Origin of the sequence: Saccharopolyspora mangrovi, from assembly GCF_035320975.1 — a bacterium.
Classification (GTDB): domain Bacteria; phylum Actinomycetota; class Actinomycetes; order Mycobacteriales; family Pseudonocardiaceae; genus Saccharopolyspora; species Saccharopolyspora mangrovi.
In genome coordinates this window covers 1-55,463 of record NZ_JAWLNX010000030.1, presented here as the reverse complement: position 1 = coordinate 55,463, position 55,463 = coordinate 1, and the positions used below count along the sequence as shown (strand labels likewise).

Below are 55,463 nucleotides of genomic sequence, written 5' to 3'. Positions count from 1 at the left end.
ACCAGCGTCGACCTGGTCAAGGCCCAGCTGCAGGTGGCCTCGGGCGACAAGCTGGAGGGCGAGCCCCCGGCCGAGTCCGGGCACGCGATCGAGGCGCGGCTCAACGCCGAGGACCCGGAGCGCGACTTCGCGCCGGCCCCGGGCAAGATCGTCCGGCTGGACTTCCCGGCCGGACCCGGCATCCGCGTCGACACCGGTGTCGACGCCGGCGACACCATCCCCGCCGACTTCGACTCGATGATCGCCAAGATCATCGCCGTCGGCCGCGACCGGGACGAAGCGCTGGGCAGGTTGCGCCGCGCGATGGCGCAGACCACCGTGATCGTCTCCGGCGGAGCGACGAACAAGAGCTTCGTCCTCGACCTGCTCGACCGGTCCGAGGTCATCGACGGATCCGCCGACACCGGCTGGATCGACCGCGTTCGCGCGGAAGGCGAGCTCCAGTCCCACCGGCACTCCGCGATCGCGCTGGCCGCCGCCGGCATCGAGGCCTACGAGGACGCCGAGCTCGTCGAGCGGCAGCAGTTCCTGTCCACCGCGCACGGCGGACGGCCGCAGGCCCGCCACGAGAGCGGGCAGCCGCTGGAGTTCAAGCTGCGCGGCGTGAGCTACCGGGTGCAGGTGGCGCGGGTCGGCCACCAGCGGTTCCGCATCGGCATCAGCGCGGGTACCGGCGCACCGGTGCACACCGCGGACGTCGAGGTCGAGCGCTTCGACGAGCACGCCGGGCAGATCACCGTCAACGGCCAGCGGTTCCGCCTGGTCACCGACACCCACGGCCCGGTGTGCCTGGCCGAGGTCGACGGCGTGGCCCACCGGGTCAGCCGCGACGAAGGCGGCGTGCTGCGCTCGCCCGCCCCGGCCCTGGTGGTCGCGACCCCGCTGGAGGTCGGCGCCGAGGTCGAGGAAGGCGCTCCGGTTTTGGTGCTGGAGAGCATGAAGATGGAGACGGTGCTGCGCGCCCCGTTCCGCGCGAAGCTGCGGGAATGCATGGTGCGCACCGGGAGCCAGGTCGAGACCGGCGCGCCGCTGCTGCGCCTGGAACCGCTCGGTGACCAGGACGAGGCCGGTGCTGCGGCCGACACCTCCGAGACCGCCGACCTCGCGCTGCCGCCCGGGCCAGGTGGTCTCGACGCCGCCGAGCGCGCGGGCCGCAGCAGGCAGGACCTCCGCAGCCTGCTGCTCGGGTTCGACGTGGACCCGCAGGACGAGCGCCGGGTGCTCAACGACTACCTGAACGCGCGCGAGGAGCTCGTCGAGTCCGGGACGCGGCCGATGGCCGAGGAGATCGGGCTGCTGGAGGTCTTCGCCGACCTCTCCGAGCTGAGCCGCAACCGGCCGGTCGGGGAGGAGACCGCGGCCGACTCGCGGGTGCACAGCCCGCGCGAGTACTTCCACACCTACCTGCAGAGCCTCGACGTCGAGCGGGCCGGGCTGTCCGAGACGTTCCAGCGGCGCCTGGTCCGGGTGCTCGCCCACTACGGGGTCACCGAGCTGGACCGGGCCCCTGAGCTGGAGGAAGCGGTCTTCCGCATCTTCCTCGCCCAGCAGCGCGCGGCCTCCGACGTGGCGGCCGTGGAAACCCTGCTGCGGCAGTGGCTTTCGGAGGCGCCCCCGTCGGGTGCGCACCGGCAGGCCGCTGGACTCGCCCTGGAGCACCTGGTCGCGGCCACCCAGCTGCGGTTCCCCGCGCTGTCCGACCTCGCCCGCACCGTGGCGTTCCGCTGGTTCGCCCAACCGATGCTGCGCCGCCACCGCGCGGAGGTCTACTCGGGGGTGCGCAAGCACCTGCGGTACCTGGACGAGAACCCGGACGCACCGGACCGCGCCGAGCGGATCTCGGCGATGGTCTCCAGCGCAGAACCGCTGGTCCGGCTGGTCGGCCAGCGCATCGGTCGCGCGGGCACCGACCCGGCGCCGCTGCTGGAGGTGCTCGCCCGCCGCTACTACGGCAACCGCGAACTCGACGACGTCCGCACGGTCGACGTCGAGAACTGCACCTTCGTCTCCGCCGAGCACCGCGGCGCGGGCTCGCGCGTGGTGAGCACCGCGGTGGACTTCGCCGCGCTGCCCGAGGCCGTGCGCGCGATCGGCGACCTGGCCTCCGACGGCGACCTGGTCGCCGACGTCTACCTCGTGTGGGACGGCCAGCCCGACGACACCGACGCGATGGCGGCCCGCCTCGGCGAGGTGCTGGCCGCGCAGCAGCTGCCGAGCCAGGTCGGCCGGATCACCACCACCGTCGCCGGTCCCAGCGGCGCGGTCATGCACCACCACTTCACGTTCCGCCCGGCACCGGACGGCGTCGCCGAGGACCGCCTGATCCGGGGCCTGCACCCGCTGATCGCCGAGCGGATGCAGCTGGAACGGTTCCGCGAGTTCGACCTCACCCGCCTGCCTTCGGCGGACGAGGAGGTCTACCTGTTCCGCTGCGTGGCGCCCGACAACCCCGCCGACGAGCGGTTGGTGGCGCTCGCGCAGGTCCGCGACCTGACCCCGCTGCGCGAGGAGGACGGCAGGCTCGTCTCGCTGCCCGCGGCCGAAGGCGTGCTCACCGCCTGCCTCGACGCGATCCGCAAGGCCCAGACGAAGAAGCCCAAGGCCCACGAGCGCTCCGGCACCAACCGGATCGTCATCTACGTCTGGCCGCCGAACGAGCTGTCCATGGACGAGCTCGACGAGGTCGTGCAGCGCGTGCTGCCCACGACCGCCGGAGCCGGGCTGGAGGAAGTGCTGTTCCTGGTGCGGCAGCGCGACCCGGGAACCGGTGAGCTCGCCGAGTTCGCCGTGCGCATCGGCTCCGACGCCGGGGCGGCGACGCGGATCTCGGTGGAGGCCCCCTCGACGGAGCCGATCCAGCCGCTGGACAGCTACCGGCAGAAGGTGCTCAAGGCCGCCAAGCGCGGGACCGCCTACCCGTACGAGCTGACCGGCATGCTCGCCGGTCCCGACGGCACGTTCGTCGAGCACGACCTCGACGAGTCCGGCGTGCTGGTCCCGGTGGACCGGCCGAAGGGGCAGAACTCGGCCGCGATCGTCGCCGGCGTGGTCAGCACCCCGACGACCAGCCACCCCGATGGGGTGAAACGCGTTGTGCTGCTGGGTGATCCGACCAAGGCGCTCGGCGCGCTGTCGGAGCCGGAGTGCTCCCGGGTGATCGCCGCCCTGGACCTGGCCGAGCGGATGCAGGTCCCGCTGGAGTGGTTCGCGCTGTCGGCAGGCGCGCGCATCTCGATGTCGTCGGGCACCGAGAACATGGACTGGGTGGCCGCCGCGCTCAAGCGCATCGTGCAGTTCACCCAGGACGGCGGCGAGATCAACGTCGTGGTGGCGGGCATCAACGTCGGCGCCCAGCCGTACTGGAACGCCGAGGCAACGATGCTCATGCACACCAAGGGAATCCTGGTGATGACGCCGGATTCGGCGATGGTGCTCACGGGCAAGCAGTCGCTGGACTTCTCCGGTGGCGTCTCGGCCGAGGACAACTTCGGCATCGGCGGCTACGACCGGGTGATGGGCCCGAACGGCCAAGCCCAGTACTGGGCGCCGAACCTGGCCGCGGCCGCCGAGGTGCTGATGGCCCACTACGAGCACACCTACATCGCCCCGGGCGAAGCCACGCCGAGGCAGGCCGGCAGCACCGACCCGCGCGATCGCGACATCTCCGGCTTCCCGCACGAGCTGGCCGGCAGCGACTTCCGCACGGTGGGCGAGATCTTCTCGTCGACGGCGAACCCGGACCGCAAGAAGTCCTTCGACATCCGCACGGTGCTGCGCGCCGTCTCCGACCAGGACCACGAGGTCCTGGAGCGCTGGGCCGGCATGGCCGACGCCGACACCGCGGTGGTGCAGGACGCGCACCTCGGCGGCCGTCCGGTGTGCCTGGTGGGCATCGAGTCGCAGCCGGTGGCGCGGCGTGGTTTCCCGCCCACCGACGGTCCCGACTCCTACACCTCGGGCACGCTGTTCCCGCGCTCCTCGAAGAAGGTGGCGCGCGCGATCAACGCGGCCAGCGGGAACCGCCCGCTGGTGGTGCTGGCGAACCTGTCCGGGTTCGACGGCTCACCGGAGTCGATGCGCAAGCTGCAGCTGGAGTACGGCGCCGAGATCGGCCGGGCCATCGTGAACTTCGAGGGCCCGATCGTGTTCTGCGTGATCTCCCGCTACCACGGCGGCGCGTTCGTGGTGTTCTCCAAGGCGCTCAACCCGAACATGACGGTCCTCGCCGTGGAGGGCTCCTACGCGTCGGTGATCGGTGGCGCCCCGGCGGCAGCGGTGGTCTTCGCGGGCGACGTCAACGAGCGCACGGCCAACGACTCGAGGGTCCGCGAGCTCGAAGAGCTCGTGGCCAGCACCGACGGACCCGAGCGCGCGGCCCAGAGCCTCAAGCTCGCCGACGTCCGCGCGGAGGTCCGGGCCGAGAAGCTCAGCGAGGTCGCCGCGGAGTTCGACCGGGTGCACAGCATCCAGCGCGCGGTGGAGGTCGGCTCGGTCGACGCCATCGTCCAGGCCGCCGAACTCCGCCCCCGCATCATCGACGCCATCGAAACCCACCTGAGCTGACGGCTCGATTGGTGGTGGCGAAGTTCCAGTTGAAACCTCGCCACCACCCGCCCAACTGAATTACAGGTCACCGCGCTTTCGGGGCTCGGGGTCGCGGAGGTTCCAGTGGAAACTCCGCAACCCCGAGTCCCGACGCCGTTCAGCCCGCCCGAAGTGGTCGCGAGGGACCAGCCGCATCCGGTGCGCCTCCGCAACGCCAGCGTCGTGGTCACCGCCAGCAGACCACGCCGACCGACTCCACGAGGATCGAGGTCGGCATCCTCTGGTGGCGAACAGCTTCCGCGTTGCTCGCCGCTGTAGTGACTTGTTGGGCGTCTTGCGAGAAGCGGAGGAGTCAGCCTCCACGACCAGGAAGTCGACGAGATGACCGACGCCCGCACCCCGCCCGCATCCGCTCCCCGCGCCGCCGCCTCGGATCTCGTTCTCGTCGAGCGACACCTCTTCCGGCTCTCCGACCCGGAGGCACCGGAGTTGCGCACGGCCCCGCTCCCGTCCGAGGACTCTCCGGTCACCACCGGAGCCGGCCCGAACCTGGCGCTGTTCAGCAGCATTCTGGAAGATGGCGCCGTGCACGCGGATGTGGAGCTCTGGGGCATCCCGCGCCCGCACCGCCCGATCAGTGGGACCTGACGGTCGTCCACGAGGTGGAGATCGCCGGTCCGCACATCGCGCTCGTCTCCGGCACCTCCAGCCTCGGAAGCGCCTGCGTCCTCCCGGTACCCGCCGACACCTACGTCCTGCAGGCGCACTGCCGAGGCCGAGCCGAAGCCGAAGCGGCGTTCCTCGCCTGGCTCGACGCGGAGGGAGACGAGGCGGAACTCTGCCCGCACGACGGAATCGAACGCTGGCTCATCCGGTTCTGGCCCCGCCAAAACCAGCGCTGACCTGCGGACATCATCTTATTTGTGCGGTGCAGTGGACTGCGCGAAAGTTCTTCCACACAACCGCGATCCGTTCACGCCCTTGACCGTGGTGGACGGTGGCAACTCGGACCTGCAGGACCCGCGGCCCCGTTACTGAAACTTCGCAGAACCCGAGACCCGACGTCGTGTCACCGCATCGTCCCGTGCTGGATGAAGCTCTGGTGCCAGGAGAGGGCCTCGTCGAGCAGGTGCGGGGTGTGCAGGCCGTAGGAGGACTGCTGCGCCCGCTCGAAGTAGTCGCGCAGCGCGGGCCGGAAGTCGGGGTGGGCGCAGCGCTCGATGATGAGCTCGGCCCGCATCTTCGGCGACAGCCCGCGCAGATCGGCCAGTCCCTGCTCGGTGACGATGACGTCGACGTCGTGCTCGGTGTGGTCGACGTGCGAGACCATCGGCACGATCGTCGACACCGCACCGCTCTTCGCCAGCGACGGCGTCACGAAGATCGACACGTAGGCGTTGCGCGCGAAGTCGCCGGAGCCGCCGATGCCGTTCTGGATGCGGCTGCCCATCACGTGCGTGGAGTTGATGTTGCCGTAGATGTCGGCCTCCACGATGCCGTTCATCGCCAGGCAGCCGAGACGGCGCACCACCTCGGGATGGTTGCTGATCTCCTGCGGTCGCAGCACGATCTTGTCCCGGTATGCGGCGGTGTCGCGGTTGAACCGCTCGACCGCGGTCGGGCTCAGCGAGAACGCCGTCGCCGAAGCCATCGTGAGCGTGCCGGATTCGATGAGCTGCAGCATCCCGTCCTGGATGACCTCGGTGTAGGCGGTCAGCCCCTCGAACGGCCCGTCCTGCAGGCCGGCGAGCACGGTGTTGGCGACGTTGCCCACCCCGGACTGCAGCGGCAGCAGCTCCCGAGGCAACCGCCCGCTGCGCACCTCGAGGTCCAGGAAGTCCAGCACGTGCGCGGCGATCTGCCGCGAGGTCTCGTCCGGCGGCGTGAAAGGCGCGTTGCGGTCGGGAGATTCGGTCTCCACCACGGCGATGACCTTGTCAGCCGGGCACTTCAGGTGCGGCACACCGATCCGGTCCGAGGGGTGGGTGAGCGGGATCGGCCTGCGGTGGGGCGGGAGAGCGGTGCCGTAGTAGATGTCGTGCATGCCGTCGAGGTCGGCGCTCTGCCACGAGTTGACCTCGAGGATCACCCGGTCCGCCTGCTCCAGCCAGGTCTTGTTGTTGCCCACTGAGGAGGACGGGATGAGGTCGCCGTCGGGCGTGATGCCGCTGATCTCCACGACGGCCACGTCCAGCTCGCCGTAGATGCCCTGCCACACCCGCTGCGCCACGTGCGAGAGGTGGATGTCGGTGTAGTCGAGGCGACCGGAGTTGATCTTCTCGCGGACCGCCGGGTCCGACTGGTACGGCAGCCGCAGCTCGATGCCTTCGACCTCGGCCAGCGCCCCGTCGAGCTCGGGCGCGGTCGACGCCCCGGTCCACAACCCGACCTTCATCGGCCGGCCGATCTCGCGGGAGGTGGCGACGCGCTTCGCCAGCGCCGCGGGCACGGCCTTCGGGTATCCGGCGCCGGTGAAACCGCTCATGCCGACGTTGTCGCCCGGCTTGATCAGCTCCGCGGCGTCCTCGGCCGCGACGACCTTCGCGGCGAACTGACGATTCCGAATCCTGCCGGACATCCACGACCTCCACTCACCGTTGAGACCCACCACGCCGACCCCGGCGCTCGTGTGACGCGGATCCTAAGCACGTGATTCGCGGGAGATTAACTGTGACGGGTGGCACAGAAGGCCCTCCCGGGACTGCGGTCTGGTTCCGCAAGGCCCCTTCAGTGTGGTTCCTGACCAGCGAAAACGAAGATTTTCGGGAGGCCGCTGCGATTCCCCTGCCGAGCTCGGTGGGGCGTGTCGGGGCCGTTCGCTGGGCGACACCGGCGATCGCTCAGCGACCCCTCAACTCCGCCTGCTGAACGCCAACGCCGTCGTCACCACCAGAACCACCAACCCCACCGACTCGACGCCGAGCGAGGTGGGCGCGAGGGGGTAGTCCAGGCTCGATCGCATCCCGAACAGCGACACTGGCGACAACGCGATGAGCAGAGCCAACAACGTCCCCAGCACGAGCAGCAGGCTCAACGAGCTCACCAGCATCAACCGCTGCCGCACGATCACCAGGGCGATGGCCAGCACGAGCGACGCCACCGCGTTCACCACGAACAACGCCCCCAGCAGCCCGCCCGTCCCGCTCAGCACCAGGAAGAAGTGGATCTCGCCCATCGCGAGCAGGAGCAGAGCCCCGAGAACCCGCCACACCATCAGGGGCCGCTTGACCGCGGAACGACGTTCGGACATCACGCACCCGCCTCTCGGCTCGGCGGCACCGCGTCATCCCCAGTCCACCACACCTCAGCCGTGCCTACTCGGCCAAACGAGCCCGAAAACGCTTCGCCTTTCGGCGCCGGGTGATAGCCCTAGATGACGGGGCCGCAGCGCGATGAGCTCCTGGTAGGCGGGGAGTGGTACCACGAACGGGCCATCGCCACGTCCGGGAACTCGATGATCACCACATCACCCGGCCAGTCGCCTTCCAGAACCTCGACCCGCCCGCAGTGCACGAGAAATCGGCCCTCGAACGAACTGGCGACCTGCCCGGGCGATAGGGGAGAGGCCCGAGTCGTCCTCCTCCACGTAATCGGCAACTGCCAGGTTTGTGTTTTCGCTGATGAGAGAGTTGCACACGCCGACGTCTGAGTCGCTGTCCGTGCCACTGATCAACACGAAGAACGACGTGACGCAGAATCGGAGAAACGGCGAGCTCAATTGGAGGGGCTGCGGAGGATGCTTGGAATGCCGTCTTCTGGTCGCCTGGAAGTGCCGGCGGAATGGCCGGTGGAGAACAGGGGTCGGTTCATTCTGGCGTTCGGCTTCCTCGTAGTGCTCGGAGTGCTGAGCTCGGGTGTGGGGCTCGTTGCCGCCGGGATCGCGTTCATCGGGGCGACGAAGTACGCGGTGCTCCTCGCCGGATTGTTCTGGCTTGTGGCTGCGTTCGGGTACATGACGCGCCTTCGGCCGCAGCATCGCGGTTCGGATCTCCGTACGACGACCGTCGGTGGGACAGCTGCGACGGAGATTCGGTACTCAGGGGCGCAGTTCGCGCTGATCAACCTGATCGTGGCGTGCTTGTTGCTGTGCGCGGGGTTCGCTGCTTGGGACTACGGCAGTGTCGGCACCGTCCCGATGGCGCTCGCCGCCTTGGCCGCGTTGTTCTTCGCCAGCTACTTCGTGCTGCTTGCACTCGGGCGAATCCGCCGGGGCCGCGTCGTCCTCACCGCTGAGGGAATCCGTCGGGAAGGCAGGGCTTTTGAGTCCTTCTTGCCTTGGGATTCGTTTGTCGGAGCCAAGCCGAGCTACAACGGCACACGTGAGGTGCTCGTCGTCGCCTACGACAACGCGCCTTGGGAGAAGCGGCCGCTCGGTGGCCCTTGGAAGCTGGACAAGCTTCCGCCCGTGCCGATGATCGAAGTCGACACCGTTCACCTCGCCGTGGACCCGACGCTCGTCTTCCACCTGCTTCGCTTCTACACCGAGAACCCGAGTGCACGGGAGGAACTCGGCACGGATGCTGTGCTGCGTCGGGTTCGGGAGCAGTCGTTCTGACCGGTGCGTCAGCGGCCTGCGCTGGCGCGTTCTGTGGGGAAGGTGAATTCGCCGTCGGCGGCGCCTGCTGTGAAGGCCGACCACTCGTCTTCGTCGAACCTGAGCTCGACCGCGCTGTTGTTCAGGGACCTCACGACCGTGTCCGTGCCGGATTGGTTGATCGTGGCCGCGCGGTTCGGTGTGGATAAGCTGCCGCAGGTTTCTCCGATGAACGCTTCCCATTCCGAGCGGGAAAACGCGATCGTGCCTGCCTCGGGGTGCTTGCTGTGGCGGATGACGACGCCGTCACTGGTGGGCGCGACCTCGACGCACTTCTCACCATTGCTGCTGCGGGTGGATGTCCTCCACGCAAGGCTGTGAGCAGCCGTCATGTCAGTCCTCCGTACTCAGGCCCAGGGCGGCGATGCGCGCTGCGATGGCCTCGGCGGAATCGGACTCCGAGAGAGCCGCAGCGCACAGCCGATCTACGGAGAGATTGTACGCAGCGACCTGATCTTGGTCTTGGATGTAGATCGCGCCGGTCGGGTACTCGATGTAGCCGATGCTCTGGGCGTCCTCGAAATCCAACAGTAGGAAGTCGCCGTCTAGACCGTCGTGGACCGCCACGCTCACCGGCATCACGTGGAGCTCGACGTTGTCGAGCCGCATCAGTTCCAGCAGGTGTTCCAGCTGCGCACGCATGATCACAGGAGAACCGACGACACGGTCGAGGACGTATTCCTCGATGACCACGCGGATGTGCAGCGGGTCAACGTTGTCGGTGAGTCGTTGCCTGGCCATGCGAGCGCGCACGACCTGCTGGGCATCCATTGGTGGGACTCGGAGATTGTTCTGCAGCAACGCTGCGGCGTACTCGGGAGTCTGCAGTTGGCCTGGCAGGACCAGCGATCCGTAGTTGGACTCGCTGGTCGCGATGCCCTCCAGGCCCACGAAGGTCTTGAACCAGTTCGGCAGGACGTCGTCGAACGGCGCCCACCAGGTGTTCTGGTCGGCGCGGGCGTGCCCATCCGCTGGACGCGCTCGTGCCTGATCCCGTGGGGCGACCTCCGCTGTGCGGCGAGGCTCAGTTCCAGGAGCTCGTGCAGGATCTAGTCGAAGACGAAGCTCCTCGGTTGTTCGCCGTCGTGCAGGAGTACGGCGACCGGGTTGACTGCCGAATAGCGGCCTGGGGCATGGCCTTCTCGGACCGCGTCGAGGTCGTTTCGGTGCGGGGCGGGCTGCGGATGAAGCTGTCGGAGCCGGAAGACTCCCTGTGCTGGTTCAGGCTCGACAACTTCGTGAGTGCGCGGCTCGTGTGGCATGTCGGCCTCAATGGGCAACGTCCGTAGGTTCTGCTTCGGTTCGGTGCCGCTTCCTCCCCAGCGAAACTCCGACCCCGCCCAGGAACGCGAGCGGCACCACGCTCAGCAGCACCGCGGCCAGGGTGGGGGAGCCGCTGATCAGCGTCGTGAAGTTCGTCAGGACGAGGACTGTGATCGCCAGGACTCCGAGCGTCCCGAGGGCTGGGGCGATGCGCGTGTTCCACCAGCGGGTGTCCACTGTGGAGCGGGCGAAGAACACCAGGATCGCCAGTCCGGTGAGCAGGATCAGCGCTAGGACGCTGATGGTGGCCAGGCCGGACATCCAGGTGAACAGGTTCAGCACGGGGTCGGCGCCGGCGAGGACGAAGACGGCCAGGATGATCACGGTCGCCGTGGTCTGGGTGAGCGAGGCGATGTGCGGCGAGCCGTGCCGGGTGTGGGTGGCGGCGAGCCTTCCCGGTGCGATCCCGTTGCGGCCCAGCGCGTACAGGTAGCGGGCGATCGCGTTGTGGAAGGCCAGCAGGGCGGCGAACAGGCTGGTCAGCAGCAGGACGGTCATGACGTCGGCGTAGGCGGGGCCGAGGTAGCGGGTGGCTGCGTTGAACACCAGCCCTGCTGTGTCGGCGTTGGCGGCCGCACCGATCTGGGCCGGGCCGTAGGCGACGACGATCGTCCAGCTGGCCAGCGTGTAGAACGCGCCGATGAGCAGGACTGCGACGTAGGTGGCGATCGGGATCGTGCGCCGGGAGTTCCGGGCTTCCTCGCCGTAGATGGCGGTGGCCTCGAAGCCGATGAACGACGCCACCGCGAACATCACGGCCACTCCCGGCGCGCTGGAGAGGAACGCGGCGGGGTTGAACGAGACGGGGGAGTAGCCCCCCGGCCCGCCCTGGACGAGGATCGCGGTGGACAGGACCGCGACGACGCCGATCTCCAGCACGAGCATCACGCCCAGCACTGTCGCGCCGACCTCGATGCTGCGGTAGCCGAGGACACCGACGATCGCGACGAGCAGCGCGGCCAGCGCCCACCACGGGACGTCGGGCCCGCCGTAGTGCTCGATCAGGTCCTGCAGCGTGGTGGCGGCCAGGCCGTAGATCGCGGCCTGGATCGCCGTGTAGGTCAGCAGGGCCAGCCCGGCCGCGCCGAGGCCGGGTGTGGTGCCGAGGCCGCGGGTGACGTAGGCGTAGAACGCACCCGCGTCGACGACGTGCCTGCTCATCGCCGCGTAGCCGACGCTGAACACCACCAGCACCAGCGACACCACCGCGTAGGCCAGCGGCACGGCGGGCCCGTTGCCGATCGCGAGCATCACCGGCAGGGCGCCGCCGATCGAGGTGAGCGGTGCGGCCGCGGCGACCACCATGAACACGATGCCGGCCACGCCGATGGAACCGCGCAACCCAGGTCTCTCACTCATGGCAGCACTCCTCGGAACCAGCCTGGCCGTTCGGCGGGACGTCGAGAGCGGGGTTGCGGTCGAAGAAGCCGACCGGTTTGAGCTTGAACCCGGTGTAGTCCACCGGCATGATCGGCCAGTCCTCCGGGCGCGGGAAGTGCGTCAGCCCGAACGTGTGCCACACGACGAGGCTCTGCCCGTCGATGTCGCGATCGTTGGCCACGTACGCGGGCAGTCCGGCGCCGCCGGGGTGCTGGTTGACGAAATCGCCTGCGGCGTAACGCTCCGCGGGGTCGTAGCGGGTGACCCACAGGTGCCTGGTCGCGAACGCGGCCCGCCGCGAGATCGACGACCCGTCGTCGGCCAGCAGCTCCGGGTTGCCCTCCGGCATCAGGGCGTAGCCGACCGGGTCGCCGAGGCGGTTGCGGGACGCCGGGTTGGTGATGTGCCAGACGCGCCCCGCGCGGTTGTCGGCCAGCCGCTGCGCTTCGGATTCCCGGCGCAGCGGCGTGCGCTTCTGCGTGAAGGCGTTGCCGCGCGGGTTGTCCGGCCCCATCGGCACGCGCTGCACCTCGATCTCTTCGACGAGGTTGTCGGGCCCGTCGACCATCATGTCCAGCCGCGCCGAGAACAGGTGCTGGTGGAACGGCGCGCCGAGACCGGGCGCGATCTCCGAGGCGTACGGATAGCCCTTGCCGGGGTGCGCGGAGGTGAACACGACGCCGTTGGCCTTGGCCTCACACTCGATGGTGCCGTCGAGGTAGAGGTACCAGTAGAAGCCGTAGTCGTAGTTGCCGATCGTGGTGAAGAACGACAGCACCATCCGCCGCTGCCGCCGCGTCTCCGCCGAACCCGCCCACAGGTCGGTGTGCTTCCACAGCACCCCGTAGTCCTCCTCGTGCATGCAGATCGCGTTGCGCAGCACGCGCGGATGGCCGAACTCGTCGGCGATCACCGCGTCCAGGTAGGTGATGTCGCCGAGGCAGTCGCAGCCGAGCTCCAGCGCGTTGGCGTAGCGGCCGACGAGGTACTCACCGGTGTCGAAGTAGTTCTGCCAGGAGCGCACGGGGGAGGGGTCGGCGTAGGGGACGACCATCTCCGAGATCGACGCCCGGTGCACGATCGGCCGGTCGCGGTCGCCGTCGCGGAACGAGATCTGGTGCAGCACCAGGCCTTCGCGGGCGTCGAAACCGATGCGCAGCGACCAGTTCTCCCACCGCAGCAGGTTTCCCTCGAGGGTGAAGCTGGGGCCTTCGGGCTGGGTGATCTCGATCGGCTTCTGGCTCGTCCGAAGTGGACCGACCACGGCGGGGTCGTTGAAGTTGCCGGGCTCAGCCGGAATCGGCACCGGTCCGAGGTCGATGACCTGGTCCACGGTGCGCGACATGACGTCGACGTAGCCGACGAGGCCGTCGATCGGATGCGCCCACGCGTGGTCGCCCGGGTGTTCCTGGCGGAACGCGAGCCCGCGCAGGATGCGGCGCCCGACCTCTTCCGGGTACTCGAACACCCCGGCCGACAGCGGAGCGACCCGCACCTCGGCCACGTCGAGCCCGCGGGCCTCGAGCGCGGCCAGCCACCGCTCGTCCTGGGCCAGCACCTTCTCGACCAGCTCGAACTCCTCGTCCAGGATGGGCAGCTGCCCGTCGGTGGCGGGGTCGAGCCTGCGGTGGGCCAGCACGGACTTCGAGGTCAGCGACACCAGCACGTCCTGCCCGCCAGGGGTGACGAGGTCGTGCAGCAGCGCGCGCACCACTCGTTCGTGAGCTGCGTTCGCGTGCAGGGCGTCCTTCGACGGTTCCTCCAGACCCAGGTAGACGACCCGGGCGGTGTGCGGGAGCAGATCGGCGCCGGTGAGCACCTCGCGCGCGAGGGAGATCTCCTCGGCGCTGAGCGGCGCGAGCGGGTGAGCAGGATCGGTGGGCATCTCGGCCTCCCGTTTTTCTCCATGTGTAGACGAAAGGGTGAAGCACTGTGACCCACGACGCAAGACCCTGAGCGAAGACGATCGCTGCGGAACTTCCGGGAGCCTCCCGGTTACCGTTGGGGTGTGAATCGAGACAGGAAGTGCCGTGCCGAAGAAGGTTGATCACCAGCAGCGGCGCGCGGAGATCGCCGACACCACGTGGCGGCTCATCGCCGAGCGCGGCATCGACGCGACCACCATGCGCGCCATCACCGACGCGCTCGGGATGGCCAACGGCGCGCTCAAGCACTACTTCCCGGACAAGAACGCGCTGGTCAAGACCGCGTTCGTCCGAGTCTTCGACAACACCAACACCCGCATCCAGCAGCGCCTGGCGGGCCTGACCGGACTCGCCGCCCTGCGCGTGTTCTGCCAGGAGGTCATGCCGGCCGAGGACGTCACCGAACTCGAAGCCCGAGTCGTGCTCCCGTTCTGGCAACGCGCCCTCGCCGACGCCCAGCTCGAAGAGGTGTGGGCCGAGGCGATGGCCCAGTGGCGACAGCAGCTCCGCCGGATCCTGGCGGAGGGCCGCGAGGAGGGCACGATCCGCACCCCCGTCGCCGACGACGCCCTCGTCGAGCAACTCCTCGCCATGCTCAACGGGGCCCAAGTCCTCGCCGTCCTCGGCCCCGACGAGACCACCCGCGAGACCCAGCAGGCGATGATCGAAAGCTACCTCGACAACCTGGGCCGCTGATTCGCAACCGAGGATCCGAGATTTCCGGCATGGGGAACGTCTGGGAAGGAAAACCGCAAATGGCGAGAATGCGGCGAATCCGCAATTGCCGCAGCGCGTTTCGGGATCGGTAGACTGCGGTCGAATCGTGAGTCGCTGCGGGTGAGGGGATGCGCGCGCATGGGGTCGTTGAGCGCATGGCACTGGTTGATCGTGCTCGGTGTGGTCGTGCTGCTGTTCGGTTCGAGCAAGTTGCCGCAGGTCGCGCGTTCGCTGGGGCAGTCCGCGCGCGTGCTCAAGGCGGAAGCCCGCGGCCTGCGAACCGACGAGGAAGAAGCCCGGCGGTCCGATGCGCCGCCACGTTCGTCCGACGGAGAATCCCAACCGGGTTGACCCGCAACAGGAACCGACCTCAGGACTCACGCGTCCAACGGTGTGGATCCGCGTTCACAGGGATCGCGCGGTTCACCTGAGAACTGCTGTGGGGGATCATGGAACAGCCGTGGGGGCTCAGCGGACCGGAATTCCTGGTGCTCTACGGCGGGGCTGTCGTCGTGTGGTGCGCCGTCGTCGCGGTCGTCGGCAGCGCGGTGAAGGCGCAGCGCTCACCTGGAACCGTCACGCACGTCCCGGACCTCTACGAGCGGGCGTTCCTCAACGGCGGCGGCGACCGGGTCGTCGACACCGCCTTGGCGGGCCTGATCGATGACGGGCGGGTGCGAGTCACCCGGGCTCAGGAGCTGCACCGCGCCGACATCGGCGGTGAGGATGACGTGCAGCGCGAAGTGTGGTCGCTGATCGGCCGCCCCGGCAAGCTCGGCCCGCTGCGCAAGGCGTTCCGCCGCAGCGATGTCTGCGACTCGCTGCGACGACGTCTCGTCGACGAAGGCCTGCTGGTCACGCCGCGCCCGCATGCCTTGCTGCGGGCGTTGGTGCGGGGATTCCCGGTGCTGGCGCTCATCGCCGTGGTGCGGGGCGTGAACGGACTCGTGCTCGGCTACCCGGTCGGCTACCTCGTCCTCGAGCTGGCCGCGACCCTGATCGCCTGGGCAGCCGCCGCCGTGGGCTGTGGCCACCCGCTGCGCACGCGTGCCGGTGATGCGATGCGGAAACGAACCGCACCACCTCTTCCCGACACCGGCGAGTACAGCGGGAATCGGCCTCATTCCGATCTCGGAGCGGTCGTGGTGGCCTCGGCGGTGGAGCTCGTCGCGCAGCGCGGGCTGGGAGCCCATCCCGATCCGACCGTCGCGCGCCTGGCGTACGCATCGGGCACCGGTGGTGGCGCCGGTGGCGGGTCCTCCAGCTGCGGAGGCAGCGGCGGTGGATGCGGTGGAGGCGGAGCCTGATGACCGCCGGAACACCGCATCTGGGCGTGGGGATCGGCTGGCGCCGCGACATCGACATCACCGTGGAACGCCTCGACGTGGACTTCGTGGAGTGCGTCGCCGAAGACGTCAACCCGCGCCGGATCCCCGAATCGCTGCGCCTGCTCCGCGAACGCGGCCTGCCGGTCCTGCCGCACGCCGTGTCGCTGTCGCTGGCCGGCGCCCAACCCGTCGACACCGACCGCGTTCGGCACCTGGCGCGCGTGGCCACCGCCCTCGACGCGCCGCTGGTGAGCGATCACGTCGCGTTCACCCGCGCAGGATCGTGGGAAGCCGGGCACATCCTGCCCACGCCGCGCACCACCGACTCGCTCGACGTGTTGGTGGAGAACGTGCGACGGGCTCAGGGGCTGCTGCCCGTTCCGCTGGCGCTGGAGCACGTGGCGGCGCTGGTGGAATGGCCCGGCGCCGAGTTCAGCGAGGCCGAGTTCCTGTCCCGCTTGGTGGATCGCACGGACTGCCGGCTGATCCTCGACGTGGCGAACCTCTACGCCAACGCCCACAACCTCGGCACCGACCCCCGGGAATTCCTGGACGCCGTGCCGCTGGACCGGATCGCCTACGTGCACGTCGGCGGCGGAACCTGGCGGGACGGCGTCTACCACGACACCCACGCCCACCCCGTCCTGCACGAGGTCCTCGACCTGCTCGCCGAGCTCCACGCGCGAACGTCCCCACCGGGAGTCCTGCTGGAGCGCGACGACCAGTTCCCCAGCGACGACGAACTCGCCGCCGAACTGACCGCGATCCGCACGGCGATCGCACGATGACCGACGCCCGAGAACACCTGGCCGCGCAGCAGGAGCAGCTGCTCGCCGCCCTCCTCGGCCAAGCCCAGGACCCACCCGGCTTCGACCACGACCAGCTCCGAGTCCAACAACGAGCCCTGCTCAACAAGCGCCGCCGAGTCGTGGAGAAACTCCGACCGGACCTGGCAGACGACCTCGGCGACGACTTCCGCCCGCTCTTCGACACCTACGCCACCGACCACCCCCGCCACCCCGACCAACGAGCCAGAGACGACGCAGCAGCCTTCGCCCGCTGGCTCAAACGCCACCACCGACGGAGCTGGTGGAAGCGTTGAACCGACGGATCAACCCTGCCTCGCGTTGACGTCGCGCAGTTCGAGAAAATGGTCGAGTGCGGGGCTCGTGTCCGGTTGGTAGGCCAGGGCGAGCTCGACGGTGGGGCGTGGCGCGGCGAGGTGCTTGAGTCGTACCCCGCGGGTGCGCAGGGAGCGTGCGCGAGGTGCGGGGACGGGTGCGATGCCGGCGTTGTCGGCGACGGCGCGGATGAGCTGTTCGTCGTCGGGTTCCTCGCGCACGACACGCGGGGTTGATCCCGGCCAGAGCTGGTTGACGATCCGGTCGTACATGCCCGGCGCGTTCTCCCGCGGCCACAAGATCACGGGTTGGTCCGCGATCTGGTCGCGGCGCACGGTGCGAACTGACGCCAGCTCGTGCTCCGCGGGGACGGCCAGCAGGAGTTCCTCGGTGCTCAGGGTGTCGCAGCGCAGGTCCGGGATCTCCAGCGGTGGGCGCACGAACGCGGCGTCCAGCGACCCGTCCCGCAGATCGGCGATGTTGCGGGCGGTCCACCCCGTCGTGAGCGCGAGTTCGATGCCGGGGTGGTGCGCGCGGAATCGGTCGACGAGGTCGGACGCCACGCCACCAGGGGCCGAGCGCGTGTAGGCGATGCGCAACCGTCCGACCTGGCCGGTGACCGCCTCGCGGATGGCCCGTTCGGCGCGATCGAGGCGATCGAGCACCTGCCGGCCTTCGGCGACCGCGACCTCACCGACCGGAGTCAGTTCCACCCCGGTGGGCAGCCGGGAGACGAGTTCTGCGCCGAGCTCGCGTTCGAGCAAGCGGATCTGCTGGCTGAGCGCGGGCTGGGCGATGTGCAGCGCCGCCGCCGCGCGCGTGAAGCTGCGGTGCTCGGCCAGGTGGACCAGGTAGCGCAGCCGACGAACCTCCATCCAGCAACCATAAGCGCTCCTTATGGGCGCATACCAATCCGATCTTGGACAACGCCCTGGCAGGCGACGTGCACTGGGCTCGTTCGTGTCGTCGTGGGAGCGAGGTAGCGGTGGAGGAGTTCGACGTCGTGGTGGTCGGTGGCGGCATCGTGGGGATGACCTGCGCCGTCGAGCTGCGCCGGCGCGGTGCCCGGGTGTGCGTGATGACGGCTGACGCACCCGCGAGGACGACGTCGTGGCTCGCGGCTGCGGTCTGGTACCCGGTCGGCATCGGCGGCAGCGAACGCGCGTTGAGCTTCGCGCAGGAGAGCTTCGACGTCTTCGCCGACCAGGCGGAACGCGGAGTGCCCGGGGTGCGGATGATCGGCACCCGCATGCTGCACCGGCGCCCGCTGCCCGCAGACCCGTGGTGGTCGACGGCCGTGCCCGGGTTCGCCACCGAGGACGCGGACGCCCCGTTCACCGGCAGCTGGCGGTTCTCCGTGCCGATGGTGGAGGTTCCGATGTACCTGCCCTGGCTGCACGAACGGGCCTCGGAACTCGGCGTCCACGTGCGCACCGAGAACGTGGCGTCGCTGGCGGACATCGCCGACCGCGCGAGGTTCGTGGTGAACGCGACCGGGCTGGCCGCCCGAAAGCTGTGCGGCGACGAGACCGTCCAACCGGTGCGCGGCCAGGTCATCCGCGCGTCCAACCCGGGCCTCGCGGTGTCCGTCCGGGACGAGCACAACCCCGGCGGCCACACCTACGTCCACCCGCGCCGCCACGACGTGATCATCGGAGGCACCTTCGAGCGCGGGAGGAACGACACCGCGCCCGACCCCGGCACGGCACGGGCCCTGTGGGCACGAGCCACCGAACTCGTCCCCGAGCTGCGCGAAGCCCGCATCCTCGAGCACCACGCCGGACTGCGCCCCGTCCGCGAAGACGGCCCGCGCGTCGAACTCGACCGACGCCTGGTCCCCGGCCGAGAGGTCGTCCACAACTACGGCCACGGCGGCGCAGGGATCACCCTCTCCTGGGGAACCGCCCGCGAAACCGCAGCGCTCATCGAACACGCCTGGGACTAGGCGAAAACGACCGCACGAGGCCGGTATCGCTGCCTCACGGAGGTCTCACCCTTCGGCCACGGCCCTCAGCACCAGCGTCCTGCGTTGCAGCAATCGCCTTGAACGACCTGGTGCTCGGCCATACGCTCCTGGTGGTGGGGACGATGTTGCGCGGGGACTTGGTGACGATGCGGCCGCCCACCGACGGCGATGTGAACGCGTTGGCGCAGATCCGCGCGAAGCCCGAGGTGTATCGGCGGTGGCGGGGCGGTGAGGACCTCACCGCGGCCGTGGCTGCGGAACTCGCTGATCCGGACGCGGCGACCTTCGTGATCGAGAAGGACGGCCGGCTGATCGGCGCGATCCAGTGGAGCGCCGAAACCGAACCGGACTACCGGCACGCCAGCATGGACATATACATCGATCCAGCCGCGCACGGACAGGGCTTGGGCACTGACGCGGTTCACACGCTCGCTCGCCACCTGATCGTCGATCACGGTTACCACCGCCTGGTGATCGATCCGGCGGCGGACAACACCGCGGCCATTCGCTGCTACAGCAAGGTCGGCTTCCGCCCGGTCGGTGTCATGCGCCAGTACGAACGCGGACCGGACGGCCACTGGCACGACGGGATGCTCATGGACCTGCTCGCCGACGAGCTGACCCGCTAGGGCTCGATCCAGTCCCAGTCGATCGAAGAGGTCGGCGATCCCACCGGGAACCGCCGACCTCTCCGCCGCTACCGCTCAGCTGAGCCGATCGTCACGGACGCGCGCGACCGGTTCTGCCGTCGCGTTCAGCGACTCCAGGCTGCGCCCGGCGGTGCGCAAGCCCAGCGCGGCGAGCACGACGGCGCCCACCAGCAGGAGCCCGCACAGGACGGCGAAAACTCCGCCGAAACCGAGGTCCGCGTACAGGTAACCGATCGCCACCGGTGCCGAGATCGCACCGACCCGGGCGGTCGCGCTGGCCAACCCCATGCCGGTGGTGCGGGTGGCGGTCGGGTAGATCTCGGACGTGTAGGCGTACATCGGCCCGGCGACACCGTTCATGAAGAACGACAGCGCGACGATGAAGCAGAAGATCGACACCTCGGTGGTCGCCGTGCCCAGACCGGCCGCGCAGCCGATGCTGCACGCCATGAACACCACGATCGTCCACTTGCGGTCGAGGCGTTCGCTGATGGCCGCCGCCACGTAGTAGCCCGGCACCTGGGCCACCGCGCTGGCCAGCGTGAAGGCGAAGCTCTTGGTGATCGTGAACCCCTTGAGCACCAGCAGCGTGGGCAACCACGTGCCGTAGCCGTAGTGCGTGGCCTGGATGGCGAACCACAGCACGCACACCACGGCGGTGCGACCTGCGAGACCGGGTCCCCACAAGGCCGCGAACTGGCGCAGGGCGTTGCGCCGCGACGTCTTGCGCTCCTCGGTCGCCTCCGAGGTCTCCGGGACGGGCGGCAGTTCGCCCTTGACCGCGATCTCCCGCTCGAAGCGCTCGACGATCTCGGTGGCTTCCGCGATCCGGCCTTGGCTGATCAGGAACCGCGGCGACTCCACCAGGTTCCGGCGCCACCAGAGCAGCAGCAGCACCGGCGCAGCGCCGATCATGCAGGCGATGCGCCACCCCGGCTCCGGCGCCGGGCTGATCACGAGGACCGCGCTCAGCCCGGCCAGGACGTAGCCGAACCCGATGAACATCATCGTGTTGCCGATGTTGCGCCCGCGGTTGCGGGCCGGGAGGAACTCCGCGATGTAGGGCACGATCATGGTGGCTTCGGCGCCCACCCCGATGCCGCTGAGCACGCGCCAGAGGAACAGTTCCCCTGGGCTGGACGCGGTCGCCGCGACGAGGGTGAACGCGACGTACACGAGCAGCGCGTACATCAGCACGCGGCGGCGGCCGATCCGGTCGGCGAGCACCCCGGCGATCAACGCGCCGATCAGGAAGCCGATGAACACCGACGCCAGCAACCAGCCGGCCATCCCGGACTCGACCTTCCACAACGCGACCACAGCAGTGGCGGCGTAGCCGAGCAGCACGGCGTCGTAGGACTCGAAGAGGTAGCCGAGCCCACCCTGCAGCATCAGCCGGCGATGCGGCTTGCCGACGGGGAGCCGGTCCAGGCGGGCGAGCAGTTCCGTACCTGTGGGCAGCGGTGCAGCAGAGGTCACCAGCGCCTCCTTCCTCGCAGTTGGAGGCATGTTGAGGCACGGACCGAAAGCATTGTCGGAAGTTGGTGAATCCGTCATCATTCCGGACCGTGGCGCAGAAATCGGTCATGCTCAGCGAATCGGACCTCGCGCTCGTGAATGCGCTTCAGATTTGGCCGCGGGCACCGTGGTCGGCGGTGGCCGCCTCGCTCGGAGTCCGCTCGGCCGATGCCGTGGCCCGGCGCTGGGAGCGGCTCGCCAGCCGCGGCGACGCCTGGACCACCGCGTACTTCAACCCCCACTCCGGCGGGGACTGCGTCGCGCTCGTGACCCTCCGGTGCCGACCAGGCACCAAGGACCACGTCGCGGCGACTCTCGCCGACGACCCCTGCTGCTTGTCCGTGGAGATCACCACCGGATCCCAGGACCTGCTGCTCACCATCGCGGCCGAGAACCTCGAATCGCTCAACGCCTACCTCAGTCGGCGCCTCGAACAAATTCCCGGGTTGACCAGGACGACGACCGCGCTGGCCACCCACTTCTACAGCGAAGCGGCGAACTGGCGGCTGCACGCGCTGGGCGCCTCGGCGCACGCGGCGCTCGACCCGGGCGTCGAACGCCAGCAACCGGGCACCTCGATCACCTTCAGCGCACTCGACCGGAGGCTGGCTCGGCTGCTGTCCGCGAACGGCCGGGCCACCTACGCCGAACTCGCCCAGGAAGCCGGTACCAGCCAAGCGACGGCGCGACGCCGGATCACCGCGATGCTGCGATCCCGCGTGCTGTCCCTGCGCTGCGAGGTGGCAGCGCAGCTGGTCGGCCTGCCGGTCACGGCCACCCTGCGCGGACGCGTCGCCGCGGTGGACGTCGACCGCGTGGCGGCCGGGCTCTCCGGACTGGCACCGGTCCGGATGTGCGCGACGGTCACCGGCGAGCACAACCTCCTCGCGACGATGTGGCTGCCGTCGATCAGCGCGGTCCCGCAGTTCGAGCAGTTGGTGGCCCGGAACTTCCCGAGCTTCGCGGTGCACGACACCCTCGTGAACCTGCGGACGGTCAAGCGCATGGGCCGACTGCTCGACGACTCCGGACGCGCCACCGGCGTCGTACCGATGCGCCCCTGGTCAGCAGCCCGAGCACGCCGAACGGCACTCAGGAAAGTCCCCGCCCCACCTCCGCCCCAAGGAGAATCCACGTTCAACTCCTGCTAGAGCGGTCGGCACCGCGCCGCCAGGTCGTGTTCGTCGCCCCATTCGTTCCGGACGAGTTCAGTGCTCGGATCGCTCGTAGGGGAGCAGCTCGCCCGCCGTCACCTCGAACGGCAGGTGGTTTCCCTCTGGTGGCAGCGGGCACGTGGCGAAATCGGTGAAGGCGCACGGGAGGTTGATCGCGCGGTTGAAGTCGAGCTCGACGGTGCCGTCGGCGGCCGGTTCGGCGGTGGCCACCGAGCGGTTCGCCGGGTAGGTCGTCACGCCGCTGGTGGCGTCGGTGAACAGGATGTTCAGGCCACTGCCGGACTTTCCGTTGAACGCGGTGAGCGCGTACTCGGTGCCGTCGTGCTCGAAGCGCACGAGGCCGGGAGCCTGGTACACGTGGTTCAAGCCCGGCGTGACGGCGCCGACCGTCGTCGGTCGCGGCTCGGCGAACGCTTCGTAAGTGCCAGTGACCACCCAGTCCGGGTCTGGCTGGTAGGTCGGCACACCTCGGAAGTCGCGCAGCGCTGGGGATTTCGGCGAATGCACCCGGATCAGGTAGCCGGAGCGGCGCGCCACCTCGACCTCCACGTCACCGGCCGACACCCGGGTGCCTGGCCCGCTGTTGACCAGCTCGAAGCGCTGGACCCCGGTGAGCGGCTCGCCCTCGTAGGACAGCTCCTCGCCCTGCGGATCGACGTACGCGGCCTCGGCGTCCTGCCACCACACGCCCGGCGCCGCCGAGTACGTGGTGGGAACGGCGGTCAGCCAGTCCAGGGAAACCAGGGCCAGCCAGCCGTAGGGGTCGGCGAGGCCGCGCTCGCGATTGGCGTGCCAGTCCTGCCACTGCTCGATGAACGTACTCACGGCTCCTCCATCAAGTCGCATCCGGCCGCGACACCGTCGCCGCCGACAGGGCGAGCGACGATGCCTCCCGAGGGTCGATGCCATCGACGATACGGAGCCGCCCGCAGCACGGCGGCCCCGTCCACAGCGTGGAACCGGGCTCACTTGCTCGACGCGTCGATCAGGCCCTGGAGTGCGTCTCGCGTGCTGGTCAGCTCGGCGATGCGGCCGTCGTAGGCGTGGAGGTGGTCGACGAGCAGCGGCACTGCGCACGGTTCGAGCCGGTCGGTGTCGTGGATGCAGTCGAGGAGTTCGCGGATGGCTTCGACGGGCAGGCCCGCCCCGAGCAAGCGACGGATGGAACGGACCTGATCGATGACCGAGGGGTCGAACAGGCGTTGACCGGTCGAGGAGCGCTCCGCCGCGATGAGCCCCTGGTTCTCGTAGTACCGCAGCATCCGGGGCGTCGCGGACGTGAGCGCGGCGAGATCTCCGATGCGGAGCGGACGGCCCGCGGCTTCGAGACTTGCCTCTGCCGGCCGCGGGTCTCCACCGTGACCCGCAGCCGGGCAATCGCAACGACTGCGGTGTATCGCGAGTCCGGGTCGACGGCAAACTCGCCGGGTGGGCGGTGATGACCGATTGCGGCTACAAGTGCAACACCGCCGTGATCATGACTTACTGCAAGCGATCCGACGGCCAACCGCTGCCGGACTGGCAGGAAGAGCTCAACGCCACCAACCGCAGGATCCGTGCTCGCGTGGAACACGCACTGGCAGAGATGAAGTGCTGGAAGATCCTCGCGACTAATTCCGCGCAGCCAGCACTTTGGCCACCACCGCCTCCGGCCGCCCCATCTCCGCAGCCCTCATCGCCCAAAGACCCCACGCCCCAACCAAAAGAGCAGCTACCTGCGTGTTGTGGTCGATAGCAGGGGCCGTCGAGGGAACCTCGGGTCGGCTCGGTCCGGTGACGAGCCCAGCCACCGGTACGCAGACGGGCCAGGTGGCACTGGCCAGCGCGTCCGAAGTGGACGCGGTAGTCTCGCCGGCGGCGAAAGCGTTCGCCTCGTGGGGCACGGCGTCGCTGGCGTACGCGATCACAGGACTTGCCGAAGTGTGGTTAGTTGATCGCGATCGGCCGTGCGGTGCGAGGCGTTCACCGAGGTGGCGCACGTTCTGAAAACCGGTATCACTCCCGTTCGCGGGAGATGGTGTCTTCGTGGATGTGCTGTGCCTCTTCCCAATACTCGCCAGCGTGACGCATAGCTGACGCGAGAACCGCGGTCATGCATTCGAGGTCTCCGATCGCGCGATCAAGAGCCTCCTGGGGGCGGTCGCGCAGCGCTTCCTGGTACAGGCTGTCTCGGTCCACCTGGTCGAGCTTGTTGGTCAACTCGTCGGCCAGGTGGTGCAACGAACCCAGCACGCCGAGCAACGCCGCGCCGAACGGGGGCCAATCCAGTTGGGCGAGGTCAGTCCCTGCGCATTTTCTCGCGGCCCGGTCGAGCGCGTCCCGGGCGGCGTACATTTCTTCGAGGGGATGTTGAGCCATGGCTCCTGCCTCTGCCAAGTCGATCAGGCAAATTTGCTATCGTCAGCTGCGAGGCCGAATCGGAGCCGCCGCCAATGCGCGCCGGCTCGCACCTCAGTGAGTCCCACGAGCAGCACAACTCCCAGCGTCACGGGCCCTAAGGTGACTTCCGCATCCTACCGCGTGCACGCTGGTCGTGCAGACCATTGGCGTCGTCCGTCGCGGTCCCCCGTGTGCGGTATCGGGTCATGCCACCGGGCGCGACGTGTCGCTGCGACTTGTAGCGGGTAGCCGAGAACCTGCCAATGCGCGAGGAGGGAAAAATCATGAGCGGGACAACCACAGGCGGTTCAATGACCAAGTCACCCGCACGGATTGCCGCAACAGTCGTCGCGGGGGTCTTCTTGCTCGTCGGCATTCTTGGTTTCATCCCCGGGGTCACAACCGAATACGAGGGGATGACATTCGCCGGCCACCACTCCACCGCGATGTTGCTTGGTATTTTCCAAGTATCGATCTTGCACAACATCGTGCACCTCCTGTTCGGCATCGTCGGCCTTGCGTTGGCCCGCACTGCCGGCGGCGCGATCTCGTTTCTCGTCGGGGGAGGCGCTGTATACCTGGTGTTGTGGATCTACGGCCTCATCGTCGACATGGACAGTGCGGCCAACTTCGTCCCGTTGAATACTGCAGACAATTGGCTGCACCTCTTCCTGGGCCTCGGGATGATCGCAGTAGGCGCGCTGATTTGGCAGGCAGGCACCCGCCGCCGCTCGACCTCTGGAAGGGGCACCAGCGACTGAGGCCGTGTGGTCGTTAACTGATCTGTTCCCGCGCAGGGCGTCGCGGCGCACGGCGGTGCCTACGGCGATTGCTGGGCCTTACTCTTGGGCGCGACGTCATCGTGCGAGCTGGTCGACAGCGAAGGCGAAGAGCCGCGGATTCTTGGCGGCGGCCGGCACGATCCGCCGGGCGAGTGACGGTTGCCGCCGGGACCACAGCAGGGCCTCGGTCAGCCATCGTGACCGCCGTGACGTCCTCTCCCAGGCGCGCTCGTAGTCGGCGGGTCGATCCAGCCTGATGCAGCGCACGAGCTCTGCCGCGGTGACCAGAGACACCGCTAGTCCTTCACCGGTGAGGGCGTCCACATAGCCGGCTGCGTCTCCAACGAGCAGGACGCGGCCCGCGACGCGGCTCGATGCGTGCTGGCGGAACGGGCCAGCACCACGGACGGAGCTGATCGGTTCCGCATCCGCGATTCGTGCAGACAGGTCTGGGAAGGCGGAGAGTTGCTGGGTGAACCCGCCACGGACGGAGGAGAGGATCGCGACCCCGATGGTGTTCGGTCCGACCGGCGTCACGTACGCCTCGGACTGCGACGCCCACGTCACCTCGACCGTGTCGGTGAACGGAGCGAGGGCGTAGTGGCGGCGCAAACCCCAACGCGGAACCCGCGTCGAGCATGCCGTGTTGACCTTCGTCAGTCCGGCGAGTTCGCGGACCGTGGAATGCAGCCCATCGGCCGCGACGAGGTATCGCGCTCGCAGCCCCTCCGCGCGGATGTGATCGCTGTGCTGGGAAAAGGTGCGGATCGGGGACGTCAGCATCGGTACGCCGTGCCGTTCTACCGCGCAGCGCAGGGCGCTGTGCAGTGTTGTGCGCCGTACCCCTCTGCCGGATCCGGTGCGGAACGCAGCCCGGGCGACCGTCGAGCCCTGCCGATAGGTGATGCCCTCGATGGGGTGGCCGGGTGGGTCGACCCCAAGCGCCCCGAGTGCGCGGACGGCGCCAGGCATCAAGCCTTCTCCACAGGCTTTGTCGATCACTCCGGGGCGCTTTTCGCACACGACGACGTCCAAGCCAGCTTGTGCACATCCCAGCGCGACCGCGAGGCCGGCGGGGCCTCCACCAGCGACCACGACGTCGTGAAAATGCTTAAGCACGTGCCGACCTCAACGCTTCGCCCTCCGCACGCATCCGCACCGAGAGCAGCGACGCGTTCAACGCGGTGAAGATGACCGCTGTTAGCCACGCGCCATGGACGAGCGGCAGCGCGAATCCTTCGACGGTCACCGCGACGTAGTTCGGGTGAGGGAGAAAGCGGTAGGGGCCGTTGGTGACCAGGGGGAGACCTGGGACTATCACGATGCGGGTGTTCCACCGGTACCCGAGGACACGGATGCACCACCACCGCAGTGCCTGTGACGCGACGACCAAAGCGAGCATCGGCCAGCCCAGCAAGCCCGAAAAGACTCGGGCAGTCAGCCATACCTCGATCACGCAGCCGACCAGCAGTCCGGTGTGCAGCGCGACCATGAAGGGGTAGTGCGAGGATCCGGACTCTCGCCCGCCTTGGGACAAACTCCACGCCAAGTTGCGTTTCGCGACCGCCAACTCGGCCATGCGCTCTGATGCGACCAGGCCCACCAGGACCGTGTACAAGGCTTGGGTTACCACCGCAGGAGCACCAGTTCTGAACAGAATCCCGGGCCCATCGCCATCATCACACCCCAATCACCCGGGGACGCGGGTCTGGAAGTGAGCGTGTCAGCGAGGACGTGCAGCACCGAGGATGACGACACATTGCCGATCCGGTGCAGCGAGCGCCACGTCATCGCCAGGTCGTCCTCGTCGAGGCCCAACACCGACTGAACAGCTTCGATGACCTTCGGCCCGCCGGGGTGGCAAATCCAGCGAGCGATGTCCTCGACCCCGATCCCGTGCGGGGCCAGCAGCTGTTCGACGTCCTGTGCCAGGTGCTTGCGCACGAGATCAGGCACTTCCGCTCCCAGCACCACCTTCAGGCCCGAGTCACCGACGTCCCACCCCATGGCACGCTGGGTGTTCTCGTAGAGGTGACTCGCGGAGTCCACTACACGTGGTCCCGTCGACTCGGCCTCATGTTCGTCTCCCACGGCGATGAGTGCCGCAGCACCGTCGCCGAACAGTCCTGCCGCGACGATGTTGGCGGGGCTGCGATCCTGGCGTTGGACGGTGAGCGAGCACAGCTCGACCGACACCAGCATCGCCACCGAACCCGGCCAGCCACGCAGGAAGTCGTGCAACCGCGCGATCCCCGCTGCGCCTGCTAGACAGCCAAGTCCCACTACCGGCACTCTTTTCACGTCCGGACGCATCCCGATGCGTGCCGCGATCCGCGCGTCGAGGGAGGGGACCGCGATCCCGGTAACCGTCGTCGACAACACGAGGTCCACCTCCGCGGCGCTGAACCCAGCGGCTTCGAGAGCGCCGAGTGCGGCATCGCATCCGAGATCCACTGCTGCGGAGAGGTACGCGTCGTTCGCCGCGGTAAAGCCATCCAGCTCGTCGTACTGCTCGATGGGCAGGGCCAAGTGTCGGGTAGCGACACGTGCGCTGGTGTGAATTCGGTTCGCCACAGCCCGCGCAGTCCGGTCTGGTAGGCACAACCGGCTGAACAGCTCGGTCAGCTGCGCTTGTGGATACCGATGTGGCGGGAGCGTTCCGTGCACGGCCGAAATGGTTGTCACCGTTTCCACGGTACGACTTCCGCCTACACTCGCCAGATGACCTGTTCCGCAGCGGGACACAATGGTGCTGGACGTTCTGCACCGAACAAGCGATGCTGGCAGGAGTTGGCACGAGGTTTCATCCGCGCCTCTCATCCGGTGCCGGGGCTTGCGGTGACATCCTTGGTCATGGTTCTCGCCGCTGGTTTGGGACTCCGTCTCGGGCTGGTGGTGTTGCTCGGCGCGGCAGTGCTGACTGGTCAGTTGTCGGTCGGGTGGTCCAATGATTGGATCGACGCCGCGCGAGATCGCTCAGTCGGACGAGAGGACAAGCCAGTCGCGGCAGGAATCGTTCCGGTGGCGGGCGTCCGTCTCACCGCATCGGCGGCGCTCGTTGCCGCGATCGTGCTCTCGTCGCTACTCGGACCTCGACCCGCTGCGGCTTTGCTGATAGGACTCGCCGCGGCGTGGGCGTACAACCTCGGGCTGAAGGCGACGATCTGGTCCGGTGCGACCTACTTGCTTGCCTTTGGCGCGCTGCCCGTCGCACCATATGCGGCACTGCCTGGACAGCCCTGGCCGCCGTGGTGGGTTCCGGTCGTCAGCGCACTGCTCGGTTTCGGAGCACATGTCGCGAACGCTCTTCCCGACCTGCGTGCGGACGCGAAGACCGGGGTGCGCGGCCTCCCACAGCGGCTTGGCCCCCAGGCCGGCGTGATCGTCATGGTCGCAGCACTGGCTGCCGCATCGGTCGTCCTCGGCACCGCACCGCAAGTCCCGCCGACCGCGTTCACTGTCACGGCTTCGTCGGCCGGAATTGTGTTAGCCGTCGTGACGGCCATGATCGCGGTACGTTCCCCGCACAGCCCGACGGCGTTTCGGTTCACTGTGGTGATCGCGGTGCTCGACGTTGTCGTGTTGCTCGCGGTCACGAATTGAGTACGCTGCCCTGAACGCTCAGACGCCGAATATCAACGGAGAGAACTTCTTTCGTGCTGCGACTGGCGTGCTTGTGGCGCTGGTGCGCGCCCAGGCGGAACACGGCAGCGTCTAAATCACGTTTCCCAGTTCGACGTCGGCCCCCGGCTGAGTCCTGCACACAGCGCCTTCCAGGAAGCGTGGCCACGCTCAACCACCGGCAAGCTGCTGCGAGCATCGACGTGCCGAAGACATCATTTCGCGTCACCCACGCGAGAAACCTGGTTCTGATCGTTCCTGCAGCTCTGGTCGACTGGCGACGGCGGTCGAGTTTAGGGTTGGTTGTGCCGGGAAATGCAAGAGGAGAAGCAAATCCCTTGATCTCATTGGAGGCCACGGTGTTGACCATTCTGCGAAAGAAGGGCATCACGTCCGACCACATGTTCGCCGCGGGGACGCTCTCTATTGCTCTGAGCGTGATCAGTTGGGCCGCATCGCTCAACGCGTCGGAATCGACCGCCCGAGCGGACCGTTGGGGGATCTTCGTTGGGGAATGGGCGCCTAGCTTCTTCGCCTTGGGTGTGGCGCTTCGCGTAGATGAGAACCAGGACATGAAGGGTGGTCGATAGGGCGGGTCGGCGTGCGCCTCGATCTCTCAGCCATTTCGACGAGGTAGCCGCAATATTGTGCAGATGTTGAGGAAGTGTCAACAGTGGCATGACGGTCGCAGCGCGACCTTGCGGCACGTGACCAGAACACGCGGTATCCCTTCAACCTCCGAGCCCATTTCGTTCTCTTCCGCAAATTGCCGGGCATGCTCCGCCCGCCCGAAGTCGCGGTTCATGAACGAAAACGTGGGCACGCTAATGTCAGAGCCGAGATCGCCACCGAAGTCATTTGGAGTACCATGTAGTACCACGTGCAGAAGATGATCAACGAGATTGTTCCGGACGCGCCCCCGGACTCGACCGCAAGCTACTGGAACTCGTGCAGGCCACCGCAGAGCTCGAGCTGGCCGAGGCCGACGAACCTGTCCGATACGGCTCCGTCAGCTAGATCGCGGCCAACGTTCCCAGCTGCAGACGGGTGCCGAACGCACCTGAACCAACGAGCTGAACGAGGAGAGTAAAATGGGGTCAGTGGCTCACTACCTGGAAGTGCGAGCGCCCGCCGAGAAGTGCTATCAGTGGTGGCGCCCGCTTACCCACGTTCCGGAAATCTTTCCCGACGTGCAACGGGTGGAACCGCGAAGCGCTGAAGCCGATACGACGCATTGGGTGGTCTCCGGCCCCGCAGGCAAGGACGTCGAGTGGGATGCGCGGATCGTCGAGGACGAGCCAAGCCGCAAAATCGCGTGGAAATCAATCGAGCAGCAGACTGAGAAGTCCAACACCGTTTCCACTGCGGGGGCTGTTCGTTTCGACGACCACGGAGAGAGTACAGGAGTAGAAGTGAGCTTGCGGTACGACGCGCCAGGGGGCGGGGTGGCGGATGCGGTGGCCACGCTCTTCGCGGACCCTCAGCAGAAGGTCGAGCGGGCTCTCGAATCCTTCAAGGAACTCATGGAAAACAGCAAGCCAGGGCGTTAAGGCCTCGAGAAGTGGTACCGGTCGCGGCGGCGTAGACTTGTGCGGCCTCGGCGCCCGGTGCCGTCGAATCGTGGAGTAGATCGTCGATTGCAGCGCGGTCGCCTTCGCCGTGTTGTGGCCCGGCGCACCGGAGGCAGTCCGCCCGCGCCGCCTGGTCCGGGGACTGATCCGCAGTGCTCTCCACACACATGGAGGTGGTCCGGCCCGTGTCGGGGTCGGTGGCCTGCCGACCGTGTACTCCCCACCACGTGAAGGTGGTCCGGGTGATCCACACCAAACCCGAAGGTCCTCACTCATTCCAAGATCATCCATCTCGGTACGCCCGAGGGTTTGACGTGTTCAGGTCACATCGTCTGATTGCCCACCGACGATATCCAGCACCCTTCTACGGCTCGGTGAGTCACCCGTTCCCGGAACTGACCTGAACCGGTCGATCATCTTTCAGCTCACCGTGAACACCCCTTTCTAGACGCTGACCTGCACGCCGGTCGATCTGCCTGCGCTCAACGATTTCAAAGAGCGCTGGTTCGCCGACCCGCGTTCGCTACCACCCGAGTGACCGAACCGCCGTCCGGGTGGAGTCGTCGAAACCGTGAACTCCGCCCGGACGAAGGTCGCGAAGGACTCCATTCCTCGCGATGGGGCGCCGGACATCCCGGAGTCGGCGTTCGACGCGAGGGGTGGAGCAACGTCTTCAGCCGACGTGCGTGGTGTCGCGGACTGTGCCGACGTATTCCTCGACGAGGTCTTCGAGCGCCACCACACCGACCGGGTTCCCGTTCGCGTCGACGGCGGTGGCGAGGTGGCCCCCAGCGCGTCGCAGGATCGTCAGCGCCCGGTCCAGCTGGTCGTCCACGCTGACGGTTGGGAGACGTCGTACGCGGGCGGAGGCGATGGGCGTGGACGGGTCGTGTCCGGCCAGTTCGAGCACGTCCTTGAGATGCAGGTACCCGAGCAGATTGCCGTTGTCATCGCGGACCGGGAAACGGGAGAATCCCGTGTCGGCCACCGCGTGCTCCACGTCGCCCAGCGTGGGACTACCAGGCAGCGTGGTCAGGTCTGCTAGCGGGACGAGGACGTCGGCGACGGTCTCCTCGGCGGAGGCCAGCGTTTGGGCGAGTCGGCGGTGTTCGGACTGGTCTAGCAGTCCTTCGCGCCGGGACTCCACCAGCAGTTCGGCCAGTTCCGCGGAGGTGTAGGCGGTGTCGAGCTCGTCCTTGGGTTCCACGCGCAGCAGCCGCAGGACGGCGTTGGCCATCATGTTGAACAGTGCGATCAAGGGCCGTGCGAGTTTGACGAATCCAACCAGGGCCGGCACGAGCCACAGCGCGAGTCGTTCCGGTTCGGCGATGGCCAGGTTCTTGGGCACCATCTCGCCGACGAGGACGTGCAGCACGACCACGATCGCCAGTGCGATGGTGAAGGCCACCGCGTGCAGGACGGGCTCGGGGATGCCCAGGGCGCTGAAGGGGATTTCCAGCTGGTGCGCGACAGCGGGTTCGCCGAGGCGACCGAGTCCCAGGGAGCACAGGGTGATGCCGAGCTGGGCGCTGGCGAGCATCAGCGAGCCCTCCTGGCTTGCCCGGATCACCACTCGGGCGCGGGTTTTGCCCTGGGCCAGAAGCGCTTCGAGCCGGTCCCGGCGCGAGGAGAGCAGCGAGAACTCCGCGCCGACGAAGAAGGCGTTGAGCACGAGCAGGGCCAGACCGAGCAGCATCGCGACGCCGTCGCTCATCGGGTCTCCTCGCCTTCGTCCTCGGAGAGGGTGGTTCGCCTGGTCAGGCGGAGTTCGGCGATGCGGTGACGGTCCATGCGCGTCACCGTCAGGACCCACTCGTCCGAGGTCACCTGTTCGCTGGGTTCGGGGATGTGACCGAGTTCTGCCAGCACGTAGCCGGCGGCGGTCTCGTAGTCGCCCTCGGGAAGTACGAGACCGGTGGTCTCGGCCAGCTCATCCTTCCGCAGTAGACCCGAGATCGTCCACGTGGCGTCGGAAACGAGGCGCACCGAAGCGGTTTCACCCAGGTCGTGCTCGTCGCGGATGTCGCCGATGATTTCCTCGACGAGGTCTTCCAGCGTCACGATTCCGGCGGTGCCGCCGTATTCGTCGACGACCAGAGCGAGTTGCAGCCCGGACCCGCGCAGCCGTTCCAGGAGCGCGTCGCCGTCCAGAGAGTCCGGCACGGTCGGGACTGACTGGGCGAGGGATTCGACGCTCGTGCGTTCGCGTTCTTCCGGCGGCATGCCGAAGGCCTGCTTGACGTGCACGACGCCACGGGTGTCGTCGAGATCGCCACCGTGCACGGGAAACCGGGAGAACCCGGAGCGCCGAGCGATGTCGATCAAGTCGGCGACGATCGCCTCGGTCGACAGCGACTCCACCTGCCTTCGTGGGGTCATCAGCTCGTCGGCGGTGCGTTCACCGAAGCGCAGCGACCGGTCGAGCAGCTGAGCGGTCGCGGTGTCGAGGGTGCCGTGCTCGGCGCTGGAGCGCACGATCGAGCCGAGCTCGTCGGCAGAGCGCGCGGAGCGCAGCTCTTCCTGGGGTTCGATGCCGAAGCGGCGCACGACCCAGTTCGCGCTGTTGTTCATCGCGTCGATCAACCAGCGGAACGCTTGCGAGAATCCGGCGTGATAGCCGGACACGGCGCGTGCGGTGGGCAATGGGCGGGCGATGGCGAGGTTCTTGGGCACCATCTCCCCGAAGACCATCGACAGCGTCGTGGCCAGCAGGATCGCCAGTGTCAGCGACACGATCCCGGCCGCAGGCTCGGCCAGTCCCAGGCCGGTGAGCGCGGGGCGGATCAGTTCGCCGATCAGCGGTTCGGCGACGTAGCCGGTCACGAGCGTGGTCAGGGTGATGGCGACTTGGGCGCCGGAGAGCTGGAACGACAGCGTGCGGTGAGCTTTCTGCACGGATCGTGCGCGGCGGTCACCGACCTGGCGGACGTGCGCGTCGACGCTGCTGCGTTCCAGCGAGGTCAGGGAGAACTCCGCGGCGACCGCGAGCCCGGTGCCCAGTGTGAGCACTCCGACGAACAGCAGGCCGACGATGGCCAGCAGGATGTCCATCATCGGTCACCCCGGTGGAGGAAGATCGCGTGGTGTGAGAGACCGGAACGATGTCCCGGCTCCGCACTGTCATCCGGGGTTGAGTCCTCGGGCACTGGTGTTGCTCACTCCTCGTTGGCAAACGGAGTAACAGGACACGGACTATACCTCGAATGGCTCAGTGTCGTGGCGACCAGAACTGGTCGGGGCTGTGTCCCTGGCGTCTCCGGCAGGGCAATCGGGTGATGTTGCGGTGATCACTTTGAGTGTGTTTTTGCTCAACCATGAAATGCCATCGCGCTTGTATACAAGGGGCCAGTGTGTGGCTGCCGGCGAGAAGAAGCCCTCGTCGGCAGCGCTCGCCTCGCGGGGCGGTGGCGACGATGCCGATCAAAGTTTTGATCATCGACCAGGTTTTAAACGGCTCCGTGACGCTCATCCCCAGTAGTCGCCCGATGAGCCAGAAGCTGAAGTCGTTGACATGCGGCAGCACTCCACATCCGTCGGCCATGACCAGTACGAGCGCGACTGTCCGGAGTGGGTTGTAGCCCGCGCTGGCGCCCGCAGCGCCGAGCAGACTGAGGCGGTCGTGATGGCGACCGTGGCGCTGTCCAGCGAGACCCGCATGACCGCTGCGACGACCAATGCCGTCACGATCAGCGGCATCGTCGGCGTGCGCAGACTTTCTGCGAGGGCGTCACCAATTCAGCTGGTGAGCAGGACAGAGCTGAACATGCCGCCGACGCCCATGACTAGCCCCAAGATCACGGAAACGTGCAGCGACCATTCTGAAACGTCAGTCACGAAGTGAGCTTTCGCACGTGGAGACGGTCCGGTCATGGGCTACCGGCAGTGGCAGGTTATCGAGTCTTCTCCACGAATGAGGAGGTGGTCCGAGCCCCCCGCAAAGTCCAATCCCGCATCTCGTGAACGGCAGCGGCGGAAAGCGACGCTGGCCCGCTGGGTGAGTTTCTGCTCATTGTCCTCGGTAGCGGGAGCGACAATTTGGGAGGATTTTGGGAGGCTGGAAGTGCGTTTAACCGCATTCAACCGGATATGGTTAGTGGCAACGGTATCGCCGCGACCTGCTGATTCTCGATTTTCGCAGGTCAGGATTATGTGGCTGTCTGCCTTGACACGGTAGGGCTCTTTCAACTGCCCGCAACTGCATCGAACGGCATAGAATGGCAGATGACAGCGCTCAACCGCATCGCCGCCGGTGTTCTGCGAAGGGTGAGCACATACCGGCTTGGGTGTGAGTGCATACCGAAGTCGAGTCCCTGGGTTTGGCTCTGCGGTAGAACTAGTCTGCGCCAGCAAGGTCTTCGGCCCAATTGACGGTGGTGCCGAGCGCGCCGCTTTCGATGAGTCCGAATTAGCAAGCTGGAAGCACGGCCGACAGGAGCCACGGCGTGCGGATCGGTCGGCACAGGATTACCGGGCGATGGCGGAGGATGGTGTCGCTTCGGGAGTGATGTGCCTCGGGTTTTCCGGGGTTGGTTACTGGATGGCGAAACGTCAGCTGAAGGTCCCGGCTGATTGTGACCGGAACAGTGGGGCGAGCTCGGCGACGACCTCGTCGAGGGGCTCGGCGCTGCGTTGTGTGCGGCTGAGCAGGATGGCGCCCTCGATGGCAGCGAGGGCCAGGGTGGTCAGGCGGTGGGCACGGTCGGGATCGATGCCGTTGGCCATGAGCAGGTCGCACATCTTGTCCTGCCAGCACGTGAAGATCTCGCTGGCCACCTCTGTGGCTTCAGGTATGTCGTCCCGGGTGCCGACGGCCAGGGCTACCACCGGGCAGCCGGCCTTGTAGTCGCCGTCGGCCAGCGACTGTTTCCAGAACTCCACGAACTGTTTCAGCGCGGCGTGCGGGTCGCCCCCGGCGACCGCCAGGTCGATCAACGCGGAGATATAGGAACCCGCTTGGCGGACCGCGGTGATGATGAGTTCGTTACGGCCGCCGGGGAAATGGTGGTACACGGAACCGCGGGGAGCACCGCTGCGGGCGAGCACGGCATCGATGCTCACACCGGACGCGCCGCGTTCCCGGAGCAATTCGGCTGCGCTGTCGAGCATTCGCTGGCGGCTGTGTCCTGGCGTGCGCCCCATGCTCACCTCGATGTCGTCCGTTGGCGCCCGTGCGCGCCAATACTATGCCAGAGCACATAGTTGCTGAGGTGGCAGCAGCGGAAGCGATCGGCGTACCGCACCCTGACCACGAGGGCTCAGCCTCCGATGGCGCTCATAGATCGGGCTGGCTGGATGAATCCCGGCCTCGTCGATGCCGTGGCCAGCGGGCTTGGCCCACATGGCGTCGCGCCACACCTGTGCGAGATCGGCATAGGTGGCGCCTGCCCGCAGAGGACTTCGGAGGTCTGTCTCGGTCTGGGCGAACAGGCAACTGCGCAGTTGTCCGTCGGCGGTGAGTCGGGTCCGGTCGCAGGATTGGCAGAAGGGGCGGGTGACGGAGGCGATCACGCCCACGGTTGCCGGTCCGCCGTCGACGATCCAGCGTTTGTCGACCAGGCCACGGTGAGGTGACCGTGGGGCAGCGCCGATGCGCGTCGCACCGAGGGTGGTCCGAGATCGACGGCTGGCGAGACCTCGCGTGGCGGGCCCGCCCGCAGGTCTGTCCAGTCGTCCATCGCCACATCCCTTCCTGGGCCACACACTTGACTAGATACTATGCCATACTCCATAGTTACTCGCCAGTAGATAACTGTGGATGCGGGAGGCACCATGCCGATGATCGATGTGACGTTCCCGTCCGGGGTCGTCGAATCCGCTGCTACCGCCCGGTTGCAGGAGGAGCTCGCGACGACCCTGCTGCGCTGGGAAGGCGCTCCGGACACGGAGTTCTTCCGCGAGATCACCTGGGTGTATCTGCACGAGGTCGCTCGAGGAAGTCTTGCCGTGGGTGGGCGCCCCGGGGGTGCGCCGCGGTTCCGGGTGGAGGTGACGGTGCCGGAGGGCGCGTTGTCGCAGCGCCGCAAGGACGGGCTGGTGGCTGATGTTCACGCTGCCGTGGCGCAGGCGGCCGGGCTTGACCCTCAGGGGTCGCAGGCATTGCACGTGTGGACGCTGATCCGCGAAGTGCCCGAAGGCAACTGGGCCGCTGGCGGTCAGACCATCCGTTTCGCCGATCTCAAGAAGGCTTCGGAAACGGAACGCGGCGCGGCGTCCTGACTCCGGCCGCAGCCACCAATGGATGGAAGGCGTTATGACCACTGATACCCGCGCGACCGGACCAGCCGACGAAGCGCAATGGGGCAAGACGGCCTGCATTTTGTGTGAGTGCAACTGCGGGGTGGAGGTGAAGGTCGAGGGGCGGCAGCTGGTCAAGATCCGCGGCGACAAGGAGCATCCGGGCTCGGCGGGCTACACGTGTGAGAAGCCTCTGCGGCTGGACAAGTACCAGAACGGTCCACATAGGATCGATACCCCGCTGCGCCGCCGCCCGGACGGCACCTACGAGGAAATCGAGTGGGACACCGCGATTCGCGAGATCGCCACGAAGCTGGCGAAGGTCCGTGACGAGCACGGCGGAGACAAGATCTTCTACTACGGCGGCGGCGGGCAGGGCAACCATCTCGGCGGGGCGTACGGGCGAGCACTGCTGCACGCCGTTGGCGCGAAGTACATGTCGAACGCGCTGGCGCAGGAGAAGACCGGCGAAGCGTGGGTTGATCAGCAGCTGTACGGCAATCACACCACCGGGGACTTCGAGCAGACCGAAGTCGCCATCTTCATCGGGAAGAACCCCTGGCAGTCTCACGGAGTGGCCCGTGCTCGACCGGTGCTGCGGGAAATCGCCCGGGACCCGCACCGGGCGATGATCGTAATCGACCCGCGGAAATCTGAGACGGCGCAGATGGCGGATCTGCATCTACAGCTCAAGCCCGGCACGGATGCCTGGTGCGTGTCCGCCATCGCGGCGACCCTGGTGCAGGAAGAACTCACAGCGCGGGAATGGCTGGACCGGCACACGGTCGGCAGCGACGAGGTGCTCGCCGCACTTAGCCGAATCGATATCGCCGATCATGCCCGCCGGTGTGGTGTGCCGGAAGATCTCATCCGCGCCGCCGCCCGGCGTATCGCCGCGGCCAAGAGCGCGGCGACCTATGAGGACCTCGGGGTGCAGCAGTCCCCGAACAGCACCCTCGTGTCCTACCTGAACAAAATGCTGTGGCTGCTCACCGGGAACTTCGCGAAACCCGGTGGCGTCCATATCCACTCGTGGGTGTTTCCCATCGCCGGTCGGTGGTATCCCGTCCCTCCCCAGGACGGCACGCCCCGGGCGCTTCGGGCCCGCCGGGCCGTCGGCACCGCGTTGATGCGGTGGGGCGCGAGGCCGCTGCGACGGGCCCTGGCGGTGGCCGGGCGCAGTGAATGGTCGCGCGCCGGCGCCGACTGGGGTGCGAACGCCGCGCTGCGGGCCTTCTTCGAGCCAGTTTCCGTTCCCGCTGCCCGGCGCATGGCCGACGCCCTCGGCAGATCCAATGTGGAAGGCACGACACCGGTGTCGGGCGCCAACATCATCGGCGGGATGATCCCGTGCAACGCGATCGCGGACGAGATCCTCACCGATCATCCAGACCGGCTGCGGGCGATGTGGATCGACGCGTCGAACCCGGCCCATTCGCTGGCCGAGTCGGCTCGGTTCACCGAGGCGATGCGCTCGCTCGAGCTGTCGGTGGTGGTTGATGTCGCGTTCACCGAGACCGCGCGCCAGGCCGATTACGTGCTGCCCGCGGCCAGCCAGTTCGAGAAATACGAGGCATCGCTGTTCACACTGCATTTCCCGCACAACACCTTCCAGGTGCGCAGGCCACTGATGGACCCGGTGCCGGGAACCCGGTCGGAGCCAGAGATCTACGCCGCGATCATCGACAAGCTCGGCGTCGTCGACACCCGCTTGATCGACGATCTCACCGCGGCGGCCGGTGTAAGTCGTCACGCCTTTGCGCTCGCGTTGTTTTCTGCGGTCGAGAACCAGCCCAGACTGGCTGGTCTGGTCCCGTACCTGCTGTACAGGACGCTGGGCGCCACCCTGCCCGACGGCGAGCGATCCTTGGTCCTGATCTGGGCTCTCGCGCACCTGTGCGCGATCGCCCAACCCGACGCCGTCAGGCGTGCCGGGTTCACCGCGCGCGGATTCGCCCAGGGCGAGCAACTGTTCGAGGCTTTCCGCAGCCGCGGTGAAGGGGTGATGTTCGCCGACGACCGCTACGACGACGCGTGGGGCTACATCCAGCACGCGGACGGCAAGATCCACGCCGCCATCCCCGTCCTGCTCGACGAACTGGCCCGCATTACCGGCATCGAACCCTCGTACACCAGCGAGGAATTCCCGTTCACGCTCTCGGCCGGCGAGCGCCGCTCGTTCACCGCCAATGTGATCATCCGCAACCCTGAATGGCGGCGCCGCGACAAGAACGGAGCGCTGCGGATGTGCGAGACCGACGCACACAGTCTGGGTATCGAGACCGGTGACACGGTCCGGGTTGTCACCGCAACGGGCTCAGCCGAGACCAGCGTGGAGATCAGCGACATGATGCAACAAGGGCACCTCTCGCTGCCCAACGGCATGGGCGTGACCTACCCACGCGACGGCGACGTCGACGATGTGACCGGGGTGCCGCTGAACACGCTGACCTCCGGCGCCCGCCGAGACAAGTTCTTCGGTGCCCCGTGGCACAAGAACGTGCCCGCCCGTCTCGAAGTCCTCACGACTACCACGGCACCTGAGAAAGCCCAGGAGAGCCAATGAATTCTCATTCCAACGGTGATCTAGGTGGGCCGCAGGCGCGATGGCCGAGGGGAGTACACCACGGAGGTGGCGTCTCGTCGTGTAAGGCACGACGACGTGGCTGATCATCATGCCCGCCGACGCTGAAGGAGTCACGCCGTGACCTATGTGATCGCCGAACCCTGCGTCGACGTGCTCGACAAGGCGTGCATCGAGGAATGCCCCGTCGATTGCATCTACGAGGGCGAACGGATGCTCTACATCCACCCTGACGAATGCGTCGACTGCGGCGCCTGCGAACCGGTCTGCCCCGTCGAGGCCATCTACTTCGACGACGACGTGCCAGCCGAATGGGCTTCCTACACCCAGGCCAACGTCGACTTCTTCGCCGAACTCGGCTCGCCTGGTGGCGCGGCCAAGACCGGCAAGACCAGCAACGACCCCGAGATGATCACCCGGCTACCCGTGCGGGCGGTCGAAGGGGAGCAGCCATGACAACGGATCAGTGGCACGAGGCTGCGCGCCTCCCGTATGAGTGCAACCGCGGGATTGAGACAAGCTCGACGACCGCCGCTTCGACCGGGCCGTGGGAGCAACACCATCGGTCCGATGCACCGGTGAGAAGGCGCTGCACCTATAGGTGGTGGTGGACGCAACCCTGCTCGGGATCATCGGCTGGACACCCCAAGCAAGAGCTACCGCTACTCGGCGAGCTGCTCATGGCACTGGCCCAGCGGGGCCTGGGTGGCGGACTCCTCCGTCGCCGGTTTCTCGAAGGTCACGGGGTCGACGCCGTCACCGAATCTCGGATCGAGACCGGCGTCCGCGCGGTCCGCGCTCTCCCTCTTGACCCGCCCCGGAAGAAAGCAGGAGACCGTCGATGACCGACGCACGAACCTTCACGGACGAGACGGGCCGACACACGACCCGCCCGGCGCAGACCGAGGACCGATCGGTCCTCGCCCGTCCCTTCGAGCTGCCGAACGGCTTCGTGATCGCGAACCGGCTCGCCAAGGCCGCCCTCAGTGAAGGCCTGGGCCGCCGCGATCTCTCGCCCGGCACCCGTATCAAGAACCTCTACCGGAGGTGGGCCGATAGCGGCGTCGGACTTTCCATCACCGGCAACGTCATGGTGGACCGCAACGCGATCGGCGAGCCAGGCAACATCGTCGTCGAGGACCGACGCAGTCTCGAGGACCTGGCCGAGTGGGCCACCATCGCCAAGTCGCGCGGCTCCAAGGTGTGGGTCCAGATCAACCACCCGGGCCGGCAGACGCCACGCACGCTCACCGCGAATCCGGTGGCGCCGTCGGCCATCGCGGTCCCCGGCAGTGCGGGCATCTTCGCTCAGCCGCGTGAGCTCACCTCGCGCGAGATCGACGACCTGATCCGCCGGTTCGCGACCACCGCCGCTGTCGTCACTGAAGCAGGCTTCGACTACAGATCCACGGCGCGCACGGCTACCTGTTCAGCCAGTTCCTCTCTCCCCTCGCGAACCAGCGCACCGACGCCTGGGGCGGTACGCCGCAGAAGCGACGCCGCTTCGTCCTCGATCTCTTCCGCGCGGTCCGCGCAGCGGTCGGTACGTCGACCCCGGTGGCGATCAAGCTCAACTCGGCGGACTTCCAGCGCGGCGGGTTCGGCGAGGAGGAATCGCTCGAGGTCGTTCGCGCCCTGGCCGCCGAGGGACTCGACCTGCTCGAGATCTCCGGCGGTACCTACACCTCAGCGGCGATGCTCGGCGTCGATCCCTCTCTGAAGGAGAGCACCCGCAGGCGCGAGGCCTACTTCCTCGCGTACGCCGAGCGGGTCCGCGCCGAGCTCCCTGAGCTGCCGCTCATGCTCACCGGTGGCTTCCGGACCGTGGAGGGCATGGTCGATGCCATCGCCTCGGCCGCCGTCGATATCGTCGGCCTCGGGCGCCCCCTCGCGGTCCAGCCCGACTTCCCCGCGGACCTGTTGGCCGGACGGGCCGACGAGAGTGTCGTCAGCCCCCGCCGTAGCGGCATCCGAGTGCTCGACAACCTCACCGAGCTCACCTACTACAGCGTGCAGATGTGGCGGATGGCCGCCGGCAAGGAGCCGGCGCCGGACCGGCACGCCGCCATCAACGTGGGCCAGTACCTGCTCAACAACGGCCTCGAAAGCCTGCGGATGCCGCAGCGCAGTCTCTGATCTGAAAGGAACCCATGTACACCCTCACCGTCACGAAGACGATCAAGGCTCCGATCGGGGAGGTGTTCGAGGCCTACACCGACCACGAAGCCCTCTCCCAAGTCCCCGGTGTCCGCACCTGCCGCGTAACCCGTCCCGGCGCCACCGAGAACAACGGCCTCGGCGCCGTCCGCGAGCTCGACTGCGGCATGATCCAGCTGCGCGAGGAAATCACCAGCTTCGACCGCCCGCACCGCATGGAGTACCGGATCCGTAACAGCCGGCCCCGCGCTGACCACGAGCTCGGGCTGGTCGACTTCATCGAGACGCCGCGGGGCACCAAGATCACCTGGATCACACGCTTCGGCTTCCGGATACCGGTCATCGGCAAGCTCGTCGACCTGGGCTTCGGCATCGGATTCGGCATCGCCTTCCGCCTGGTGCTGCGCAACGTCGAGCAGCGCGTGATGGCTTCACGAGAGGGGCGTTGACGTGCCGACCCTGACCGAGCACAACGGTGTCCACGTCCTGCATCTCGGCAACGGCGAGAACGTCTTCACGCAGGACTGGCTGGCCGAGGTCGAGGATGCCCTCGACAAGGTCGTCGCATCACCGGCTCTGCTCGTCACCATCGCCGCCGGGAAGCACTTCTCCAACGGTCTGGACCTGGACTGGGTGCTCGCGAACCCGACCGACCTGCCGGCGTACACGGTGCGGGTGCAGGCGTTGTTCGCCCGGGTGATGCTGCCGGTGCCCACGGTCGCGGCGGTAAATGGGCACGCTTTCGGGGCTGGGGCGATGCTGGCGATGGCCCACGACTGGCGGATCATGCGCGTCGACCGTGGCTACTTCTGCTTCCCCGAAGTCGACATCCAGATCCCGTTCACCCGCGGCATGGCCGCGCTCATACAGGCCAAGCTGAGCCCGCGGGCGGCCCTCGATGCGATGACCACCGGATATCGGTTCACCGGCCCGGAGGCCGTCGAGGCCGGCCTCGTGGACGCGACGGCTGAGGAGGCCGAGGTCCTGGACGTCGCGATCGCCAAGGTCGCCGCCCTGGCGGGCAAACACGCCGACACCCTCGGTGACATCAAGAGCACCATGTACGCCGAGGTGGTGCGCCACCTGAGCGCGGAGACCGCCTGATGTTCGCCCGATTCTCCGAGTGCATCTCGACCGCCGACGGCGTCGAGCTGGCGGTGTACGGCAGCGGTGATCCTGCCCACCCGACGGCGGTCTTCGTCCACGGGTTCCCCGACGACCACCGGGTGTGGGTTGGTCTTACCCCACTCCTGGCTGCCGATCACCACGTCGTGACCTACGACGTGCGTGGGTCAGGCGCCTCGGCCAAGCCGCGTCGGATCGCGGACTACCGACTCGAGGTACTTGCCGCTGACCTGCAGGCGGTCATCGATCACGTCAACCGTGGTCAGGGTGTGCACCTGGTCGGCCACGACTGGGGCTCGGTCCAGGGCTGGCATCTGATCACCGACCCTGGCCATCGCGGGGTGCTGTCCTACACCTCGATCTCGGGCCCGTGCATCGACCACGTGCGCGGCTGGATCGGTCGGCGCGCACGCGCCCGTCAGTGGGGCGCCATCGCCGCGCTGTGGAAGTCCCCGCTCTACATGGGTGCGCTCCAGGTCCCGATGCTGGCGCCGCTGATGTGCCGCCTCGGCGTCGTCGATCTGATGGCCGCCGGCGCGGTTACGGCGTTCGAGCGCCCCGAGGATCTGGACCCTTGGCCAGTCGGCCCGAACGCGCGCGCGAACGGCGCCGCGGTGCGGATGTACGCCGCCAACCTGCTTCGCCGGCTCTCCCGCAGCGACCGCGGCGGCACCTCGGTGCCGGTGCAGATTCTCACGCCCACCTCGGATGTGTTCATTCCGCCGGTGAGCCAGCAGGACCCGCACCCCGACGTGCGCACGGTGCGGGTCGAGCCGGTGGTCGGCGGGCACTGGGCGCCGGCGTACAACCCCAGCGCGATCACCTCGCACCTGGAGGACTGGATCACTCAGCAACAGACGCGCCAGGCCAGGGAACCGGAGCGCTGATGAGGTCGACCAGCACCAAGCGGCGCGCCACCCACGCTCCGGGCTCATGCGAGACCGCGCTTGCTGCCCGAGGGTCTCCTTCGACCGGACCGAGCTCCCGATGCACCACTTCGCAGGCGAGGGGGTTGGCGACGCACGTTGCCAACCGCCTTCGTGGCGCCCCGTCATCGTGGACGACCGAGGAGTTCCCATTCGTCCTGATGGCCGGCGAACGCCGTTCGTTCACCGCCAACGACATCATCCGCGACCCCGGTTGGCGTCGCCGTGACGCCAGCGGGGCCCTTCGGATCAGTCTCACGGATGCCGAGCGACTCGGCGTCACAGCGGACAGGCGAGCGCGAGTCGCCACCCAGGCGGGATGTGCCGAAGTCAGCGTCGAGATCACAGACATGATGCAGTCTGGCCACGTCTCGCTGCCTAACGGGCTCGGCGTTGACTACCCCACCGAGGACGGCAGCCGCGAGCGCACCGGTGTGGCGCCCAACGACCTCACCAGCGCACGCCACCGTGACGAGTTCGCCGGGACGCCGTGGCACAAGTACGTCCCGGCGAGGATCGAAGCAGTCGGGTGACACGACCGCTGACAGTGGCGGACGCAATGCTGCGTCTCCCGACCGTCCATCCGGCCGACCTGGCAGTAGCGGAGGCGCGAGCCGCCTTCGACAGCAGCGAGAAGACTCACCTCCTACTCCTGACAAGCGGTGGGCTGCTCGTCAACACCGTCACACGAGCGGACCTAGAGGCGGAAGTCGATCCCGGGCAGCCAGCTGCAACCGCGGGCACGCTCCTCAGCCGGACAGTCGCCCCCGACGGACCTCTCGGCCACGCCCGGCATGACATGCTGCGGCGCGGCCAACGGCGCCTCGCCGTCGTGGACGACTCGATGCACCTGCTCGGACTGCTCTGCCTCAAGCTCAGCCTCACCGGCTTTTGTACCGACGAAGGCGTCGTGGCGATGCGCCGCACACGCCGTGCCATCCACTAGAGCAGACAGCAGCCCCGCTCGCGGTTGTAGAGTTCGCCGAACGTGTAGTTGCCGGTCGTGAACAGTTCGAAGCCGAGTTGGACGACGGGGCGTCAGGCGTTGTCACGCTGGTAGCGGTCGCAAAGTCGTCGCGTGCGCGTGCCTCTCGCGGGGACAAGAGCCGGGTCCGACGGCCACTGTCGTGCGTCGACGGCTTCAGTTGCGTTCATTAACCAAGTGGTCAGCGCGGTGCCCGCCGCTAAGTACCTCAACGGAGAAACCATTGCTGTGGGCATTCCAAGAGTGGGTCACCGGTCTTGGCCATCCGGGCATTGACGCTTTGGGTGTAAAGAACGCCCGCGAGCGCGAGGAGTCCCCAGTCCTCGGCGGACTGCACGTAGTAGGAGAGGTCTTCGGATATACGCCTAGGGCGAACGGCGAGCGCCAGCTCACCGAGCAGCCCGACAGACGATCGGCGGTTGTACGGCGTGATCGGTGTGCGTCCGCCGGCGTGCTCGGCTTGTCCGCGATGACGGTGCCCGTGATCAGTGTGGCGGAACGTTGTGTGGTTTCCCGAAACAGACCAGAGCACCAAGAGATCACCGGGACGGCGGTGAAACTCCGGACACCGATAGCCAGTGTGTGCGCAGCCAGGGCCGCGGCAGACCAACGGCGGGCGCCCGACCGAGTGATCATGGCTGGGTTGGGAGTAAAGAATTGGGAGGATTTTGGGAGGATGCACTTGCGCTGAACCGCGTCCAACTGTTTCGAACGGGCCACAAGTGAACCGCCCTGACCTGCGAACGCAACGTGACTGTCCCGCGGTCGACGGCGCTCATCGGGCCGCACCCCGCTTTGCGCGGCGTTCCATGGCCAGGGAAACCTCAACCCGGATCTGCAGGTCACCTGACCCGGGGAGTGGTGTGATTGCTGCTGGTGCCCCCGGCGAGGCTCGTACAGCATGCTCACGAGGAGAGAGCATCTGGTGGCCAGGTGAATTGGTCGTCGACTCGCCGACAGCACGTCAACGACCAGCTGGGACGTATCCGCTCAACGTGCTAGCCGTCTGAGACGAAAGGTCTGCGGTCGTCCGGTGCGTGCGGTCGGCGGCCGTCACGTCCAGGCGGACCGGGCCCGTTGCTCCGAAGATCGGGGAGTCGGCACCACTCCGAGCTGGCTCAGCAAGCTCGCGTTGTCGAAGAAGTCGTACTCGCGGCGGATCTTGCCGTCCTCGATCTCGACGATGCTGCACAGGTGGACGTGGATTTCGCGCCACGTCGGCGCGATCCCTTCCAGCTCGTTCTCATGGATCCCGCTGACCTCGTACACCCGAACGCACGCGGATTCGCCGCACGTGTACTCCGCCACCACCTCGAACACCATGTCGGAGAAGGCGGTCGTGTACTTGTCGGCGACGGCCACGGCAGCTTCTGCGCCGGCATGTCGCTCACCGTCGGGGCTGATGTATTCGTATTCCTGGTGGCACAGTTCTCTGAGTCCGTCGAAATCGCGTTGCAACACGCACTCGAACATGCGCCGCTGGACTTCGCTCGCCTCCGTCATGGGTGTGCCTCCTCTCCTGCTGAAGCACAACCAACAGTGCTCCAGCCCAGAAGCCTCGCGCCAGGGTCTTTCGTCAATGGGCCGGCGGGAGAACGGCGGACGCCATTCCGCAGAGGAGGACTTTGTGCCCTGTCGTGCCCCGCGCAACTCCGGCATCGTGTGATGTGCCGGGGTAATGCCCGGGGATCGACCTGAGAAGCGCAGTGGCCTGGACGACCAAGGCCGCCCTAGACCTAGCGATCAGCAGATCGCGAAACGCTCCTCAGGTCTGATCTGTGCCCGGGGCCGAGCGCCGCGAGTGGAGCCCGCACCTTCCGACCACTGGGGGAACGACGCCGACAGCGCGCGTTCCGCATGAAGTGGGCCGGTCGTACTCCGAACACCGCAGGGCAAGAACCCGAACGGATGGCAGCCCAGTAGTTCCTAGACCCCACACCCCGGGCGTCAAGCGACACTCGATGATCTTACTAGGCCAAACACCGATCCGGCTTACTCACGAAAAAAGCCCCTCCCGAACCGGAGGGGCTTCTTTGCAGCTCTGAGCGGTGGCCAGGGGCGGGGTCGAACCGCCGACCTTCCGCTTTTCAGTTCTACGATCACCGGTTCAGCGGAGACCGATCGAACGATATGTGCTGATCACAGACGTACCGCGAACTTCAGAAGGGCAGTCTGACCTCCGCTGAACGACGGTGAATGAGACCAAGACTGAGACCACGCCCGCCCAGTCGCCCAACAGACGCAGGCCAGATGCCGATCTTGGGTCAGCTCGTATAGCTGGCGTCGTGCACCTACACGCCGAGCAGCCCGAGCCGGAGGTGACATGCGCGGTGAGAGCAGGTAGCAGCCTCACCGTGCACGGCACCACTCAAGACGGAAACCCGTTCACCAGGACCTACAAGGGGAAGGCATGACCCAAGCGCCGAAGTTGCTGGACCTGGTCCAGATCGAGATCACGCCGGACTTCGATGTCGAGGCGCTCATCAACGGCATCGGTGAGGCCGACAAGCAACGCCAGCGCGAAGACGCGGGACTTTTCTGGTTCCTTCAGCACGAGCCCGGCGAGTGGACGGAATCCTCTGGGCCGGCGTGCGCGGCGAGCGCGGCGCGGTCACCTGGTGTCGGCCGGAGCAAACCAGACCGGCTACGTCCCGGCCGACGGGGTTAACACCGAACACGTCGAGTACTACTTTGCGGGCGGGTACGTATGCCCGATGGACCCCGGCGCCGAACTACCGATCAGCCGCGTCTACGACCTGGTCGGAGAGTACGTGCAGACCGGAGAGCGACCTGCCGGCGTCGAGTGGGTTGAGCTTCCCGCCTGATCAGGTAGCCCCAGCCGAGAAAGGCCGAACTCGCTCGGCCACATCCAGCGCCAGTTTGCAGGGAGTGCCCTCTATGGTCGGGCACCTGGCCGCGGTCGCTCTGTAGGTGATGTTGGGTGGCCCGTGAGCGATATCGGCCCGCCGAGCGAGGGCGCGACACCGACTGTGCAGGCAACCTTCCGTCCTGGGTAGGTCCACTCCAGGTTTGGCCCGAGTGTTGGCTTCGACGCAGCAAACGACAGGGTGGTCAGAGTCTGGATTGGGCACCCTCGTCGTCGGTGGGAGCGTCGTTTACGCAGCCGACTCGCCAGCGCTGCCGCACGCATCGTCGAGCTCGCCTATCTAAGAGCCTGTTCCTGAACTGATCTTGGTGTTCGGGGCGGTGGCAGCATGAGAAGGGACTGCTGGTAGATCGGGTGGGTTGATACATCGACAAGCCCCACGTCGCCCATACCGCGCGCAACCGCTCCGGATGGCATACCGCGAACCGGCGACCCTCGTCCACTGCGGCTGCGGACGGATCCACCTCGATGGCAGCGTCCCAAAACCGGCGGATGAATTCCATGCCGTCGGCGTAAGTCCCACACGTACGCCGCGATCAGGCCGCCCGGCCGGACCGCCCGGGCCATTTTCGGCCACCGCCGCAGTGGGTGCAGGAAGGAAGTTCCGGGGCCCGCTCGGGGGCGTGCGAGGCGAATCGTGCACGCGCATACTGACGCCGGGCGCCCCTGATTCGTTCCGGCAGCGTAGGCGGCGAATAGCCACGTGATGCGCAGGCGAGCCGGCCGGCTGCTTGAGGCGGGCTGGGACAAGACCGGGACGCTGCGTGGTTTCCGGCAGGTCGAGGCAACGCCAACCGCACCGTCATCAGGGAGAAGATCATGCATGCGCGTGTCAGCACCTACACAGGTACTTCTGAGAAAGTAGCCCAGTTGGTTGAGCAGCTCGACCAAGCCAGACCGGCTCTGAACCAGCTCGATGGCTTCCAGGGCGCTTACGTGTTGGTCGACCGCGGCTCTGGCAATGCGATGACGATCACGCTCTGGAGCAGCGAGCAAACCGCGCAGGCCAGCGCCGAGTCCGCGAAACGGCTGCGCAGCACGGCAGCCGAGGCCAGCGGCTACACGATCCAGAGCGTCGCGACCTACGAGGTCGGGCTGCAACTCGGCAAGGAGTAGTCAAACGCGTGGCCGAATGCGGAGCCGGTCCGCGTTGCGTGGCGTCGCCGTTCAAGCCGGGGCCGGTCACGCGGCCGTTCTGGCTCGTGGACGCCACTGACAGCAGCGCCTCCCGCGCAGTCCATCCGGAGCGAGGGTTGCTCAGCTTCGTGGCAGGCGGCTGGCTGGAGTAGCGACTGATCGCTTGTCCCGTCTTCGCGCCGAGGGGGATCACACTTACGGCGCCGTCCCTTGCCCATGACGCGCACAGCCTCGGTTTCGAGGTCGACGCACAAGAGCGCCCCTGACCTGCTTTGCGCCGTTCAGGGGCGGTGCAGCGGAAGCGGCGGGATCCGAACCCGCGGTGCCTCTCGGCACGCTCGCTTCCAAGCCCTGAGAACGCCTGTTCGGCAAGGTTCATCTCGCTGGGCCGGCCGTGATCCACAACCAGCAAACGCCTCACCCGAGTTTAGGAACAGGCTCTCACACGACGTCCGAATGAATTTGGCCGTTGCCGCTCTCAGCCGCCGGCACCACTTTGACCAGTGGCACGCGCCTGAATGGCCTGGGTGAGGCTCGCTCGCAGTGCCTCTTCGAGGTCCGCGACTTCCTGTGTGCGCGGTTCCGGGATAGTGATCTGGCGGTCGGCGAGCTTGGCGTCGATCAGTGCCTGCAGGGCCTCGCGTGAGTGGTCGCGGTAGCTGATGGCGTCGAACGTCGTACTCGACAGCGACATCACCAGCTGCTCGGCCATCCGCTTTTCCTGCTCGCGGGGCTGCGGAGCTTGGTCGGTGAGCCACCCGAAATCCGGTTCCCGCACCTCGTCCGGCCACAACAGTGTGACCAGGCTGATCCCTGGTCCGTAGGGTCGTAGCAGAGCCAATCGCTCGCGGGTCCGGATCGCCGCCCGACCGAGCCCGACGTGTCCAGTGTCAGCCATGGCGTCGCACAGCAGCCCGTAGGCGCCGAGCGCGACCTGGTGTGGCTGCAGGAAGTACGAGCGGTCGAACATGATCGGGTCAATCGTGCCGGTCGGTACGAACTCCGCCACCTCGATGGTGTGCGCGCTGGGCAGCGGCAACTCCGCCAGCTCGTCGTCGGTCATCACCACCATGCGGCCGTCGGGCAGCTCGTAGCCTTTGGCGATCTCCTCCCACCGAACCCGGCGGTCTTCGGCGGTGCAGACCCTTTCGTGTCGCACTCGGGCCCCATCGGCTCGGTGAACCTGGCGGAAGCTGATCGATTTCGACTCCGTTGCCGCTACCAAACCGACCGGGATCGTCACCAACCCGAAACTTATCTGGGGGCGTGCTGCATTTGTGCAGGTCAGGCGACTAACTCTCGATGAGGCACCCTTGGCACAGGTGCGTTGGTCAGTGCAGCCTCGGGGGGTGCTGAGTCGATGCTTGCCCGTAGTACCGCGGCCAGATCTTGAAACGCGGTTTCACCTGCCCAAGGAGACGACATTCCCACAGGGCGTCCAGCGAACTTGGCGTCGTTGTACTCCTGCGGCTTTTGCCGATGTTTAGGGCTCTCCTGTTCCTTCCGTGGGTGTCAGGTTCGTCCGGGGAGGTCGCCGTCTCCTGGCGATCAAGGTCAGCGTGTTCGTTGGGGATCTTCTGACGGATACGGTTCAAGCGGTCGTAGAACAGATCCGTTGCCCCCGCCCTCCTGCTCGGAAGGCGGGGGCAATGGGGTGGACCTGAGCTCAGTTGTCCGAGGCTGATGCCGAGCCTCCTGGGCTCGTGGACGAGGCCATCCTGACAGTCGTCAACGTCAGCGCGATGAGGCCCGCCATGACCGCTGCGGTGAGGAACCCGACCGTACTTGAGGTCGCTCCGATCAGCGGCCCCAGGAGCAGGGGCGAGAGGAACTGCCCGCCGAAGATGACGGTGCCGGCCAGAGAAGTAGCCTGCCCTCTCAGTGCGGGCGGAGCGCTCTCGTTGACCAGTACCGTCAGCGAGGGCAGGGAAAGGCCCTGTCCGAGTCCGAGCAGAGCCGGCCCCGCCAACAGCAGCACGGGGTGGTCAACCGTGCCGAGGACGGTGAAGGCACCCGCCCAGGCGAGCGCGGCGGTGCGAAGTAGCGCCGCATAGCTCAGGCGGGCTCGAAGTGGCGCGTAGACCAGGCCCACCAGGCTGCTGATGGCACCTGTCATGACCACCAAATACAGCGAGACCATGAGCGGTTCGCGGATTCCGAGGTCGGCTAGCCGCTGCGGCAGAAAGACCACCATGGTGTAGAGGAAAATCGAGGCGGCGGCCTGGAGTGCGTAAAAGCCCAGTACGGCAGGGCTCTGCCGCACCAGGGCAAGGACACCGCCACGGGTACGCGCGGCGCGATGCGGCGCCGTGTGGGGCAGGGCCAGTACCGCGGCCACGCCCAACGGCAGGCCAACCAGGTAGATCGCGAAGGGGGCGTGCCAGGACAGCCCGCCCAGCGTGCCGCCCAGCAAGGGCCAGACGAGACCGCCGACGCTGTTGGCTGCTGATCGCCAGCCCATCACCCGGTCCCGTCTCGGCCCTGTGAACAGCTGCAGCAGGGCGACCGTAGTGCCGGTGAACACCGCTGCGGCACCGATTCCGAACACCAGCCGACTGGCGATCAGCGCAGGGTAGGACGTAGTGAACAGGCCGGCCCCGCCGCTGATCCCGTACAGCACCAGTCCAGCGGCCAGCGGTATCCGCACCCCGCAGTGATCGATGGCTCGTCCGATCAGCGGGCTGGTGACGGCGACGGCCAGAGCATGCGCGGTGACGACCAGACCCGCCGCCGTGCCGCTGACGCCGAAGTCGCCACGGATCACCTCCACCACCGGCGAAATCACTGAGCCCGCCATCACCCCCAACGTCGAGGCCAGCAAGAGAGTGACCAGAACACCGGGGCAGCCGGACGCTTCCGTCGCGGATGTACCGGCAGCAGCGGAAGTCTCGGTGCCGACACGCGGCTCGGAATGACCGGTCATAGCGTGAAGGGAGTTCGCGGACAAGGCCGGCGATGCCGACGCTGTGGGCTTCTCTCGCACGGTGAGTGCCCTCGATTCTGTGATGCTGGCAGGTGTGCGAATGGCAGAGTGGAAGAACGGCCCGCGCGGGCCGGTTCCCGGAGAAATCGCGACACGGCTGCCACTGCGCCGGGTTTCCGGGCCGTACCTTCCACGAGTTCAGAAGCACCCGGCTCAGTCGATGAGCAGGACAACCTTGCCCCTGCCGTGGCCCGACTCGACTTCACGGTGTGCGTCGGCAGCCTGCTCCAGGGAATAGGTGGCCCTCACGTGGAAGCGTAGGGCGCCCTGCATGTAGAGCGAGACGAGGCTATCCAGCCGTTCTGCGGAACGCTGGCTGCCGATCCAGCGGGCGCCAAGCTGCTCAAAAGCTTCCGCTGAGGTGATGGTGCCGACCCGGTCGGTGTTCTTGACCAGTTCCACGGCGGCCCGCAGGCCGTCCGCGCTCGCTGCGTCAAGCGCGGCGTCCACACCGTCCGGCGCCAGCGCCCGCACTCGCTCGACGAGGCCGTCTCCATAGGTGACGGGGAGGGTGCCCAAGGTCCTGAGATAGTCATGGTTGGCTTCGCTTGCGGTACCGATGACCGTGGCCCCGCGGTGCCGAGCGATCTGCACCGCGACAGTGCCCACCCCTCCGGCCGCGCCGTTGATGAGGAAAGTGTCCCCGGCACCGACGCCCAGCACTTCCACCGCCGTGTGCGCCGCCTGCCCAGCGCCGGACAGCCCCCCGGCGATCTCCCAAGGCATGGCGGACGGCTTGGCCACCACCTGGGTGGCCGACACCACCACGTACTCGGCGTACGTCCACTGAGTACGGAAACCCAGCACCTCCGCGCCGGCTTCGATGCCCTCCACACCATCGCCGACCTGGTCCACCACACCGGCGAACTCCCCGCCCGTGACATGTGGAAACTCGATGGTGAAGCCCGGTGCACGACGCGCGGAGCGCACGGCGCAGTCGATGGGCTGAACTCCAGCAGCACGAACCCGGACCCGCACCTCCCCCGAACCCGCTTGCGGTGTTTTCATGCTCACCAGCTCCAGCACCTCTGGGCCGCCGAAGGCGTGAAATGCAGCTGCTCGCATCACTAATTACCTTTCATCGTGCTAACTCCTGCGGCAATCAAGACCGCAGGGGGTTTCCTCGACTTGCCTGCAACCTCAACTGAGTCAGTCCCCAGTGGTGAAAACGAGAGAGCGTCAGGCGACGTAGGGGCGGACCGTCCTAGCCTCGCGTAGCGCCTGGGACCACCAGGTGAGCTGGTCGAGCAGGGTCTTGGCGGCCCCATTGCAGCCCTCCGGGCTGACCGGCTGCCCCTGCCCATCGAACTGGCTCCAGGCGTTGTGGAAGCTGACGGTGTCCCGGATGGTGACGGCGTGCAGCTCGGCGAAGACCAGCCGCAGCTGCTCGACGGCCCGCAGACCGCCGGAGATCCCGCCATAGCAGACGAATCCGACCGGCTTGGCCTGCCACTCCGCGTGGTGCCAGTCGATGGCGTTCTTCAGGGCGGCCGGGAAGCTGTGGTTGTACTCGGGGGTGACCACAACGAACGCGTCGGCCGCCTCGATTCGCGGGGACAAGTCGGCCAGCGCGTGGGCGGTACCAGGAGTGGGTTTCGTCATCGCCAGAGGCAGCGTGGTCTCGTCCAGGTCCACGATGTCGACGCTCAGGTCGTGGCGCCCGGCGGCCTGGTCGGCGAACCATTTCCCGACGGTCAGGCCGAAGCGACCTTCGCGGACGCTGCCGATGATCACGACGAGCTTGATCGGATCGGTGTGATCAGGGCGGGCGTTGGCAGACATACCGGTTCCCCTTCCCAGTGGCGCAGATGGTGTTCTTGTCGGCGAGTCCGACTCGCGTGTGATCAGCCTCGATCTTCGACAAAGGTGTAAGTCAATGCAGAGTGATCGACGCCACACCAACCGGCAGTGACTAGGAAGAACGGTTCTCCGAACGGATCATGCGGCGCAGGCTAGTGCGGGCGGCGGCCAGGTCGTCTTCGAGCTCGGTGACGCGCTGCTCAAACACGCGGTTTTGCTCGCTGAGGGCGGTGTTGAACGCGGTCAAGCCAAGATCCTCATCTTGGACGACGTCCTGCAAAGCGTGGACGCCACCGTGCGCCACGCGTTCATGACCTACGTGCTTGATGCCTTCGATGACTGGCAGCTCATCGTCACCGTGCATGACCGACTATGGTGCGACCAGTTGCGAGAACTGTTCGGCGCCCACGGCCACGCGGTGCTCGGAACAGAAATCCGCGACTGGGAGTTCGACACTGGGCCGGTGTTTGACCAGCCTGGGGTAGACCGGGTAAAGAAGGATCTCGAGCTGATGATAGACGTGGGCGAGCCGCGGTCCATTGCTGCTGCAGCGGGACAACTCTTAGAGCTCACCTGCGACCGGCTCACTCTCAGCATGAGGCTGCAGGTCCCGCGGCAGGAGAAGTACACGCTAGGCGATCTCTGGCCGGTGGTGCGCACGCGGCTCGCGGAAACGGCCGCGGGAACGGCGATGAAATTGGTGGCGGGACACAAACTCCTCCGCAACCTCACTGTGCACCCCGACCCTCGGTCGTGGGACCTGACGAAAGCGGATGCACGGGCATTCGCAAAAGCCGTGCTCGACCTCGTTGACCACGTCCGGTGCGGGGCGTGCGGGTGGTTACCGAAAACGGGAACCTGCAAATGTGGCGCCGTGCAGCTGTAAACGCAAGCGCGGGATTGCTGCTACTTCTTGAGCGCGGCTGCGAGGGCGTTCCGCTGGCTGTGCCGGTCAGCAACGACGCGTGGCGTGCCCGAACTTTGTTTCAGCCCGCACATCCAGCGGTGCAGGTCGTCCGTGGTGATGTCTTCGCGCCAGATCGGTATCGGGCGAGGGGAAGACGCGCCCTGATGGTTCAATTTCTGGTTACCCTTCTGTTTATACGAACATCAAGCATCAGGATAGCGGAATCTGCAGTATAGAAACAGGTATCTCTGATGCTGCAACCATAGATGTAACGGCGGCGGGCGGGCGTCCCTCTGAATCACGGGAAGGAGAGACGGAGGAAGCCAAGAAGAAGCGTCTTTGCGATGTCGCCAGGTCGGCCACAGCAATTACGATATCCAATCTCCCTAAACGTTGATCGAATCAAAGTCTACGCACCGACATGCGGAGACCGCCGAACCCGCCAGCAAGGTGTTAACGCCACCGTGACGTTCGACCGTCCCCAGCATCCTCATGGGTTGGTGGTGTTGTCGGATGTGGTGCGTGAGGGCGCGGGCTCGTTTTGAGCCGATGCTGAGGTTCCGTCGGAGGGTGTCGGCGGAGATCGGACGCTGGTACAGGTTCCAATGTTCGACGTCGAGCCGGTATGCCTCGTTGCGTAGCGGATCACCATCCGCTACGTGGGGTGCCTCCGGGGCAGCTTCCGTGCTGGTGGCGCTGTGACCATGCGCCGTGTTTCTCGCCGTGCGCGGCGCTGGCACATCCTCAGTCTCTCCGGGCATCTCTTGTGCTGGACCGGCCTCGCCAGGGGCGACCGGATACGGCTGCGCTGATCCGGCCTCGTATGTCTCGTGAATGGTCGTGTCTGTTGCACTCGCGCGATTCCGTTTGAGCGCTTGGTTGAGCAGTTCGACCGATAGCAGGAGCGCAAGTGGTGGGCAGACGGCTACGGCGATGGAGAAGGCGTTGAGCTCGGGTGCGGAGGCAATGTTGGCGCACAGAGAAAGTCCGATTCCGAGTGTGAACGATAGCCATGCTTTCCATTGAGGTGATCTCAGTGGATTCGGTTGTGTTCGTGGTGGGTGAGAACGAGTGTGGCTTGGACGATGTCGCCGGTTTTGCGGGGGCTGGCGGTGATGTGTTGGAGCGTTCGCCAGCGGCCAG

Annotated in this window: 57 protein-coding genes and 2 pseudogenes (1 of these 59 running past the window's edge); 31 read left to right on the top strand and 28 right to left on the bottom strand. The window is 67.2% G+C overall.

The features are described from left to right. From R4I43_RS29800 to R4I43_RS29790, 3 genes are all read left to right on the top strand, one after another. Positions 1-4,563: the 3' portion of an ATP-binding protein gene (locus R4I43_RS29800; RefSeq protein ID WP_324269027.1), read on the top strand. The gene continues 927 nt to the left of window position 1, outside the view; the window shows 4,563 of its 5,490 coding nt (coding positions 928-5,490); its start codon lies beyond the left edge, outside the window; it ends in the stop codon at positions 4,561-4,563. Between the two features lie 363 nt (positions 4,564-4,926). Continuing rightward, positions 4,927-5,193 (top strand): hypothetical protein, encoded by a 267-nt coding sequence (locus R4I43_RS29795; protein ID WP_324269026.1) that lies wholly within the window; start codon positions 4,927-4,929, stop codon positions 5,191-5,193. 14 nt (positions 5,194-5,207) lie between these two features. Beyond that, positions 5,208-5,447: a hypothetical protein gene (locus tag R4I43_RS29790; protein WP_324269025.1), complete on the top strand. Its 240-nt coding sequence runs from the start codon at positions 5,208-5,210 to the stop codon at positions 5,445-5,447. Between the two features lie 167 nt (positions 5,448-5,614). Here R4I43_RS29790 and R4I43_RS29785 read toward each other — a convergent pair whose 3' ends face one another. The 3 genes from R4I43_RS29785 to R4I43_RS29775 all read right to left on the bottom strand — a co-directional run bounded on the left by R4I43_RS29785 (position 5,615) and on the right by R4I43_RS29775 (position 8,211). Further along, entirely contained in the window at positions 5,615-7,123 is a 1,509-nt protein-coding gene (locus R4I43_RS29785; protein ID WP_324269024.1) for an acetyl-CoA hydrolase/transferase family protein, read from the bottom strand. A 273-nt stretch (positions 7,124-7,396) separates the two neighbouring features. Next, the gene (locus R4I43_RS29780; RefSeq protein WP_324269023.1) at positions 7,397-7,795 is read right to left on the bottom strand and encodes a hypothetical protein; all 399 of its coding nucleotides are present in this window, start codon (positions 7,793-7,795) and stop codon (positions 7,397-7,399) included. A 119-nt stretch (positions 7,796-7,914) separates the two neighbouring features. Beyond that, complete coding sequence (locus R4I43_RS29775) at positions 7,915-8,211, bottom strand: DUF1330 domain-containing protein (protein ID WP_324269022.1); 297 nt, start codon at positions 8,209-8,211, stop codon at positions 7,915-7,917. Positions 8,212-8,290: 79 nt separating this feature from the next. Between R4I43_RS29775 and R4I43_RS29770 the strand changes: the two genes are divergently transcribed. Continuing rightward, complete coding sequence (locus R4I43_RS29770; RefSeq protein ID WP_324269021.1) at positions 8,291-9,100, top strand: hypothetical protein; 810 nt, start codon at positions 8,291-8,293, stop codon at positions 9,098-9,100. Positions 9,101-9,108: 8 nt separating this feature from the next. On the opposite strand, the gene R4I43_RS29765 is transcribed toward R4I43_RS29770, so the two are convergent. After that, entirely contained in the window at positions 9,109-9,471 is a 363-nt protein-coding gene (locus R4I43_RS29765; RefSeq protein ID WP_324269020.1) for a DUF397 domain-containing protein, read from the bottom strand. Between the two features lies 1 nt (position 9,472). Further along, positions 9,473-10,030 carry a DUF5753 domain-containing protein gene (locus tag R4I43_RS29760; protein WP_324269019.1) on the bottom strand — a complete coding sequence of 186 codons (558 nt, stop codon included), beginning with the start codon at positions 10,028-10,030 and terminating at the stop codon, positions 9,473-9,475. A 92-nt stretch (positions 10,031-10,122) separates the two neighbouring features. Between R4I43_RS29760 and R4I43_RS29755 the strand changes: the two genes are divergently transcribed. Beyond that, positions 10,123-10,428 (top strand): hypothetical protein, encoded by a 306-nt coding sequence (locus R4I43_RS29755; protein ID WP_324269018.1) that lies wholly within the window; start codon positions 10,123-10,125, stop codon positions 10,426-10,428. Here the strand turns inward: R4I43_RS29755 and R4I43_RS29750 are convergent. Continuing rightward, positions 10,409-11,821: an APC family permease gene (locus R4I43_RS29750; RefSeq protein WP_324269017.1), complete on the bottom strand. Its 1,413-nt coding sequence runs from the start codon at positions 11,819-11,821 to the stop codon at positions 10,409-10,411. The two genes, R4I43_RS29755 and R4I43_RS29750, sit on opposite strands and share 20 nt — an antisense overlap. Continuing rightward, positions 11,814-13,727 (bottom strand): primary-amine oxidase, encoded by a 1,914-nt coding sequence (locus tag R4I43_RS29745; RefSeq protein WP_324269016.1) that lies wholly within the window; start codon positions 13,725-13,727, stop codon positions 11,814-11,816. Before R4I43_RS29745 ends, R4I43_RS29750 begins: the two co-directional genes overlap by 8 nt. 145 nt (positions 13,728-13,872) lie before the next feature. Here R4I43_RS29745 and R4I43_RS29740 point away from each other — a divergent pair, with 145 nt between their 5' ends. The 5 genes from R4I43_RS29740 to R4I43_RS29720 all read left to right on the top strand — a co-directional run bounded on the left by R4I43_RS29740 (position 13,873) and on the right by R4I43_RS29720 (position 16,914). Next, complete coding sequence (locus tag R4I43_RS29740; protein WP_324269015.1) at positions 13,873-14,463, top strand: TetR/AcrR family transcriptional regulator; 591 nt, start codon at positions 13,873-13,875, stop codon at positions 14,461-14,463. 159 nt (positions 14,464-14,622) lie between these two features. Further along, the gene (tatA, locus tag R4I43_RS29735) at positions 14,623-14,835 is read left to right on the top strand and encodes a Sec-independent protein translocase subunit TatA (RefSeq protein WP_324269014.1); all 213 of its coding nucleotides are present in this window, start codon (positions 14,623-14,625) and stop codon (positions 14,833-14,835) included. Positions 14,836-14,933: 98 nt separating this feature from the next. Then, on the top strand, positions 14,934-15,791 hold the full coding sequence (locus R4I43_RS29730) for a TIGR04222 domain-containing membrane protein (RefSeq protein WP_324269013.1): 858 nt from the start codon (positions 14,934-14,936) through the stop codon (positions 15,789-15,791). Further along, a complete protein-coding gene (locus R4I43_RS29725; RefSeq protein WP_324269012.1) occupies positions 15,791-16,600 on the top strand; it encodes a DUF692 domain-containing protein in 810 nt (269 codons plus the stop codon). Before R4I43_RS29730 ends, R4I43_RS29725 begins: the two co-directional genes overlap by 1 nt. Further along, a complete protein-coding gene (locus R4I43_RS29720) occupies positions 16,597-16,914 on the top strand; it encodes a hypothetical protein (protein ID WP_324269011.1) in 318 nt (105 codons plus the stop codon). The genes R4I43_RS29725 and R4I43_RS29720 overlap by 4 nt, the downstream gene beginning before the upstream one ends. Positions 16,915-16,923: 9 nt before the next feature. Here R4I43_RS29720 and R4I43_RS29715 read toward each other — a convergent pair whose 3' ends face one another. After that, on the bottom strand, positions 16,924-17,808 hold the full coding sequence (locus tag R4I43_RS29715; RefSeq protein WP_324269010.1) for a LysR family transcriptional regulator: 885 nt from the start codon (positions 17,806-17,808) through the stop codon (positions 16,924-16,926). Positions 17,809-17,918: 110 nt separating this feature from the next. Here R4I43_RS29715 and R4I43_RS29710 point away from each other — a divergent pair, with 110 nt between their 5' ends. Beyond that, positions 17,919-18,878 (top strand): FAD-dependent oxidoreductase, encoded by a 960-nt coding sequence (locus R4I43_RS29710; protein ID WP_324269009.1) that lies wholly within the window; start codon positions 17,919-17,921, stop codon positions 18,876-18,878. A 143-nt stretch (positions 18,879-19,021) separates the two neighbouring features. Next, positions 19,022-19,528: a GNAT family N-acetyltransferase gene (locus tag R4I43_RS29705; RefSeq protein ID WP_324269065.1), complete on the top strand. Its 507-nt coding sequence runs from the start codon at positions 19,022-19,024 to the stop codon at positions 19,526-19,528. A 75-nt stretch (positions 19,529-19,603) separates the two neighbouring features. On the opposite strand, the gene R4I43_RS29700 is transcribed toward R4I43_RS29705, so the two are convergent. Continuing rightward, entirely contained in the window at positions 19,604-21,028 is a 1,425-nt protein-coding gene (locus tag R4I43_RS29700; RefSeq protein ID WP_324269008.1) for an MFS transporter, read from the bottom strand. Positions 21,029-21,204: 176 nt separating this feature from the next. On the opposite strand from R4I43_RS29700, the gene R4I43_RS29695 reads away from it, so the two are divergent. Then, positions 21,205-22,218, top strand: coding sequence for an Lrp/AsnC family transcriptional regulator (locus R4I43_RS29695; RefSeq protein ID WP_324269007.1), 1,014 nt, complete (start codon positions 21,205-21,207; stop codon positions 22,216-22,218). Between the two features lie 57 nt (positions 22,219-22,275). Here the strand turns inward: R4I43_RS29695 and R4I43_RS29690 are convergent, their stop codons facing one another. Both R4I43_RS29690 and R4I43_RS29685 read right to left on the bottom strand, forming a co-directional pair. Continuing rightward, positions 22,276-23,067, bottom strand: a complete 792-nt coding sequence (locus R4I43_RS29690) for a DUF1684 domain-containing protein (RefSeq protein ID WP_324269006.1) — start codon at positions 23,065-23,067, stop codon at positions 22,276-22,278. A 140-nt stretch (positions 23,068-23,207) separates the two neighbouring features. Next, the gene (locus tag R4I43_RS29685) at positions 23,208-23,543 is read right to left on the bottom strand and encodes a MerR family transcriptional regulator (protein ID WP_324269064.1); all 336 of its coding nucleotides are present in this window, start codon (positions 23,541-23,543) and stop codon (positions 23,208-23,210) included. A gap of 134 nt (positions 23,544-23,677) precedes the next feature. Between R4I43_RS29685 and R4I43_RS34465 the strand changes: the two genes are divergently transcribed. After that, the gene (locus R4I43_RS34465; protein ID WP_407691339.1) at positions 23,678-23,977 is read left to right on the top strand and encodes a transposase family protein; all 300 of its coding nucleotides are present in this window, start codon (positions 23,678-23,680) and stop codon (positions 23,975-23,977) included. Positions 23,978-24,237: 260 nt separating this feature from the next. On the opposite strand, the gene R4I43_RS29675 is transcribed toward R4I43_RS34465, so the two are convergent. Continuing rightward, positions 24,238-24,600: a hypothetical protein gene (locus R4I43_RS29675; RefSeq protein WP_324269005.1), complete on the bottom strand. Its 363-nt coding sequence runs from the start codon at positions 24,598-24,600 to the stop codon at positions 24,238-24,240. 332 nt (positions 24,601-24,932) lie between these two features. On the opposite strand from R4I43_RS29675, the gene R4I43_RS29670 reads away from it, so the two are divergent. Further along, positions 24,933-25,382 carry a DUF4383 domain-containing protein gene (locus R4I43_RS29670; protein ID WP_407691340.1) on the top strand — a complete coding sequence of 150 codons (450 nt, stop codon included), beginning with the start codon at positions 24,933-24,935 and terminating at the stop codon, positions 25,380-25,382. A 96-nt stretch (positions 25,383-25,478) separates the two neighbouring features. On the opposite strand, the gene R4I43_RS29665 is transcribed toward R4I43_RS29670, so the two are convergent. The 3 genes from R4I43_RS29665 to R4I43_RS29655 are packed head-to-tail and all read right to left on the bottom strand — an operon-like array spanning position 25,479 to position 28,223. Then, entirely contained in the window at positions 25,479-26,498 is a 1,020-nt protein-coding gene (locus R4I43_RS29665; protein WP_324269063.1) for an NAD(P)/FAD-dependent oxidoreductase, read from the bottom strand. Between the two features lie 16 nt (positions 26,499-26,514). Then, the gene (locus R4I43_RS29660) at positions 26,515-27,006 is read right to left on the bottom strand and encodes an isoprenylcysteine carboxyl methyltransferase family protein (RefSeq protein WP_324269003.1); all 492 of its coding nucleotides are present in this window, start codon (positions 27,004-27,006) and stop codon (positions 26,515-26,517) included. Positions 27,007-27,029: 23 nt separating this feature from the next. Next, on the bottom strand, positions 27,030-28,223 hold the full coding sequence (locus R4I43_RS29655) for a type III polyketide synthase (RefSeq protein ID WP_324269002.1): 1,194 nt from the start codon (positions 28,221-28,223) through the stop codon (positions 27,030-27,032). On the opposite strand from R4I43_RS29655, the gene R4I43_RS29650 reads away from it, so the two are divergent. The 3 genes from R4I43_RS29650 to R4I43_RS29640 all read left to right on the top strand — a co-directional run bounded on the left by R4I43_RS29650 (position 28,125) and on the right by R4I43_RS29640 (position 30,574). Beyond that, positions 28,125-29,006, top strand: coding sequence for a UbiA family prenyltransferase (locus R4I43_RS29650; RefSeq protein ID WP_324269001.1), 882 nt, complete (start codon positions 28,125-28,127; stop codon positions 29,004-29,006). The genes R4I43_RS29655 and R4I43_RS29650 overlap by 99 nt on opposite strands. 179 nt (positions 29,007-29,185) lie before the next feature. After that, entirely contained in the window at positions 29,186-29,614 is a 429-nt protein-coding gene (locus tag R4I43_RS29645; protein WP_324269000.1) for a hypothetical protein, read from the top strand. A 501-nt stretch (positions 29,615-30,115) separates the two neighbouring features. Then, on the top strand, positions 30,116-30,574 hold the full coding sequence (locus R4I43_RS29640) for an SRPBCC family protein (protein WP_324268999.1): 459 nt from the start codon (positions 30,116-30,118) through the stop codon (positions 30,572-30,574). A 694-nt stretch (positions 30,575-31,268) separates the two neighbouring features. Here the strand turns inward: R4I43_RS29640 and R4I43_RS29635 are convergent. The 6 genes and pseudogenes from R4I43_RS29635 to R4I43_RS29610 all read right to left on the bottom strand — a co-directional run. Continuing rightward, positions 31,269-32,309: a hemolysin family protein gene (locus R4I43_RS29635; protein ID WP_324268998.1), complete on the bottom strand. Its 1,041-nt coding sequence runs from the start codon at positions 32,307-32,309 to the stop codon at positions 31,269-31,271. Then, positions 32,306-33,646: a hemolysin family protein gene (locus tag R4I43_RS29630; RefSeq protein ID WP_324269062.1), complete on the bottom strand. Its 1,341-nt coding sequence runs from the start codon at positions 33,644-33,646 to the stop codon at positions 32,306-32,308. The genes R4I43_RS29635 and R4I43_RS29630 overlap by 4 nt, the downstream gene beginning before the upstream one ends. A 157-nt stretch (positions 33,647-33,803) precedes the next feature. Continuing rightward, positions 33,804-34,118 carry a GntT/GntP/DsdX family permease gene (locus tag R4I43_RS29625; RefSeq protein ID WP_324268997.1) on the bottom strand — a complete coding sequence of 105 codons (315 nt, stop codon included), beginning with the start codon at positions 34,116-34,118 and terminating at the stop codon, positions 33,804-33,806. Continuing rightward, positions 34,061-34,291: a hypothetical protein gene (locus R4I43_RS34460; RefSeq protein WP_407691338.1), complete on the bottom strand. Its 231-nt coding sequence runs from the start codon at positions 34,289-34,291 to the stop codon at positions 34,061-34,063. The genes R4I43_RS29625 and R4I43_RS34460 overlap by 58 nt, the downstream gene beginning before the upstream one ends. Positions 34,292-35,143: 852 nt before the next feature. Continuing rightward, a complete protein-coding gene (locus R4I43_RS29615; protein ID WP_324268995.1) occupies positions 35,144-35,701 on the bottom strand; it encodes a TetR/AcrR family transcriptional regulator in 558 nt (185 codons plus the stop codon). A gap of 149 nt (positions 35,702-35,850) precedes the next feature. Then, positions 35,851-36,139, bottom strand: a pseudogene (locus R4I43_RS29610) (GTP 3',8-cyclase MoaA); the annotation flags it as partial. 225 nt (positions 36,140-36,364) lie between these two features. On the opposite strand from R4I43_RS29610, the gene R4I43_RS29605 reads away from it, so the two are divergent. The 10 genes and pseudogenes from R4I43_RS29605 to R4I43_RS29565 all read left to right on the top strand — a co-directional run bounded on the left by R4I43_RS29605 (position 36,365) and on the right by R4I43_RS29565 (position 44,567). Further along, positions 36,365-36,811 (top strand): tautomerase family protein, encoded by a 447-nt coding sequence (locus R4I43_RS29605; RefSeq protein WP_324268994.1) that lies wholly within the window; start codon positions 36,365-36,367, stop codon positions 36,809-36,811. 34 nt (positions 36,812-36,845) lie between these two features. Beyond that, entirely contained in the window at positions 36,846-39,395 is a 2,550-nt protein-coding gene (locus R4I43_RS29600; RefSeq protein ID WP_324268993.1) for a molybdopterin-dependent oxidoreductase, read from the top strand. 138 nt (positions 39,396-39,533) lie between these two features. Then, positions 39,534-39,869 (top strand): ferredoxin, encoded by a 336-nt coding sequence (gene fdxA / locus R4I43_RS29595; RefSeq protein WP_324268992.1) that lies wholly within the window; start codon positions 39,534-39,536, stop codon positions 39,867-39,869. A gap of 385 nt (positions 39,870-40,254) precedes the next feature. Next, positions 40,255-40,752, top strand: a pseudogene (locus R4I43_RS34455) (oxidoreductase); the annotation flags it as partial. Between the two features lie 65 nt (positions 40,753-40,817). Further along, positions 40,818-41,549 carry an oxidoreductase gene (locus R4I43_RS29590; RefSeq protein ID WP_324269061.1) on the top strand — a complete coding sequence of 244 codons (732 nt, stop codon included), beginning with the start codon at positions 40,818-40,820 and terminating at the stop codon, positions 41,547-41,549. Between the two features lie 14 nt (positions 41,550-41,563). Beyond that, complete coding sequence (locus tag R4I43_RS29585) at positions 41,564-42,019, top strand: SRPBCC family protein (protein WP_324268991.1); 456 nt, start codon at positions 41,564-41,566, stop codon at positions 42,017-42,019. Position 42,020: 1 nt separating this feature from the next. Continuing rightward, complete coding sequence (locus R4I43_RS29580; RefSeq protein WP_324268990.1) at positions 42,021-42,674, top strand: enoyl-CoA hydratase/isomerase family protein; 654 nt, start codon at positions 42,021-42,023, stop codon at positions 42,672-42,674. Beyond that, positions 42,674-43,582, top strand: coding sequence for an alpha/beta fold hydrolase (locus tag R4I43_RS29575; RefSeq protein WP_324268989.1), 909 nt, complete (start codon positions 42,674-42,676; stop codon positions 43,580-43,582). Before R4I43_RS29580 ends, R4I43_RS29575 begins: the two co-directional genes overlap by 1 nt. Further along, positions 43,582-44,154: a molybdopterin dinucleotide binding domain-containing protein gene (locus R4I43_RS29570; RefSeq protein WP_324268988.1), complete on the top strand. Its 573-nt coding sequence runs from the start codon at positions 43,582-43,584 to the stop codon at positions 44,152-44,154. Before R4I43_RS29575 ends, R4I43_RS29570 begins: the two co-directional genes overlap by 1 nt. Continuing rightward, a complete protein-coding gene (locus tag R4I43_RS29565; RefSeq protein ID WP_324268987.1) occupies positions 44,151-44,567 on the top strand; it encodes a CBS domain-containing protein in 417 nt (138 codons plus the stop codon). The genes R4I43_RS29570 and R4I43_RS29565 overlap by 4 nt, the downstream gene beginning before the upstream one ends. Before the next feature lie 1,092 nt (positions 44,568-45,659). Here the strand turns inward: R4I43_RS29565 and R4I43_RS29560 are convergent. Further along, a complete protein-coding gene (locus tag R4I43_RS29560; protein WP_324268986.1) occupies positions 45,660-46,109 on the bottom strand; it encodes an ester cyclase in 450 nt (149 codons plus the stop codon). An 892-nt stretch (positions 46,110-47,001) separates the two neighbouring features. Further along, a complete protein-coding gene (locus tag R4I43_RS29555; RefSeq protein ID WP_324268985.1) occupies positions 47,002-47,160 on the bottom strand; it encodes a hypothetical protein in 159 nt (52 codons plus the stop codon). A 64-nt stretch (positions 47,161-47,224) separates the two neighbouring features. On the opposite strand from R4I43_RS29555, the gene R4I43_RS29550 reads away from it, so the two are divergent. Together R4I43_RS29550 and R4I43_RS29545 are read left to right on the top strand one after the other, a co-directional pair. Next, the gene (locus R4I43_RS29550) at positions 47,225-47,431 is read left to right on the top strand and encodes an Imm1 family immunity protein (protein WP_324268984.1); all 207 of its coding nucleotides are present in this window, start codon (positions 47,225-47,227) and stop codon (positions 47,429-47,431) included. A gap of 881 nt (positions 47,432-48,312) precedes the next feature. Continuing rightward, positions 48,313-48,609, top strand: a complete 297-nt coding sequence (locus tag R4I43_RS29545) for an antibiotic biosynthesis monooxygenase (RefSeq protein WP_324268983.1) — start codon at positions 48,313-48,315, stop codon at positions 48,607-48,609. Positions 48,610-49,108: 499 nt separating this feature from the next. Here R4I43_RS29545 and ku read toward each other — a convergent pair whose 3' ends face one another. The 5 genes from ku to R4I43_RS29520 all read right to left on the bottom strand — a co-directional run bounded on the left by ku (position 49,109) and on the right by R4I43_RS29520 (position 53,660). Further along, complete coding sequence (gene ku / locus R4I43_RS29540) at positions 49,109-49,888, bottom strand: non-homologous end joining protein Ku (protein ID WP_324269060.1); 780 nt, start codon at positions 49,886-49,888, stop codon at positions 49,109-49,111. A 408-nt stretch (positions 49,889-50,296) separates the two neighbouring features. Next, the gene (locus tag R4I43_RS29535; RefSeq protein WP_324268982.1) at positions 50,297-51,553 is read right to left on the bottom strand and encodes an MFS transporter; all 1,257 of its coding nucleotides are present in this window, start codon (positions 51,551-51,553) and stop codon (positions 50,297-50,299) included. Between the two features lie 213 nt (positions 51,554-51,766). Beyond that, the gene (locus R4I43_RS29530) at positions 51,767-52,678 is read right to left on the bottom strand and encodes an NADP-dependent oxidoreductase (protein WP_324268981.1); all 912 of its coding nucleotides are present in this window, start codon (positions 52,676-52,678) and stop codon (positions 51,767-51,769) included. 114 nt (positions 52,679-52,792) lie between these two features. Next, the gene (locus R4I43_RS29525; RefSeq protein WP_324268980.1) at positions 52,793-53,395 is read right to left on the bottom strand and encodes an NADPH-dependent FMN reductase; all 603 of its coding nucleotides are present in this window, start codon (positions 53,393-53,395) and stop codon (positions 52,793-52,795) included. Between the two features lie 130 nt (positions 53,396-53,525). Beyond that, a complete protein-coding gene (locus R4I43_RS29520; protein ID WP_324268979.1) occupies positions 53,526-53,660 on the bottom strand; it encodes a hypothetical protein in 135 nt (44 codons plus the stop codon). 15 nt (positions 53,661-53,675) lie between these two features. Between R4I43_RS29520 and R4I43_RS29515 the strand changes: the two genes are divergently transcribed. Beyond that, positions 53,676-54,299, top strand: coding sequence for a hypothetical protein (locus tag R4I43_RS29515; RefSeq protein WP_324268978.1), 624 nt, complete (start codon positions 53,676-53,678; stop codon positions 54,297-54,299). The last annotated feature ends 1,164 nt before the right edge of the window (positions 54,300-55,463 follow it).

What these genes read in the sequence shown, in the direction of transcription:
- R4I43_RS29795 (WP_324269026.1), top strand. Translation starts at nt 4,927, where the DNA reads ATGACCGACGCCCGCACCCCGCCCGCATCCGCTCCCCGCGCCGCCGCC.
- R4I43_RS29785 (WP_324269024.1), bottom strand. Translation starts at nt 7,123, where the DNA reads ATGTCCGGCAGGATTCGGAATCGTCAGTTCGCCGCGAAGGTCGTCGCG.
- R4I43_RS29780 (WP_324269023.1), bottom strand. Translation starts at nt 7,795, where the DNA reads ATGTCCGAACGTCGTTCCGCGGTCAAGCGGCCCCTGATGGTGTGGCGG.
- R4I43_RS29770 (WP_324269021.1), top strand. Translation starts at nt 8,291, where the DNA reads ATGCCGTCTTCTGGTCGCCTGGAAGTGCCGGCGGAATGGCCGGTGGAG.
- R4I43_RS29765 (WP_324269020.1), bottom strand. Translation starts at nt 9,471, where the DNA reads ATGACGGCTGCTCACAGCCTTGCGTGGAGGACATCCACCCGCAGCAGC.
- R4I43_RS29750 (WP_324269017.1), bottom strand. Translation starts at nt 11,821, where the DNA reads ATGAGTGAGAGACCTGGGTTGCGCGGTTCCATCGGCGTGGCCGGCATC.
- R4I43_RS29745 (WP_324269016.1), bottom strand. Translation starts at nt 13,727, where the DNA reads ATGCCCACCGATCCTGCTCACCCGCTCGCGCCGCTCAGCGCCGAGGAG.
- tatA (WP_324269014.1), top strand. Translation starts at nt 14,623, where the DNA reads ATGGGGTCGTTGAGCGCATGGCACTGGTTGATCGTGCTCGGTGTGGTC.
- R4I43_RS29730 (WP_324269013.1), top strand. Translation starts at nt 14,934, where the DNA reads ATGGAACAGCCGTGGGGGCTCAGCGGACCGGAATTCCTGGTGCTCTAC.
- R4I43_RS29725 (WP_324269012.1), top strand. Translation starts at nt 15,791, where the DNA reads ATGACCGCCGGAACACCGCATCTGGGCGTGGGGATCGGCTGGCGCCGC.
- R4I43_RS29720 (WP_324269011.1), top strand. Translation starts at nt 16,597, where the DNA reads ATGACCGACGCCCGAGAACACCTGGCCGCGCAGCAGGAGCAGCTGCTC.
- R4I43_RS29715 (WP_324269010.1), bottom strand. Translation starts at nt 17,808, where the DNA reads ATGGAGGTTCGTCGGCTGCGCTACCTGGTCCACCTGGCCGAGCACCGC.
- R4I43_RS29705 (WP_324269065.1), top strand. Translation starts at nt 19,022, where the DNA reads ATGTTGCGCGGGGACTTGGTGACGATGCGGCCGCCCACCGACGGCGAT.
- R4I43_RS29675 (WP_324269005.1), bottom strand. Translation starts at nt 24,600, where the DNA reads ATGGCTCAACATCCCCTCGAAGAAATGTACGCCGCCCGGGACGCGCTC.
- R4I43_RS29670 (WP_407691340.1), top strand. Translation starts at nt 24,933, where the DNA reads ATGACCAAGTCACCCGCACGGATTGCCGCAACAGTCGTCGCGGGGGTC.
- R4I43_RS29650 (WP_324269001.1), top strand. Translation starts at nt 28,125, where the DNA reads ATGACCTGTTCCGCAGCGGGACACAATGGTGCTGGACGTTCTGCACCG.
- R4I43_RS29655 (WP_324269002.1), bottom strand. Translation starts at nt 28,223, where the DNA reads ATGAGAGGCGCGGATGAAACCTCGTGCCAACTCCTGCCAGCATCGCTT.
- R4I43_RS29640 (WP_324268999.1), top strand. Translation starts at nt 30,116, where the DNA reads ATGGGGTCAGTGGCTCACTACCTGGAAGTGCGAGCGCCCGCCGAGAAG.
- R4I43_RS29635 (WP_324268998.1), bottom strand. Translation starts at nt 32,309, where the DNA reads ATGAGCGACGGCGTCGCGATGCTGCTCGGTCTGGCCCTGCTCGTGCTC.
- R4I43_RS29630 (WP_324269062.1), bottom strand. Translation starts at nt 33,646, where the DNA reads ATGGACATCCTGCTGGCCATCGTCGGCCTGCTGTTCGTCGGAGTGCTC.
- R4I43_RS34460 (WP_407691338.1), bottom strand. Translation starts at nt 34,291, where the DNA reads ATGCCGCTGATCGTGACGGCATTGGTCGTCGCAGCGGTCATGCGGGTC.
- R4I43_RS29615 (WP_324268995.1), bottom strand. Translation starts at nt 35,701, where the DNA reads ATGCTCGACAGCGCAGCCGAATTGCTCCGGGAACGCGGCGCGTCCGGT.
- R4I43_RS29605 (WP_324268994.1), top strand. Translation starts at nt 36,365, where the DNA reads ATGCCGATGATCGATGTGACGTTCCCGTCCGGGGTCGTCGAATCCGCT.
- R4I43_RS29600 (WP_324268993.1), top strand. Translation starts at nt 36,846, where the DNA reads ATGACCACTGATACCCGCGCGACCGGACCAGCCGACGAAGCGCAATGG.
- R4I43_RS29585 (WP_324268991.1), top strand. Translation starts at nt 41,564, where the DNA reads ATGTACACCCTCACCGTCACGAAGACGATCAAGGCTCCGATCGGGGAG.
- R4I43_RS29575 (WP_324268989.1), top strand. Translation starts at nt 42,674, where the DNA reads ATGTTCGCCCGATTCTCCGAGTGCATCTCGACCGCCGACGGCGTCGAG.
- R4I43_RS29570 (WP_324268988.1), top strand. Translation starts at nt 43,582, where the DNA reads ATGAGGTCGACCAGCACCAAGCGGCGCGCCACCCACGCTCCGGGCTCA.
- R4I43_RS29560 (WP_324268986.1), bottom strand. Translation starts at nt 46,109, where the DNA reads ATGACGGAGGCGAGCGAAGTCCAGCGGCGCATGTTCGAGTGCGTGTTG.
- R4I43_RS29545 (WP_324268983.1), top strand. Translation starts at nt 48,313, where the DNA reads ATGCATGCGCGTGTCAGCACCTACACAGGTACTTCTGAGAAAGTAGCC.
- R4I43_RS29535 (WP_324268982.1), bottom strand. Translation starts at nt 51,553, where the DNA reads ATGACCGGTCATTCCGAGCCGCGTGTCGGCACCGAGACTTCCGCTGCT.
- R4I43_RS29530 (WP_324268981.1), bottom strand. Translation starts at nt 52,678, where the DNA reads ATGCGAGCAGCTGCATTTCACGCCTTCGGCGGCCCAGAGGTGCTGGAG.
- R4I43_RS29525 (WP_324268980.1), bottom strand. Translation starts at nt 53,395, where the DNA reads ATGTCTGCCAACGCCCGCCCTGATCACACCGATCCGATCAAGCTCGTC.